Origin of the sequence: Desulfovibrio sp., assembly GCF_034006445.1 — a bacterium.
Classification (GTDB): domain Bacteria; phylum Desulfobacterota; class Desulfovibrionia; order Desulfovibrionales; family Desulfovibrionaceae; genus Desulfovibrio.
In genome coordinates this window covers 1-57671 of record NZ_JAVESS010000016.1, presented here as the reverse complement: position 1 = coordinate 57671, position 57671 = coordinate 1, and the positions used below count along the sequence as shown (strand labels likewise).

General features: G+C 58.2%; 47 protein-coding genes and 1 pseudogene (1 of these 48 running past the window's edge). 14 read left to right on the top strand and 34 right to left on the bottom strand.

The genetic code is table 11. The features are described 5' to 3' along the window. The 4 genes from acs to RBR41_RS11610 form a co-directional block, all read right to left on the bottom strand. Positions 1 to 439: the beginning of an acetate--CoA ligase gene (gene acs / locus RBR41_RS11625; RefSeq protein WP_320352772.1), read on the bottom strand. 1607 nt of this gene lie to the left of the window's left edge; only the first 439 of its 2046 coding nucleotides appear in the window; the start codon lies at positions 437 to 439; its stop codon lies beyond the left edge, outside the window. 680 nt (positions 440 to 1119) lie between these two features. Beyond that, the gene (locus RBR41_RS11620) at positions 1120 to 2031 is read right to left on the bottom strand and encodes a Maf family protein (RefSeq protein WP_320352771.1); all 912 of its coding nucleotides are present in this window, start codon (positions 2029 to 2031) and stop codon (positions 1120 to 1122) included. A gap of 32 nt (positions 2032 to 2063) precedes the next feature. Next, positions 2064 to 2618 carry a phosphodiesterase gene (gene yfcE, locus RBR41_RS11615; protein WP_320352770.1) on the bottom strand — a complete coding sequence of 185 codons (555 nt, stop codon included), beginning with the start codon at positions 2616 to 2618 and terminating at the stop codon, positions 2064 to 2066. Further along, positions 2618 to 2839, bottom strand: coding sequence for a Trm112 family protein (locus RBR41_RS11610; RefSeq protein ID WP_320352769.1), 222 nt, complete (start codon positions 2837 to 2839; stop codon positions 2618 to 2620). The genes yfcE and RBR41_RS11610 overlap by 1 nt, the downstream gene beginning before the upstream one ends. A gap of 127 nt (positions 2840 to 2966) precedes the next feature. Here RBR41_RS11610 and RBR41_RS11605 point away from each other — a divergent pair, with 127 nt between their 5' ends. Next, the gene (locus RBR41_RS11605) at positions 2967 to 3827 is read left to right on the top strand and encodes a PHP domain-containing protein (protein WP_320352768.1); all 861 of its coding nucleotides are present in this window, start codon (positions 2967 to 2969) and stop codon (positions 3825 to 3827) included. Positions 3828 to 4183: 356 nt separating this feature from the next. Next, entirely contained in the window at positions 4184 to 5635 is a 1452-nt protein-coding gene (gene eis / locus RBR41_RS11600) for an enhanced intracellular survival protein Eis (protein ID WP_320352767.1), read from the top strand. 217 nt (positions 5636 to 5852) lie between these two features. Here the strand turns inward: eis and RBR41_RS11595 are convergent, their stop codons facing one another. From RBR41_RS11595 to RBR41_RS11545, 11 genes are all read right to left on the bottom strand, one after another. Then, positions 5853 to 6593, bottom strand: coding sequence for a HEAT repeat domain-containing protein (locus tag RBR41_RS11595; RefSeq protein WP_320352766.1), 741 nt, complete (start codon positions 6591 to 6593; stop codon positions 5853 to 5855). Positions 6594 to 7071: 478 nt separating this feature from the next. Next, complete coding sequence (locus tag RBR41_RS11590) at positions 7072 to 8454, bottom strand: aminopeptidase (protein WP_320352764.1); 1383 nt, start codon at positions 8452 to 8454, stop codon at positions 7072 to 7074. Positions 8455 to 8500: 46 nt separating this feature from the next. Further along, positions 8501 to 9931, bottom strand: coding sequence for an L-seryl-tRNA(Sec) selenium transferase (gene selA, locus RBR41_RS11585; RefSeq protein ID WP_320352763.1), 1431 nt, complete (start codon positions 9929 to 9931; stop codon positions 8501 to 8503). After that, the gene (locus RBR41_RS11580) at positions 9924 to 11339 is read right to left on the bottom strand and encodes a bifunctional folylpolyglutamate synthase/dihydrofolate synthase (RefSeq protein ID WP_320352762.1); all 1416 of its coding nucleotides are present in this window, start codon (positions 11337 to 11339) and stop codon (positions 9924 to 9926) included. Before RBR41_RS11580 ends, selA begins: the two co-directional genes overlap by 8 nt. A gap of 227 nt (positions 11340 to 11566) precedes the next feature. Next, the gene (locus RBR41_RS11575; RefSeq protein WP_320352761.1) at positions 11567 to 11833 is read right to left on the bottom strand and encodes a DksA/TraR family C4-type zinc finger protein; all 267 of its coding nucleotides are present in this window, start codon (positions 11831 to 11833) and stop codon (positions 11567 to 11569) included. Between the two features lie 261 nt (positions 11834 to 12094). Continuing rightward, positions 12095 to 12490 carry a PaaI family thioesterase gene (locus RBR41_RS11570; RefSeq protein ID WP_320352760.1) on the bottom strand — a complete coding sequence of 132 codons (396 nt, stop codon included), beginning with the start codon at positions 12488 to 12490 and terminating at the stop codon, positions 12095 to 12097. A gap of 92 nt (positions 12491 to 12582) precedes the next feature. Continuing rightward, positions 12583 to 13509, bottom strand: coding sequence for a Tim44 domain-containing protein (locus tag RBR41_RS11565; RefSeq protein WP_320352759.1), 927 nt, complete (start codon positions 13507 to 13509; stop codon positions 12583 to 12585). 261 nt (positions 13510 to 13770) lie between these two features. Further along, positions 13771 to 14919 (bottom strand): DUF4198 domain-containing protein, encoded by a 1149-nt coding sequence (locus tag RBR41_RS11560; RefSeq protein WP_320352757.1) that lies wholly within the window; start codon positions 14917 to 14919, stop codon positions 13771 to 13773. Between the two features lie 458 nt (positions 14920 to 15377). Next, a complete protein-coding gene (locus tag RBR41_RS11555) occupies positions 15378 to 16241 on the bottom strand; it encodes a ComF family protein (protein WP_320352756.1) in 864 nt (287 codons plus the stop codon). Positions 16242 to 16316: 75 nt separating this feature from the next. Next, entirely contained in the window at positions 16317 to 17012 is a 696-nt protein-coding gene (locus RBR41_RS11550) for a flavodoxin family protein (RefSeq protein WP_320352755.1), read from the bottom strand. After that, positions 17009 to 17635, bottom strand: a complete 627-nt coding sequence (locus RBR41_RS11545) for an MBL fold metallo-hydrolase (RefSeq protein WP_320352754.1) — start codon at positions 17633 to 17635, stop codon at positions 17009 to 17011. The genes RBR41_RS11550 and RBR41_RS11545 overlap by 4 nt, the downstream gene beginning before the upstream one ends. A gap of 244 nt (positions 17636 to 17879) precedes the next feature. Here RBR41_RS11545 and RBR41_RS11540 point away from each other — a divergent pair, with 244 nt between their 5' ends. After that, complete coding sequence (locus tag RBR41_RS11540) at positions 17880 to 20846, top strand: diguanylate cyclase domain-containing protein (protein WP_320352753.1); 2967 nt, start codon at positions 17880 to 17882, stop codon at positions 20844 to 20846. A 290-nt stretch (positions 20847 to 21136) separates the two neighbouring features. On the opposite strand, the gene RBR41_RS11535 is transcribed toward RBR41_RS11540, so the two are convergent. The 4 genes from RBR41_RS11535 to rfbF form a co-directional block, all read right to left on the bottom strand. After that, positions 21137 to 22114 carry a prenyltransferase gene (locus RBR41_RS11535; RefSeq protein WP_320352752.1) on the bottom strand — a complete coding sequence of 326 codons (978 nt, stop codon included), beginning with the start codon at positions 22112 to 22114 and terminating at the stop codon, positions 21137 to 21139. Between the two features lie 2 nt (positions 22115 to 22116). After that, positions 22117 to 22614 carry a dTDP-4-dehydrorhamnose 3,5-epimerase gene (locus RBR41_RS11530; protein ID WP_320352751.1) on the bottom strand — a complete coding sequence of 166 codons (498 nt, stop codon included), beginning with the start codon at positions 22612 to 22614 and terminating at the stop codon, positions 22117 to 22119. Next, positions 22614 to 23729, bottom strand: coding sequence for a CDP-glucose 4,6-dehydratase (rfbG, locus tag RBR41_RS11525; protein ID WP_320352750.1), 1116 nt, complete (start codon positions 23727 to 23729; stop codon positions 22614 to 22616). The genes RBR41_RS11530 and rfbG overlap by 1 nt, the downstream gene beginning before the upstream one ends. 96 nt (positions 23730 to 23825) lie before the next feature. Beyond that, positions 23826 to 24590, bottom strand: a complete 765-nt coding sequence (gene rfbF / locus RBR41_RS11520) for a glucose-1-phosphate cytidylyltransferase (protein WP_320352749.1) — start codon at positions 24588 to 24590, stop codon at positions 23826 to 23828. 658 nt (positions 24591 to 25248) lie between these two features. On the opposite strand from rfbF, the gene RBR41_RS11515 reads away from it, so the two are divergent. Beyond that, positions 25249 to 25944 (top strand): hypothetical protein, encoded by a 696-nt coding sequence (locus RBR41_RS11515; RefSeq protein WP_320352748.1) that lies wholly within the window; start codon positions 25249 to 25251, stop codon positions 25942 to 25944. Between the two features lie 129 nt (positions 25945 to 26073). Here RBR41_RS11515 and hflX read toward each other — a convergent pair whose 3' ends face one another. Both hflX and RBR41_RS11505 read right to left on the bottom strand, forming a co-directional pair. Beyond that, positions 26074 to 27678, bottom strand: a complete 1605-nt coding sequence (hflX, locus tag RBR41_RS11510) for a GTPase HflX (protein ID WP_413785155.1) — start codon at positions 27676 to 27678, stop codon at positions 26074 to 26076. Between the two features lie 174 nt (positions 27679 to 27852). Next, positions 27853 to 28443, bottom strand: coding sequence for an IMP cyclohydrolase (locus tag RBR41_RS11505; RefSeq protein ID WP_320352747.1), 591 nt, complete (start codon positions 28441 to 28443; stop codon positions 27853 to 27855). 173 nt (positions 28444 to 28616) lie between these two features. Here RBR41_RS11505 and RBR41_RS11500 point away from each other — a divergent pair, with 173 nt between their 5' ends. Then, on the top strand, positions 28617 to 29423 hold the full coding sequence (locus RBR41_RS11500; protein ID WP_320352745.1) for an exodeoxyribonuclease III: 807 nt from the start codon (positions 28617 to 28619) through the stop codon (positions 29421 to 29423). Between the two features lie 328 nt (positions 29424 to 29751). On the opposite strand, the gene RBR41_RS11495 is transcribed toward RBR41_RS11500, so the two are convergent. From RBR41_RS11495 to kdpA, 6 genes are all read right to left on the bottom strand, one after another. Beyond that, positions 29752 to 30048 carry a pseudouridine synthase gene (locus tag RBR41_RS11495; RefSeq protein WP_320352744.1) on the bottom strand — a complete coding sequence of 99 codons (297 nt, stop codon included), beginning with the start codon at positions 30046 to 30048 and terminating at the stop codon, positions 29752 to 29754. Positions 30049 to 30695: 647 nt separating this feature from the next. Then, entirely contained in the window at positions 30696 to 31463 is a 768-nt protein-coding gene (locus RBR41_RS11490) for a response regulator transcription factor (protein ID WP_320352743.1), read from the bottom strand. Positions 31464 to 31466: 3 nt separating this feature from the next. Beyond that, on the bottom strand, positions 31467 to 34373 hold the full coding sequence (locus RBR41_RS11485) for a sensor histidine kinase KdpD (protein WP_320352742.1): 2907 nt from the start codon (positions 34371 to 34373) through the stop codon (positions 31467 to 31469). A 33-nt stretch (positions 34374 to 34406) separates the two neighbouring features. Continuing rightward, positions 34407 to 35072 (bottom strand): potassium-transporting ATPase subunit C, encoded by a 666-nt coding sequence (locus tag RBR41_RS11480; protein WP_320352741.1) that lies wholly within the window; start codon positions 35070 to 35072, stop codon positions 34407 to 34409. A gap of 11 nt (positions 35073 to 35083) precedes the next feature. Then, on the bottom strand, positions 35084 to 37171 hold the full coding sequence (kdpB, locus tag RBR41_RS11475) for a potassium-transporting ATPase subunit KdpB (RefSeq protein WP_320352740.1): 2088 nt from the start codon (positions 37169 to 37171) through the stop codon (positions 35084 to 35086). A 29-nt stretch (positions 37172 to 37200) separates the two neighbouring features. Further along, positions 37201 to 38952, bottom strand: coding sequence for a potassium-transporting ATPase subunit KdpA (gene kdpA / locus RBR41_RS11470; RefSeq protein WP_320352739.1), 1752 nt, complete (start codon positions 38950 to 38952; stop codon positions 37201 to 37203). A 917-nt stretch (positions 38953 to 39869) separates the two neighbouring features. On the opposite strand from kdpA, the gene dsrO reads away from it, so the two are divergent. Genes dsrO through RBR41_RS11455 form a run of 3 tightly spaced genes read left to right on the top strand, consistent with a single transcriptional unit; the run spans position 39870 to position 44760 of the window. Next, a complete protein-coding gene (dsrO, locus tag RBR41_RS11465; RefSeq protein ID WP_413785154.1) occupies positions 39870 to 40631 on the top strand; it encodes a sulfate reduction electron transfer complex DsrMKJOP subunit DsrO in 762 nt (253 codons plus the stop codon). A gap of 1 nt (position 40632) precedes the next feature. Beyond that, complete coding sequence (locus RBR41_RS11460) at positions 40633 to 41625, top strand: polysulfide reductase NrfD (RefSeq protein ID WP_320352736.1); 993 nt, start codon at positions 40633 to 40635, stop codon at positions 41623 to 41625. A 12-nt stretch (positions 41626 to 41637) separates the two neighbouring features. Next, positions 41638 to 44760 carry a molybdopterin dinucleotide binding domain-containing protein gene (locus RBR41_RS11455; protein ID WP_320352735.1) on the top strand — a complete coding sequence of 1041 codons (3123 nt, stop codon included), beginning with the start codon at positions 41638 to 41640 and terminating at the stop codon, positions 44758 to 44760. Positions 44761 to 45347: 587 nt separating this feature from the next. On the opposite strand, the gene RBR41_RS11450 is transcribed toward RBR41_RS11455, so the two are convergent. The 5 genes from RBR41_RS11450 to RBR41_RS11430 all read right to left on the bottom strand — a co-directional run bounded on the left by RBR41_RS11450 (position 45348) and on the right by RBR41_RS11430 (position 47814). Continuing rightward, positions 45348 to 45809, bottom strand: coding sequence for a septal ring lytic transglycosylase RlpA family protein (locus RBR41_RS11450; protein ID WP_320352734.1), 462 nt, complete (start codon positions 45807 to 45809; stop codon positions 45348 to 45350). A gap of 18 nt (positions 45810 to 45827) precedes the next feature. Beyond that, positions 45828 to 46610: a DUF459 domain-containing protein gene (locus RBR41_RS11445; protein ID WP_320352733.1), complete on the bottom strand. Its 783-nt coding sequence runs from the start codon at positions 46608 to 46610 to the stop codon at positions 45828 to 45830. A 60-nt stretch (positions 46611 to 46670) separates the two neighbouring features. Continuing rightward, positions 46671 to 46934 (bottom strand): hypothetical protein, encoded by a 264-nt coding sequence (locus RBR41_RS11440; RefSeq protein WP_320352732.1) that lies wholly within the window; start codon positions 46932 to 46934, stop codon positions 46671 to 46673. Then, positions 46931 to 47206 (bottom strand): hypothetical protein, encoded by a 276-nt coding sequence (locus tag RBR41_RS11435; protein WP_320352731.1) that lies wholly within the window; start codon positions 47204 to 47206, stop codon positions 46931 to 46933. The genes RBR41_RS11440 and RBR41_RS11435 overlap by 4 nt, the downstream gene beginning before the upstream one ends. Before the next feature lie 482 nt (positions 47207 to 47688). Further along, positions 47689 to 47814, bottom strand: a complete 126-nt coding sequence (locus RBR41_RS11430; RefSeq protein ID WP_320352730.1) for a helix-turn-helix domain-containing protein — start codon at positions 47812 to 47814, stop codon at positions 47689 to 47691. A 723-nt stretch (positions 47815 to 48537) separates the two neighbouring features. Here RBR41_RS11430 and RBR41_RS11425 point away from each other — a divergent pair. Next, positions 48538 to 49326: an EF-hand domain-containing protein gene (locus tag RBR41_RS11425; protein WP_320352729.1), complete on the top strand. Its 789-nt coding sequence runs from the start codon at positions 48538 to 48540 to the stop codon at positions 49324 to 49326. Positions 49327 to 49556: 230 nt separating this feature from the next. Here the strand turns inward: RBR41_RS11425 and RBR41_RS11420 are convergent. Together RBR41_RS11420 and RBR41_RS11415 are read right to left on the bottom strand one after the other, a co-directional pair. Then, a pseudogene (locus RBR41_RS11420) lies at positions 49557 to 50690 on the bottom strand (IS3 family transposase). A 110-nt stretch (positions 50691 to 50800) separates the two neighbouring features. Further along, positions 50801 to 52558 (bottom strand): sigma 54-interacting transcriptional regulator, encoded by a 1758-nt coding sequence (locus RBR41_RS11415; RefSeq protein WP_320352728.1) that lies wholly within the window; start codon positions 52556 to 52558, stop codon positions 50801 to 50803. Between the two features lie 191 nt (positions 52559 to 52749). On the opposite strand from RBR41_RS11415, the gene RBR41_RS11410 reads away from it, so the two are divergent. From RBR41_RS11410 to RBR41_RS11390, 5 genes are all read left to right on the top strand, one after another. Continuing rightward, positions 52750 to 53238, top strand: a complete 489-nt coding sequence (locus RBR41_RS11410) for a glycine/sarcosine/betaine reductase complex selenoprotein A (RefSeq protein WP_320352727.1) — start codon at positions 52750 to 52752, stop codon at positions 53236 to 53238. A 42-nt stretch (positions 53239 to 53280) separates the two neighbouring features. Beyond that, a complete protein-coding gene (locus RBR41_RS11405) occupies positions 53281 to 54528 on the top strand; it encodes a glycine/sarcosine/betaine reductase component B subunit (protein ID WP_320352726.1) in 1248 nt (415 codons plus the stop codon). A 125-nt stretch (positions 54529 to 54653) separates the two neighbouring features. Continuing rightward, a complete protein-coding gene (locus RBR41_RS11400; RefSeq protein ID WP_320352725.1) occupies positions 54654 to 55937 on the top strand; it encodes a glycine/betaine/sarcosine/D-proline family reductase selenoprotein B in 1284 nt (427 codons plus the stop codon). 80 nt (positions 55938 to 56017) lie between these two features. Beyond that, positions 56018 to 57253, top strand: coding sequence for an SLC13 family permease (locus tag RBR41_RS11395; RefSeq protein ID WP_320352724.1), 1236 nt, complete (start codon positions 56018 to 56020; stop codon positions 57251 to 57253). Between the two features lie 129 nt (positions 57254 to 57382). Next, positions 57383 to 57671, top strand: a 289-nt coding sequence (locus RBR41_RS11390) for an NAD(P)/FAD-dependent oxidoreductase (RefSeq protein WP_320352723.1), incomplete at its 3' end; no start/stop codon positions are given.

Below are 57671 nucleotides of genomic sequence, written 5' to 3'. Positions count from 1 at the left end.
GGGCCACGTGATCGCCTTTGCGGATGCGCAGCGAACTCAGTGCATGAGCCACCCGGCAGACCTCTGTATAGAGCATCTGGTAGGTATAGCAGCGAACGTCCGTTTCTTTTTCGCCCTGCCAAATGAGGGCTGCCTTGTTGCGCCGGCCTGAAATAAGGTGCCTGTCAATGCAGTTGAATGAGGCATTGAGTTTGCCCCCAGTAAACCACCTGTATTTGTGGTTTACTTCATCTGCCTCTAGCACTTTGTCCCAGCGCTTGAACCAATGGACTAACTGCGAAGCTCGAGCACCCCAAAAGTCACTGGGGTCTTCCACGGCACGGCGGCACAGTGCATCGTATTCTTCTGGGCCACATACCCAGGCAGAAGTTTTGCCGTGCTCTGGTGGAAGATAGCTGCGATTTTCATTCAACAGTGTCGTGATCCGTTCCTGAGACATGATCCAGACCTCCATCCTGTCTAAACTGTAAATTGAAAAGTTGAAAATTGGCCATGTTACTCGAGTAAAGAGATTTTAAATAACAGTCAAGAGGCAGATTCTTGTTTGTGCTTTCAGTCATAGTTGTGAAAAAAGTCGCAAAAGCGTAAAAAATGACTGGATTCCACCACGCAGTGCGGATTGTAACGCCATTACAATTGAAGAAAATTTTCACAATCAAGGTGTAAAAAAATATAGATATTTCTTAAATTTTATGGCCACAGGCAGAACTGAGGGCAAAAAATGGGCTGCTTGCCCATTTTTTGCGTGTCTGGGAAGGTTTTTTGAGAGGCAGGGATTTTGACACGACGTCGGCATGCGGCGGTCTGGGCAACACCGAAGGCCTGGGGCATGGTGAGGTTATTTATGGAAACGCGCAGTTTTTTCGTTTGGCAAGGCGCGATCTTTTTTCAAGCAGGAGTGGACTCTTTTGTCCTCGACAGCTTCAAAAACCGTGAAGCAAGGCCGCCAAAAGGAATACATCAGCGTTTCCCTGGAGCAATTTTACTTTGAAATTGCTCCGGCGACTGCCTGAGCAGGCACCCGCCGCGAAGGCGTAAGCGCAGTTTATCTGCGCGGTTAAGCGCCGTAGTGAGCGTGCCTTAACCTTTGAGAATGTACATTCTCAAAGGTAATCTGTTCTAGGGCAAGCGGGGGGAGGCGCAGGGCCTCATGAAGCCCCGGTGCAGCAGCAGGTGGGCCAGCTGTGTGACGGGCAGCCCCACCACGGTGCTCCACGACCCTTCTATCCTGTCCACCAGAAAGGCTCCCTGACCCTGAATGGCGTAGGCTCCGGCCTTGTCGTGGGGTTCGCCCGTATCCACGTAGGCCCGCAAAACGCTTTCAGGCCAGGGGTGAAAGTACACACGGCTTACATCGCTGAAAATCAGTTCTTCTGCGCCGCAGCCCTGGCTTTCGCAATTTATGTCAGTGTCGCGCGCCTTATGAGGTGCGTGGTCTGGCGTGTCGCCAGATGTGTCGCCAGATGTGTTGCCAGATGTGTTGCAGGGTGCATTGCAGGGTGTCTTGCCAGATGTGTCGCCAGATGTGTCGCCAGATGTCTTGCCAGATGCATTGCAGGGCGCATTGCAGGGTGCGTTGCCAAATATTTCCTCAGGCGCGCCAGCCGAAGGGGGCAAAAGCAGGCACACGGCGCTGATGACCTCATGTCCGCGTCCGGTGAGGCGTTGCAGCATGGCGAGGGCGTGGGCTGCGTCATGCGGCTTGCCCAGTATGTCGCCATCCACAGCCACCACCGTGTCGGCGGAAAGGATGATGGCCTTGTCTTGCGTGGATGCGGAAGCTCGCGCACCTGTTCTGTCCAGACTGGCGGCAACGGCGTGTGCCTTGGCCGCCGCAGCCCGGCGGGTGTAGGCGTCAGGCTGTTCACCGGGCAGGGGCAAAGGCTCTGCCCCGTCAGGGCGGGCCAGTTCAAAGGGCAGGCCCCATTCGGACAAAAACAGGCGGCGGCGCGGCGAACCGGAGGCCAGCACCAGTCTGAACCCTTCAGTCAGGGTGAAGAGCGGCTGCCGCGATGTGGGTAGAGTGGTCATAGGAGAGTATTGCCAGGCAAGGGCCGGGGCGATCAGGCCGGGGTGTGGCGCAGAACTTCTTTGTCCTGCATGTCCAGCACGCGGAAGAGGCCGTTTTCATACAGCCCGTAGCTGCGGGGAAAGCCGCTCTTGGGCAGCGAAAGGGAGCCGGGATTCCAGAAGTGCAGGCCGTCAAGGGTTTCGCCGCGCGGAATGTGGGTATGCCCGCGCAGAAAGACAGTGCCGGGCGTGAAGCCGGGGCATGGCGGATTTTCGGGCAGGTGGTGGCCGTGGCTTACGAAGATGCGCAGTCCATCGGCATCAAGCCATGTGGTATCAACCACAGGAAAGGGCAGCAATCCCAGATCCACCTCGGCGTCGCAGTTGCCGCGCACGGCGGTAACCGGGCAGGGCAGGGCAGTGAGGTCGGGCATTTCACGCATTACCAGCCTCGTGTCATAGCCCTCAGGCAGGGGATTGCGGGGGCCGTGATAGACAAGGTCGCCCAGCAGCACCAGCATGTCGGGTTCCATCTGCCGGGCCTTTTCCACCAGAAAGCGCAGGCTTTCAATGGAGCCGTGCAGATCGGAGGCAATAAGCAGGCGCATCAGGCGCGTTCCTTTGCCAGAGGATGCTGGGCGCTCCAGGTGGGCATATCCACAGCTTCTTCCACCAGCATGACAGGTATGTCTTCCCGAACGGGGTAGATGACCTGACAGGCCGCGCAGGCAAAACCCGCCGCAGTATTATTTTCTTCCATGGCGGCAAGGCTGCCCAGGCATTTGGGGCAGGCCAGTATCCGCAAAAGTTCGTCAGTGTTGATGGGCATATATCCTTCCTCGTATAGCAAGCATGGGCAACGAGTATACAGAGATGCAGGGGGCAGTTCAAGGCTTGCACCCTATTGATATTTTGCGCTACTAATAAAAACTCATTTTTAGTAAGGGTTACACTTCATGAAACTGGTTGATCTGCATACGCATACTACTGCTTCCGATGGCACGGATTCTCCGGCGCTTCTTATGGTCAAGGCCGCCCAGGTGGGGCTTGAGGTCGTGGCCGTGACTGACCATGATACGCTTTCTGGTCTGGATGAAGCCGCTGACGCCGGGCGCAAGCATGGTGTTGAACTCATACGCGGGTGCGAAATTTCCACGGGCACGGAACTGGGAGAATTGCATATCCTGGGGCTGTGGCTGCCGGAAAATCCTGTACGACTGCAGGAAAAGCTGGCTTTTTTGCGGCGCAAACGCGCGGAGCGTAACGAAGGCATAGTGCGCAAGCTTCAGGAGCTTGGGCTGGATATCACCATGGAAGAGGTGCTGGCCACGGCCACGGGCGAAAGCGTGGGCAGACCTCATATCGCTGAAGTCCTGTTGCGCAAGGGATATGCCGAGAATTCCCGTGAAGTTTTCAAGAAGTATCTTGGTTGCCACGGCAAGGCCTATCTGCCCAAGGAAGTGCTGGAACCGGAAGAAAGCGTACGCCTTCTGGCCGATCTTGGCGCGACTGTCAGCCTGGCCCACCCCATGCTCTGGAAGGGCCCGCCAGGCTGGCTGGACACACAGGTGGCGCGCCTGAAAGACTGCGGACTCAATGCCATTGAAGCGTGGCACAGTGAGCATTCCGAAGCGGACGTTCGCGCCTGCCTCGCCCTGGCCAAACGGTTTGACCTGGGCATCAGCGGCGGATCGGATTATCATGGCGGCAACAAGCCGTCCATTTGCCTCGGCACGGGCTACGGCAAACTTCGCGTCGGTATGGATGTGCTGGAAAGTCTGCGCCAAAGGCGGATGGCAGCGGGCCTGCCTGTCTGACAGGGCTTGCGGCACAGCTGTGCCATTTTTTTATTTCCTATTGTGACTGCCTGGCATTTTTCTTCAATTTTTACCCATACTTTGCCATTCGACAAAGCGCCGAAAAAAGCTCCCTTATGGTGTCGCGCTGTAAGGCTGTTTTTCAACCATGCCATATCGTTATCTATTTTTTTCATTTTACCACGGCTTCATGCCTTGCGTAAAACTGCCTGGCGCGGTACAGCGGCCTTGGGGGGATGTTTTTCACCCCGCCCCGCAAACAAGGGCCGCCAGGGTGCAGACACGCAGTCCCCGCCTGGCGTGCTGGTCAGAATCAGGCATTTTTCTTTTACGAGCAGCTACCGGAATAAACAGGCATGCGCATTCTACATAAGCAACAGCATTTGCCGCCTCTTGATGGTCCACGACTGGAGCCCCACCCATTTCGCGCCGCAGGCACGCCGCCAGACAAATGCAACGGCGCGCCGCTTGTGCCCGTCAACCGCCGGGAACGTGGCCTTGAGGCCCGCCGGACGGTCATGGCCGCAGAGGAACGCGGTGAAGGAGAAGCCGTGAACAGCGAACACAAGGACGAGGACCGACAACCGCCCAATGGCGTTCACGATGCCTTTGAATTTCGCCAGCTTGGCAAGGACGATTTTGAGCAGTTTGAAGCCCTGCTGCGGTATGCCTTTCAGGTGAGTTCGTCTGAAATGGCCCGCATCGGCTGGTCCGACAAGGAGATGAAGCAGTCCAAGAAGCCCATTTTTGAGGCATCGCACGTCATGGGCTGGTTTTACAAGGGCAGGCTGGCTTCGCAAGTGGTCATCTACCCTATGGAAGTGAACATCCAGGGCGAAATTTGCAAAATGGGCGGCATCACCGGGGTGGCGACCTATCCGGAATATACCGGCCGGGGGCTTATCCATTCATTGCTGGCAAAAAGCCTTGAGTACATGCGCAGCCAGCAGCAGATCATCTCCTACCTGTGCCCCTATTCCATCCCGCTTTACCGCAAGCACGGCTGGGAAATCATGTCGGACAAGATGACCTTTGCCATCAAGGATACGCAGCTTCCGGCGCGTCACCAGGTGGAGGGGCAGATAGAGCGTGTGGACATTGAAAATGAGGATCTGCACAAGGTTTACAAATATTTTGCGCTGCAGGAACACGGCGCGCTCATACGCGGCGCACTGGAGTGGGAGGAATACTGGCGCTGGGATTCGGACGATGTCATGGCGGCTGTGTATTACAGCGCTGACCGCAAGCCCCTGGGCTATGTGATCTACTACATTGAGAATGAAGTTTTCAGCATCAAGGAGATGGTCTACCTGAATCAGGAGGCCAAGTACGGCATCTGGAACTATATCACCGCGCATTTTTCGATGATCACCAAGGTGGAAGGAGCCAACTACACGGGCGAGGCCATGGCTTTTCAGCTTGAGGACAGCGAAATCGACGAGACCATACAGCCCTACGGCATGGCCCGTATTGTGGATGTGCAGCGCTTTATGGAGTTTTACCCCTTCCAGTTCAGCGATCCCAGGCTCACGCTGGATTTTGAGGTAAAAGATCCCATTGCGCCGTGGAACAACGGCATATTCCACGTGCGGTGGGAGGATGATGAGGCTGTCTGCGAGCAGGTGACCACATGCCATTCGGGACACCGCATCGCGCTGGACATCCAGACGCTGACCACCATGCTTATGGGCTACAAGCGGCCAACCTATCTCTATAACAATGACCGCATTGATATGGACTACCATCTGCTCAAAACGCTTGAAGCGCTGATTCCCCCGGACAGGCCCTATTTTTCGGATTATTTTTGATGCCAGAGCAATTTACGAATGGAATGGGTTAATTACCCTGCAAAGAGGCGCGCCATGGGCGCGCCTCTTTGCGGGCAGAGCTGGAGCAGATAAATGTTGAAATGGTATGGCCCCTCCGCCAAAGAACAAAAAATTCTTTAAGAGTTTTAGGGGGTGGGGGCGTGGGGGAGGAGACCCTTTTGCAAAAGGGTCCCTCCCCCACAAAGCATCTCAAATATTATTTCTTGATGCTGCGCAGAGCACGCTTGCAGATGCGCTCCGTCGCCTTGCAGGGGCTTTCAGCCAGCCAGCGGTGGCAGACATCCTGCACCCACTGCGGCTGGGATTTGGCAGCGTCATTGAGCCAGTTGCCCACGCTGTCCTGCACGTAGGCCGCCGGGTCTGCCCGCAGCGGCTCCAGCACCGGCAGGCCCAGGGCAGGGTTCTGTTTGAGTCTTTCCATATGGCTGCACCAGACCCCGCGCGGGCGTATGCTTTCACTGGCGAAGCGGCGCACCCGTTCGGAAGTATCCGCCGTCCAGCCCACGAGGTGGGGTATGGCCGCATCAAGGTGTTCGGTGAGATGGGGGCGCACGGCCATCCATACCCATTCGCGCACGCCGAAGTGCCCGTCATCGGCAAGGGGCCGCACGGCTTCAAGCCGTTCTTCAATATTGCGGGCCGGGCAAAGGGCGAGGGCAAAGCAGGCCCAGCCACGCACCGTGTCCGAGGGGTGGCTTGCGCAGGGGACCAGACCGTCAGCCCCAAAGGTTTCATACAGCAGTTTTCCGGCCAGACGCATCTTTTTGGAAACGCCCAGTCCCGCCGCCGCGCGCAGGGCGTCAATGCCGCTGGCGGGCACATCGGGAACGGCCGCAGCCATAAGAGCGGCAAAATCCACGGCAAGGGCTTCGGCAAGATTGCTTGAGGCGGCCTGGCCGCTGTTGAGCAGTGCCAGTTTTTGACTGTCGATGTCCATAGGGTATCCGTTTGGGGCTGGCGCGGGCCGCCATGCAGTGCAGGGGCAAGCTTTGTGAGGGAGGGGCAACAAGAAACCGCGCAACTATGCGCCCTGCAATGCAGGAGCAGTTTTTGTGGGGGAGGGACCCTTTTGCAAAAGGGTCGCCTCCCCCACGCCCCCACCCCCTAAAACCTTTACAGTATGCTGTAATACCACAAAGGTTTTTCTGTTCGGAAGCAGGGGGCAGAGATCGTGCCTTTCAGGCATCGCAGTGGCTCAAAGCCTGTCTGCTCTGTTAAAACCGCACTGGCCAGCTATACGTGGCCAGCTATACGTGGCCAAGTAAACCTGCCCACGTAAACCTGATCAGCTAGAGCATTTAACACTTGAAATGCTCGCGTACGGCAGGCAAAAGCCCGCCTGCTCGCATTTCGTGGCAAGGATTTTTCAGAAAAATCCTTGCAGCGCATTTAACTCATTTCATTCGTAAACTGCTCTAGATGCTTGACTCAAGAAAAGCCCGGTAGGCCTGAACAGTGGTGTGCAGATCCGCGCAGCTTGCCAGTTCAAAGGGGCTGTGCATGGAAAGCACGGCCGGGCCAAGGTCAATGACGTGCATGCCATAGGCCGCCAGAAAGAGCGCCACCGTGCCGCCGCCGCCGTGGTCCACGCGCCCCAGTTCCGCCGCCTGCCAGGGAATATTCTTGCTGTTGAACAGGTTGCGCAACGCGCCGAAAAATTCGGCATCGGCCTCGCTGGCGCCGTATTTGCCGCGCGAGCCCGTGAACTTGGAGAAGCAGGGGCCATAGCCCATCTGGGCGGCGTTCTGCTTTTCGTGCACTTCCTGAAAATCCGGGTCCAGAGCGGCCTGAACGTCGGCGGAAAGGGCACGGGTTTCCATAAAGACGCGCGATGCGGACAGGCCCGGAGCCCACGCCTGGGTCAGGTCTTCAATGCAGTACTGCAAAAAGCGCGACGCCGCGCCGGTTGCGCCGTCCGAACCGATTTCTTCCTTGTCCCAGAACATCACCGCCATGCTGCGCCCGGTGGCCTCGGCTTCCAGCAGGGCCTCAAGAGCCGCGAACACGCAGATGCGGTCGTCCTGGCCGTAGCCGCCCACCAGGGCCTTGTCAAAACCCACAAAGCGCGCCGGCCCTGCGGGCACGGCCTGAAGCTCGGCAGTAATAAGGTCTTCTTCAGTAATGCCGTATTTTTTATTGAGGATTTCAAGCAATTGGGCCTTGATGGGCTCCTTGGGCGCTTCGTCTTTTTTGCTCTTGGCGGCCTTGGGGCTGTGCCCCAGAATGATGTTGAGCTTTTCGCCCTCAAAGGCATCGCTGACGGTCTGCGTTACCTGTTTTTGCGCCAGATGCGGCAGAAGATCCGCAATGCAGAAAACAGGCTCGCCGGGCTTTTCGCCAATGGTGACCTCAAGTGTTGAACCGTCGGCGCGTATGACCACACCGTGCAGCGCCAGGGGGCGCGCCAGCCACTGGTATTTGCGTATGCCGCCGTAATAGTGGGTTTTGGCCTGCGCCACGCCGGGCTGCTCGATAAGGGGGCGCTGCTTGAAGTCAAGGCGCGGCGTATCTGCATGGGCTGCCACAAGGGCAAGCCCCTGATCCAGAGGCAGCGTACCGCGACGGGCGGCAAAAATGGCTTTGCCGCGCATGGGGCGCATGACGCGGTCGCCGCTGAAATCTTCTCCATAGCCCTGGGCGGTCAGGCGTTCGCGCACGTATTCCACGGTTTCACGCTCGGTTTTGCAGCGCGTGATAAAGTCCATATAACGAAGAGCCAAAGATTCCATCTGGTTGCGGGTCTTGGCGTCCGCATCTTCCCAGGCGTTTCTGGGCTTGTAGGTCAGCGTCTTTTCCATGGTGTTTTCCTTTATGGCCGCGAGGGGCGGCAATCAATCTTGCTATCTATATAAGACCTGTGGCGGCAAGGGCCAGTGCCTCGCGCAGAACGCGCAGCAGTGCGGGCCTGTCCGCAGTGTCCAGGGTGCGGGGGTCAAGGCAGAAGCTGTCATCCTCAAGCCTTCCTATAAGGGGCGGTTCAGTGCGCAGCAGGGCGGCCTTGAGCGCCGTGGGACTGCATGCGGCAGGCTTGAGGCACACCAGGGTGGTGGGCAAATCGTACTGGGGGAAGGCCCCGCCGCCCACGCGGGAAACATCGGCCCGCAGGCTTATGTGGCAGGATGTTTGCGGATTGGCGTTGAGGCCCCTGCGCAGGGCGGCGGCCAGGGAGCGGGCGTCCTTGTGCAGTTCTTCGGCGGTGCGGCAGATCATGCGCAGGGTAGGCACGCTTTGCCGGGCCTTGTCCGGGTCAAGGTAGAGGCGCAGGGTGGCTTCAAGGGCGGCAAGGCAGAGCTTGTCGCAACGCAGGGCGCGGGTGAGCGGATTGCTCTTGAGCTTGTCCACCATGCTTTTGCGGCCCGTAATGATGCCCGCCTGCGGGCCGCCCAGTACCTTGTCGCCGGAAAATGTGGCAATATCCGCGCCCTGGGCCAGCACTGAAGGAACCGTGGGTTCATTGGGCAGGCCAACGGCCGAAAAATCCGTCAGGCTGCCGCTGCCCAGGTCTTCAATAAGCGGGAGATCATGCTCCTTCGCCAGTTCTGCCAGTTCTGGCAGGGACACGGCAGAGTGGAAGCCCACAATGCGGTAGTTTGACGTATGCACGCGCATGAGGGCGCGGGTGTTTTCATTGATGGCCGCTCTGTAGTCGTGCAGATGGGTGCGGTTGGTGGCCCCCACTTCGCGTAAGGTGGCGCCGCTTTTTTCCATAACTTCGGGAATGCGGAAGCTGCCGCCGATTTCCACCAGTTCGCCACGCGAGACCACCACTTCGCCGCCCTTGCAAAAGGTGTCCAGCACAAGCAGCACGGCGGCGGCATTGTTGTTGACCACAAGGGCCGCTTCGGCCCCTGTGAGACGGCAGAGCAGGTCTTCCACCAGGGAGTGACGGCTGCCGCGCCCGCCGGTGGCCATGTTCAGTTCAAGGTTGCAGTAGCCTGTGGCGGCGGTGATGACCGCCTCCCGCGCTTCTTTTGCCAGCACCGAGCGGCCCATATTGGTATGCACCACCACCCCGGTGGCGTTGAGCGCCGCGCTGAAGTGGCTCCGCAGGCCTGCCCGCACATAGGCCGCAAGGTCTTGCAGGCGGGCTTCGAGCGCCAGTTCATGGGCGGAGCTGTACTGGCCTTCCCGGATGGCCTGCCGCTGCTGATCCCAGAATGCGGTCACAAGATCCCGCACAAAGGTGCGCGGAGCGTCGGCCAGATGAGGGTCGGCCTCGTGAAGGGCCGCTAGGCAAAGGTCCACGGCGGGGATGGCGCGAAAGAGTTTATTCATGGGCTGTTTTCCCTTGAGTTGCGTCCTGGCGGATTGCGTTCTGGCGGATTACGTCCGGGCTGGTTTCGTCCTGGCGGATTACGTCCGGGCTGGTTTCGTCCTGGTGAATCGCGTCCTGGTGCGAAAGGTATGCGGGGTGAAGGCTGAAAAATTCTGCCAGCAGATAGAGCGAACCTGTGATCAGCACCGGGCGGCCCGGGCAGGCCCGCGCCACGGCTGCGGCATGGGCCAGAGCCTGCGCCAGCGGCGAAGCGTCGGGGGGCGTGCTGGCCGCGCTGCCCTGCGCGTCAGGCATGGCCTGGGCCGTGGACGGGGGCGTGGCGTTGAAAAAGCGTGCCACGTCCTGCGCGCTGGCCGCTCTGGGATTGTCCAGCGGGGGCACGAAGATCGGGGCGTCGCCTGCCTGTTTTTTCAGCATGGCGGCCGCTGTCTGCCAGTCCTTGTCCCCCAGGCAGGAAAACACGATGGCGGCGGGCTGTATGTTTGCCTGCTGCAAGGCCGCCATGAGGGCGGCCATGCCGTGGGGGTTGTGCGCGCCGTCCAGTAAAAGAGGCGGCATGGCGCTCGTGGCGGGCACGTACTGCAGGCGGCCGGGAATAAATGCCCGGGCAAGGCCGCATTTTCGCGCCTGCGCGTCTTGCGGGTCTTTGCCGAGCATGGGGGCCAGCAGTTGCCACGCGGCCAGCGCAAGGCCAGCGTTGTTTTTCTGATGCGGCCCGGGAAGCCCCAGTTCCAGGGATGCGTCGGCCGCGCCAGCCCATATCAACGGTGCCTTGTGCTCGCGCGCGGCGGCTTCAATGGCCCGCGCAGCTTGTGGAAACTGAAAGGTGGAGCACACGGGAGCCGCCGAACGGATGGCCCCGGCCTTGTCCTTGGCGATGGCCGCAAGACTGTCGCCAAGCACGTCCTTGTGGTCCATAGCTATGGGGGCAAAGCAGAGCACATCGGCGCTGACGGCGGTGGTGGCGTCGTGGCTGCCGCCAAGCCCTGCCTCAAGAATGGCCACATCAACCCGCTCTTCCGCAAAAGCCAGCAAGGCGAGCACGGTAAGAAACTCGAAGTACGTCAGTGCCGGGGCGGCATCCATGACCTTGTTGGCCTGGCTGGTCCACAATTCCTGCGGCCAGGGCCTGCCGTCGATGCGGATGCGCTCCGTTGGGCTGACAAAGTGCGGGGAGGTGTACAGCCCCGCGCGCAGGCCGTGGGCAGCGCACAGGGAAGCAAGAAAGGAGGCGGTGGACCCCTTGCCGTTGGTGCCGAGCACCTGCACCGTCACAAAGGGAGGCCGGACAAGACCCAGGGCCGACAGGGCGTGCCACATGCGGTCAAGGCCCATGTCCATGTGAAAAAGTCCCAGACTGTCCAGATGCTGTTCAATATGGGTGAAATCACTGAAGTGCTGTCTCATGGGCAGCACGGTACCTTAAAGCCGGGCGGCTGTCAGCGTTCTGTAAGCAGAACATGCCGCAAGGATTTGCGGCGGGGCAGCGCTACAGGAGTGGCGGCCAGAATTGCGGCAGGGCAAATGTGCTCTGAAATTGTCCTGACGGCTGCGCAAATGGGGCAAATGGGGCGAGTAGCGCGAGCGGGGGGCGAGTGGCGCGAACGGGGGGCGAGTGGTGGCAAACGGCATGCCTACCGCAACTGGCTGTCCTTGCTGCCGCGCCGATTATAAAGAGAAACTGCCTGTTGTTCCCTGTCCGCCTCCTGCTGGCAGGCGACGCACAGGCGCACGCCCGGCAGGGCTTCACGTCGGGCCTGCGGGATGGGCTCCCCGCACTCCTCGCAATGGCTCAGGCTTTCACCGCTGGGAAGATTGCGCCGCGCGCGGGCAACTTCGTCATTGATGGAATCCTGGATCTGATCCTGCACTGCGCCGTCTCCGGCCCAACCGCTTGCCATGGCGTCCTCCTGGTGTTTTTTTGGCCGCGTTGTCGGCAGCCAGAGCAGTTTACGAATGAAATGAGTTAAATGCTCTGCAAGGATTTTTTTGAAAATCCTTGCCACGAAATGCGAGTAGGCGGGCTTTTGCCTGCCGTACGCGAGCATTTCAAGTGTTAAATGCTCCAGTATGGCGAATATAAGTCCGGGCGGCATAAAAAGGAAGCAGCCCGGCAAACCTTGAAGGCCGCCGGGCTGAAAAGCCATTGTCGTTGACGCAGCTTATTCTGGCAGCAAGATGTCTGTCTGATACCCGGAAGCCATGCACTGGGCGATAAGATCTCCGGTGCCGTCGAAAACCTTTACGGTATAGCTTTGAATGCGCTGGCCCTTGCGTACCACATAGGATTCGGCAGCCAGGGGGCCACATTTGCCGGGACGCAGAAATTCGATGGTGGTTGAAAGGCTCACCACCCCCATATCCTTGCCCGCATTGGCCGCAGCCCCAAAAGCCACGTCGGCCAGCGAAAAAATGGCTCCACCGTGAGCGCAGCCCATGCCGTTCTTGTGGTTTTCGGTAAGGGGCATGGTCACTCTGGCGTAATCCGGAGTGGCGGTTTCAATGGTCATTTGCAGATGCCGTAGCAGTTTGTCGTGTTTTTCGACATAATTTTTCATATGTTCTCCAAGGTTGCCAAAAACAAGCCGGAAGCCTGGGGCTTCCGGCATAGTGTATGCTGGAGCATTTCCGCCAATGCGGACCGCCTATGTTACTCTACCTGCTGGATGCCGTCCAGTTTCCAGCTGCCGCCCTGCACAGGGCGCATGAAATGCCATACTTCGCGCACGGTGGACGGAGCCTGCTGGTCAGGGCTTTCGCGCATCAGCACATCAAAGAAGACCTGGGCGTACTGCTCGCTGCCTTCATTTTCCACACCAAGCAGCTGGGCATTGACCAGAAGAATTTCGGTGTTGCTCGGCTTGGGGTCGGCTTCCATCTGCTCGCGCACGGCGTGCTGCACGGCAGAACTGGTGAACTGGGCGATGTCGTCCATGTCGCGCTTGTCCCAGGCGTTTTGCAGCCGGGTGTACGCCATCTTGGCTCCGCGCAGAAATTCTTCAGCATCAAATCCGTCGGGCATGGGAATATTGGGGCCAGCGGCTGCCTGCGCGGACGGGCCGGAGCCGTCGCCGCGCAGCACATCCCATCCGTTGCTGCCTGTGGATTCGCGCTGCATGCCCTGCATGCGGTCGTCATACGAGCCGCCTTGCCCGCTCCGAGCGTCTGCGCCCGCAGGAGCCTGCTGACCGCGAAACCGGGCAAAAAGCTTGAGCCCAAAAAAGACCAGAAGGCCAATGATGATGATATCCATAAAGCCGCCGCCGGCAAAACCGTGACCGCCCAGCAGCGAGCCAAGCAGCGTGCCGGCCAGAAGACCGCCGAAAAGGCCGCCCATACCGCCGAACATGCCGGGCCGGGGAGCCTGCGGCGCAGCCTGGGGCTGGTTCATGGACGACCGTGGGGCTTGCGGGGCGTCCTGGCGCATGGTGGGTCGCGGCGCGGGGGTGCTCATAAAGGGCTTGCTGCCAAAGGAACTGCCGCCACCAAGGCGGGCGGCTTCAGTAGCGTCGGGCACGGCAAGCATGATGGAACAGCAAAGAAAGAGAACAATGGTCAGAAAGGCACTTAATTTCATGAACAGCTCCCAGGAGGGGGTTGTTGGGTTGCAGTGTGCGATAGCAGCACGTTCTGTTTAGCCTTTCTTACCATAAACATTGTGACGGAAAAGGCAAGGGCCGGATTTTCGTCCGGCCCTGCAGTGAAGCGTCAAAAAATATTTTTTATGGCGGCTTAGGGTAATTTCAATTTTACAATTGGCCTGACGCTTTATTCTTCTATGTGTTCTGGCGTGGCCGTGCCGCGCCAAAACGCCATGACGTCCTTATCCCCGACAGGATCAGCGCTTGCGGGCATCGGCAGCGCCATCCACATACAGCCAGAAAAGCGCGCCCAGATTCAGGGGTTTGGGCTGGCCGTCCGGCCCCTTGAGGGGATCGCCAGGCGTTGTTGCCATACAGCACCACCAGCCGGGCTGGTTGAGTATGAAGGAGAACTGGCCAGCCTTGTCGGTGCGCGCTTCCATCTCTTCATGCCAGGGCGTGGGGACGGGGCGTTTTTCCGTATTGATGCGCATCATGCGCACGGGAGCGTTGGGCAGGGCCTTGCCGTGCAGCAGGGCGACGCCAGAGAAGATGGCGGGTGCGGTAAGCCCAAAGGGACGGGTAAGTGCCTGGATTTCAAACACCTGGCCCACGGGTTGCTCCCACCCGCGTTCCACGCCGTGTACGGGCAGCATGGTCTTTACGTAGTGCTGCAAAAACTGTCCACGGGCGGCGTCCCACCAGGGGCGGCCTTCAATGATGAACTGGTAAAGGCCAGGAGTGGTCAGCGCTACGTTGGCTCCCCAGGCTTTCTGATCAAGGTAGCCGATTTCTTCCACATCGCCCAGAAGGTCGCGGCGTGCTGGCTGAATGAGACCGTCCTTGACCGGGCTGGCGTTGTCATAGCGCAGTGCGGCGAACAGTTGCGGCATATCCATGACAAGGCTCTGGTACTGGAAGGGGCGCATCATGGTGATGAGCACATCAACCTGTTCGTCGATGACGGGAAGCTCCGGGGGCGGCGGCGATGCGGGGGCCTCCGCAGCTGGCTGCGTTCCCTGCTGTGGCGTGCCCTGCTGTGGCGTTCCCTGCGTTGCGGGCGTTTTTGCGGCCCCCTGCTCGGCGGCGGGTGCGGCTTTGGCCGTGGGTGCAGCGGCGGCTTCCGGTTTGCGGGCGCTGGCAGCGGTCTTGCCGGTGTCCGCGCTTTTTTCCGGTTTGGGCGCAGGCTGTTTGCTTTCCTGCTTTTTGTCATCGCGCTTGCCGGAAGCGTCTGCCTTGTCGGTTTTGGCCGGAGCCTCGATGCTGGGCTGGCTCGGCACCAGCAAGGTCACCTGGGCGTTGGCTGAAACCGCTGTAAAGGCACAGCACACAAAGGCCCACAGAGCAGTGGACAAAATGGCGCCCACCGCGTGCGGCAGGCTGGATGAAAAAGAAAGGCGCGGCATGAAGGCTCCTGCAATGCCGGATGTGAGCCCTGTGGCCCCAAGCATACCGGAGCCAGGGCGGAACGTCCTGTTTGCGAGAACATAGCAGAACGTTTTCGCATTGTCATGTGGCAGACCTGTGACTTTTTGACCAGTTTGCCACTGGAGCAGATTAACTTTGAAATGCAACACATTTCAAAGTGTTCATTCAGCCGAAAAATGTGATTTGCGACAACCATCAGCAGGCTGGTCGCTCTATTAACCAATTGCTGTCTTTGCGGCAGTCGTTGGCGAGTTTACGAGCCTTACGAATGGCGACAGCGATTGTATGGAACAAGCCGTGTCGTTACGCATGCTGTCTTTGTCCGTAGCTTCCTTCGTCGCAACGGCTAAAGCTCGGCTGAATCCACGCCACGTTGTGGCGCGCTGCACTTTCGTGCAGCCTCAGAGCATTTATACTTTTTCAAAGTTAAAATGCTCTAAGGCGCGCTGTTGTCAGTGACGTCCATATCTTCTTTGGGCGTGCGGGCCACCACCAGTACATCCACCCTGCTGGCTCCCGCCTTGAGCAGCGCCAGACCCGCTGCGCGAAGGGTGCTGCCCGTGGTCATGACGTCGTCCACCAGCCACAGGCGCAAGCCTTTTACCTCAGGGGAGGCCGCAAAGCTGTGGCGCACGTTTTCCGGCCGCGAGCGGGCGCTGAGGCCAACCTGGGCAGGGCCAGGGCGGGTGCGGCTGAGCAGGTCGGGAACAAGTGCAAGGCCGGTCTGCGCGTGCAGGGCCTTTGCAAGCTCATGCGCCTGATTGTAGCCCCTGTGCCGCAGATGATCCGGGTACTGCGGCACAGCCAGCAGGGCGTCGGGGCCGGGCAGACAGTGTGCGGCTTCCAGAAGAAAAGCGCCAAGCAGCGGGGCCAGATAGAGGTGCCCGTCAAACTTGAGCCGCAAAAGCGCATGCCGCAGGGATTGGCGGTACAGGCCGTAAAATGCGGCTCGCGTCCAGGGCGGCGGGTCTGCGAGGCAACGCCCGCACAGACTGCCCTGGTATGCTTCCTGTGAAGTTCCGCAGCCGCCAACTGGCCTGGGGGCGGGCAGGCCGCTGGGCATTGGGGCGGGCAGGCCGCACAAAGGGCAGCGCGGCCCCCTGTAGGGCACAAGCAGGTCGCGGCAAGAGGGGCACAGGGAAGCGTCAGGGTCAAAGAAACCCGCAGGCGGCCAGGCGGTGCTGGCGGAAAAAATTTCGCCGTCAGGGCTGAAAGGGCGCAGGCAGTGAAAGCACCGTGCCTGGGCAAGTCCCAGAAAACGGGCGGCTGTGGAGAGTTTGTGGGCGAGCTGCACGTTCATCCGGCTACCTGACAATTGTCGATGGCATCTGGTCAGCAGACGGGCCAAAAGGGTCAGTGCCCCGGATGGGCACGGTCAGCTCGCGGAGGGCGGGCTGTCCTTGGCGCAATCCGGGCCGGAGATGGCGGCCGGGTTATACCCCGGTATCTTGCCCGCCATGAGCCTGCAGCCCCAATCGTGTCCCCAGGCATGCAGCGCGGCGCGGACAGCGGGGCGTTCTTCCAGGTCTTTCACCTTTTCAAGCCCGCGCAACAGCCGTGTTTCGCTGATGGTCGCGTTCAGCGGGGAAAGAAAGTAGCGCAGGGTCAGCAGGGAGCCGGAGAACAGCAGATTGCCGCGCGGCCTTCCGGCCACCAGGCTCACCAGTGTGGGTTTGATTGGCGGACGGGGAAGCAGGGGCTTGGTTGCCGATGCGTGGTTTTGGGCGGCCCAGAAACGCTGGGAGCGGTCAATGAGCGCCTTGAAATGCGCGGGCAGGGAGTAGAAGTAGATGGGCGCGGATATGAAGAGCAGGGGTGCGGCTTCAATAAGCGAAAATATTTCATCAGCCCTGTCCTTCATGCCGCCGTAGTCCCGGCCCGCCAGCGTACACCTGTGCGGCGGCCTGCTACAGCCGCCACAATCGACACAACCCTCAAACGCATAGTCCCGCAAGGCCAAAATCTGCCAGTCGGCTCCGGCCTCGGCTGCCCCCTCGGCCACAAGTCGGGCCACACTGTCCGACACGCCATCAGGGTGCGGACTGCAAAGAAGGGCTAGTGGTCTGCTCATGGCCTGAACTCGCCACAAAAGGGATTATTGGCGATTTCGTCGCCAATATTGGTTGTGGGGCCGTGTCCCGGATATACAATGGTTTCAGCGGGCAGTTTGAAGAGTACATCCTTGAGCGAGCGCAAGAGGGTGTCGTGGTCGCCGCCGGGAAAATCCGTGCGCCCGATGGAGCGGTAGAACAGGGCATCGCCGGAAAAAACAGCGTGCTCGTCGGGGAAGTAAAGGGAGACGCCGCCAGGGGTATGCCCTGGTGTTTTAAGCACTTGGCAGACCATGTCACCAAAGATTGTATTGCCCATGGGCATGGGTACGGCCGTAAATTCCGGAACCGGCGGAAAGCCCCAGACGCCGCCCTTGCCGGAGTCCGTGCCCGCAAGGCTGTCATCGTCCTGCGGAATGTATACCAGCGCGCCGGTGGCTTCTTCCAGAGCGGCCACACCGTACATATGGTCGAAATGGCGGTGGGTTATGCAGATGGCGTCAAGCTTCAGGTGGTGCGTGTCCAGGTATTCCAGCATGGGGGCGGGGTCGCCGCCTACGTCAATGGCCACGGCCTTGGAAGTCTTGTGGATAAGATAGCTGTTGGTCTGTAATGGGCCTATGGGAAAAGCAGCAACTGCCATGTGGGTTTTCCTTGCTTGTATATGGGGATTGCGGTTCAGAGATGGCGATACGCTGCGGAGCAGCAGCGTGCCATCAACGTGCGTTGGCCAGATACTAACCTCTTAATTTTCGCTGGGCAAGCCTGTGCGTGGTGTTTGACGCGCCAGAGGCGACTTTTCAAGATATTTTCTAGACAAGCTCCTGTGAGCGCACTACACTGCCGCCATAAAACTGATGTTGCCGACCGCAGAAGGATTTCAGGAAATGACCCGGAACACAAAGCGAAAAATCGCCGGAGCAAGCCACAAGGGCAAGGGCCATGACATGCCGGATTCCCGGCCCGATGCCGCCGTTCAGGCGGATGCGCCCATCTTGGCTCCCCAATCCCCGGACGGGACAGGCTGGATGGACTGGACGGGCGGGACAGAGAATTTTTGGGGCGCGTCAGCCCATGGCGACAGCGCCCTTACGCGGGAATGGTCTGAACTGCGGGCCATACAACAGCTTGCCCGTGAAGACCTCATGGAAATGGAAGGTCAGCTGTGCCGCCAGTTGTCGGCGTTCCTGAGTTTCAGCGGTCACGCGCTCTATTTTCCCAGAGAGAGCACCCCGGAAGAACCACGGTTGTTGACGCGCGAGCGCAGGCTGCTTTTGCCTCTGCACTGGGGCGGGCATCAGCTTGGCATGGTCATGCTGCACGGCGTGCGCGTCCGTGAGGTGCGGCCTCTTTTACAGGTGCTGCCTGCCCTTGCCTCCCTGTGTCTGGAAAATCTGGCTCGCGCCAAGGCTGTGCGTACCGACGCCGTTACTGGCCTTGTCACCGAGGAAAGCCTTTTTGCCCGTATGGAGGGCGAGGCTGAGAGGGTGCGCGCCCATCTTGAAGAACCTTCCGCGCCGGAAGGCCTTGCAGCGCCCATGTACCGCATGTGTATGGGCATTGTGCTGCTGCGCCTCAGCAACGGGCCTGATATGATCCGGCGGTATGGCTATGCCTTTGGCGAGAATGTCATGTGCCAGCTTGCCGCCGCCTGCCGTGGTGTTCTGCCTTCAGACGTGCTTGCCGCGCGGGTGGGAACGCACGAAATGGCGCTTTTGCTTTCCGCCAGCGGGCGTGGCGCATGCCATAAGCTGGCCTGCGCCGTGCTGGCCCGCATGCAGGCGCTGCGTCCCGTGCCGCCCCTGACAAAACAGGGTGTGGCTCCACGCCTGTGCGCCGGGCACGCCCTGTATCCGCAAGACATGCAGGGAGCAGAAATGAGGCTTGGCATGTATGAGCAGGCCCGGCTGCTCATGGCCAGAGCCCGGCTGGCTGCGGATGTTGCGGGTCAGACCGCTGCGGGGGCGGCAGGCAACCGTTTCTGCGAGGGGCGCGTCATGCCTTTTGCCCGCATTCTGCAAGAGGGCGGGCTTGTGCTGGAAGCATTGCCGGTGGGCCGTCTGCGCATCAGCCTTGGGCGACAGGCCAAGGCCCGTGAAGGCATGCGCTTTGCGGTGTGGAGCGCCGAACCCGGTCAGAAGGCGCGCCACAAGGGCGAAATCGTGCTGCTGCGTGTGGGCGACAGGGATTCCATTGCCGAAATTCTGCATCTGGTAGACACCACCTTTCTGCCCGCGCCCGGCGACAGTCTGGCGCTTCTTGGGCAAAGCCCTGTGCTCAGCCCGGATCTCGACGGACACGATCCCGTGCTGCATTTTTCCGACGTACAGGGCATGCCTTCCGTGCCTGCCGGGCAACAGCATGCCGCAGTCGCTCCGCCTGCCGAAACAGCCGGGCACGCGCGGCAACAGGGGGAAACGGGTTCCGCCGCTCCTGAGGGCAGTCCCGGGCATGCGGCCAGTTCAGCACAGACGGGCAGTTCAGCGCTGGCGGCCAGTCCCGCCCCGGCGGCCAGTCCAGTGCTGGCCACTGGCAAGGCCGCATTCCCTGCTGCATTCCCTGCGGCAACTTCAGAAAGCGCCACAACAGGGCATGCCCAGGCTGAGGCCGAGTCCGCCAGCCGTATGGCAGCTGCCGTGACTGGCGTGAATGTCGCAGACTCCGCAGATACCGTCGCTGCCGCCGCTGCCGCAGATGCCGGACAGGCGGCGCTGTGCGGTCACGGTGATTTTCTCAATCGCTTTGCGCAGGAAAGCGAGCGCCGCGGCCGTTTTGTGCTCGCCATCCTCCGCATGGAGGGCGCATCAAGCTCCACGGCGGCAACAGCCCTGCATTTGTGGGAAAAGTTGCTGCGTGGGGCCGCCCCGCACGATGCAGGAGCCGCCCCCTTTGCCGGGCTTTATGGCAGCAACAGCCTGATTTTTTTCCACCCCGGTTCAGAGCCGCAGAACGTCGTGCCCCTGTATGAATCCCTGTGCTCGGCCCTGAAAGACGCGGGCGTCGATGCCGCTGCGGGTCTGGCCGCCTTTCCCTTCTTGCAGTACCGCAAGGCCGAGATGCCCGACTGCGCTCTCAGGGCGCTGGAATATGCCCTTCTTCTGCCGCACCCAAGAGTGGGGCAGTGCAACTCGCTGGCCCTGAACATCAGCGCTGACCGGCGTTACAGCCTTGGCGACGTGTTCGGCGCGCTTGAGGAATACAAGCTGGCCCTGCTGGCGGACGAAACCAACGTCATGGCCTGGAACTCCCTTGGCGTGTGCATGGCGGCCCTGGGGCGCAGGCATGAGGCGCGCAGGCATTTTCTTGAGGCCCTGCGTCACAAGCCGGACGAAAGCACAGCCACGCAGATCAACTACAATCTCGGCAACGTCTGCCAAAGCCTGGGTGAGCGCCGCGCCGCCGCACGCTATTACCGCCAGTGCGTCAAGACTGCGCCCGACCATCTGTTCGCCCATATACGCCTCGGGCAGTTGTGCGAGCAAAGCGGCAGAAGGGCCGAAGCCCGCCGCTATTACGAACTGGCCGCCACCATTGAAGACGCCGCCCCCGGACGTCCAGGCGTGGCCAGGCGGCATCTGGCCCGTGTGGCTGCCCGGCAGCGCAAGGGCGGCGAAGCCCGCGAACTGCTGCACGAGGCCTTGCTGCGCAATCCGCAGGACGCGGCCTCCATGCTGCTGCTGGCCAATATCTATCTTGACGGCAACGAAGACCCGGCCATGGCGGAACTGCTGGCCCGCAAGAGCGCGGGCCTGCACGACAGGCCCGAGGCATGGCAGACCCTGGCCCGTGCCCTGCGAGCCCTTGACCGTGAAGACGAGGCCCGGCTGGCTGAAGCCAGGGCCGTGCTGGGCTGAGAAGCAAGACGAGTTGTTTTTTACGAAAAAAGGGGCGGCCTGTGCCGCCCCTTTTTTCGTGCTTCAGGGGGCTGTCAGTTTGAAAATTTTTGTGGGGGAGGGTGGTCGGGTAAAGGCGTTTTGTGGGGGAGGGACCCTTTTGCAAAAGGGTCTCCTCCCCCACGCCCCCACCCCCTAAAATCTTTATAGGGGGTGGGCGTTCACCCTAAAGGCGTAAGCGGGATTTTTTTGTCGGTTATGCGTCGAGGCGAGGATACGTTGAGAAGAACCATCCTCAACGGAAAATTGCCCTAAAGGGCCACTCCGGCAATGAGCGCCGCGCCGCTCAAAAGATAGCATTTGCGCACCAGATGCCCATACGCGTCCAGAGGCAGCCAGTCGCCGGACCCTGCCGCCTCGATATGGCGGCAGGCCCGCAGATAAAAGGGCAGGCCCAGCAGGGCCAGCGCCACAGGCCAGCCCGCCAGCCCGGTCGCCCACAAATTGAGCAGCAGCAGCCATACGGCGGGCCACCACAGGCGAAAGACCAGCGCGGCCCTGTCCTTGCCCAGCCTGTTGGCCAGAGTGTGTTTGCCGGCGGCAAGGTCTGTTTCGATTTCAGGCAGGCTCTGGTAGTACAGCACGCCCGCCACCATAAGCCCTATGGGAAGCGCCAGCGCCATGCTGCGGGGGTCAAAGACTTGCAGCAGCAGGGACGTGCTGGCGCAAACCATGATAAAGCCCATGTTCAGGCAGACGAACAGCTCACCCAGCGCCCTGTGCCCGTAGCGCAGGGGCGGGGCCACGTAGAAAATGGCCGAAGCCACGGCAAAAAGGCTCGCGGCCCACAAAGCGCAGCGCAATCCTGCGGGCGTCATGGCTATGAGCAGCCCGCCCACAGCCAGCGTGGCGGGGGTAAGCAGCATAAGCGCTACCGAAAGCTGGCGGGGGCTGATGGAGCCGTTCTGGATAACGCGCGATCCGCCGATATTGTCGCCGCCGTCCACACCAAGGATATGGTCGAAAAGGTCATTGGCGAAGTTGGCTATGGTCAGCCCCATAAAGCAGCCGAGCAGAAGAAGGCCGTAAACAGTCCACTGCCGTGGGCTGATCTGCCCCTCAAGGCGAAAGGCAAAGGCCAGAGCCAAAGTTACCGGTATGGCCGCCGTGATGAAGAAGGGTGGGCGGCAGGCTTGCCACCATGCGCGCAACGTCGCTGCGCCCGACAGGCGAGGGGCATTGTCGGGCCGCCCTTGCCAGGCGGCCCGCAACAGACTGCTGTATGCCATGGTTATGCCTTTCCCGCGTTCCAGGAGTAGGGAATGGAAGGATCATCCACGGGCAGGCGCTGGCCTTCGGTCGGATCGTGGGGAATGTCCGCACAGTTGCATATGAGGGCAGGCGCGTCGCCCATGGCCGCAAAGCCGTACCACACGCCCGTGGGGATGCGCAGCAGGGCGTAGTTGTCCGGCCTGCCCAGGGCCAGTTCGCACAAAACGCCTTTAGTGGCGGAGCCTTGCCTGTCATCATACAGCACGATGCGCAAAAGGCCGGAAGGAACGGCAAAATGCTGTACCTGGCGGGTATGGCGCTTCCACGCCTTGACGTGACCGGGCAGAACTTCGGAAAAATATATTTCGCCGAAGCACTGGTGAAAATCGGGCAGCAGGGCGGATTCGGGGCGCAACATATGCATCACCGGGCCGCCGGGAGTGGGGATCACCGCCAGCGGTTGCAGCAATGCGCCTTCAATGCCCACATCCTGCGCCGTGCTTTCTGTGGCTTCCATTACTTTACCCACACCTGTCCGCGCTGTTCGGCGGCGTTCACATAGGCCGAAATCTGGCCCAGCGTGAAGTCCAGCATGTTCTGCGGTTTTTTCCCGCCTTCGCCCTGATAGAAGCAGTGGTACCATTCCGCAGTGTAGCGGATGGTTTCTTCAAAATTCAGCGTGGCCTTCCAGCCCAGATGGGCCAGGGCCTTGTCGCAGCAAAGCTTGAGCAGGGTGCATTCCTTCATGCCGGCCTGCCCGGCCTTGTCCATTTCGCTGTTAAAGCCGGGCCAGTGCATGGCCAGGGCTTCAACCACCTCGGCCACGGTATTGTTCACATCAGCGGCGGGGCCGAAGTTGTACGCCTGACCGCGCAGGTCAAAGGGGTTGTTCTGGCCAAGAAGCAGCCGCGCGCCCAGCCACAGGTAGCCCGAAAGCGGCTCCAGAACCAGCTGCCAGGGGCGGGTGGCCCAGGGGCTGCGGATCTGCACAGGCTGGCCTGCTGCCCAGGCACGGGCGCAGTCGGGCACAATGCGGTCTGTGGCCCAGTCGCCGCCGCCGATGACGTTGCCCGCGCGCACCGTGGCGCAGGCCGGGCCGTCCTTGAAAAAGCTCTCAAAATAGGAATGCGCGATGATTTCGGCGCAGCTCTTGGAAGCGGAGTAGGGATCGTGCCCGCCAAGGTGGTCGGTTTCGCGGTAGCCCCACACCCACTCGTCATTGCGGTAGCACTTGTCCGAGGTGATCATGACCACAGCGCCGACGTCGGGGCAGGCGCGCACTGCCTCCAGCATGTTGAGCGTGCCCATCATGTTGGACTCAAACGTAAGCGCCGGATCGTCATAGGATTTACGCACCAGGGCCTGGGCGGCCAGATGGAAGACCGCGTCCGGGCGGAACTGGCGCACGGCCCGCACAAGGGCGTCGCGGTCGCGAATGTCGCCGCGCAGGTCGGTCTCAAGGTGCGCGCCAAGGTTCATGGCGCTGTAATGCGAAGGGGTGGTGGGCACGTCGTCGGAAAAACCGCCCACCACAGCGCCCATCTGGCTCAGCCATGCCGCCAGCCAGGAGCCTTTAAAGCCCGTGTGCCCGGTTACGAAAACCCGGCGTCCCTTGTATGCGTTGGCAAACATGGTTTGCTCCTTCAGAAATGGTTGCAGCGCGACAGGACGGAAGCTGGAACAAAGATGCTCCGTTCCGTCCCGACGCGCCTGACGTGAAACGCGGGTTTACACCCAGAAAGCGCGGCCGGAGTCCCAAAGCTCGTTGAGCTTGATGGAGTCGCGCAGCGTGTCCATGCACTGCCACTGGCCGGGATGCGGGTACATTGAAAGCTGCCCTTCAGCCGCAAGCCTTTGCAGGGGTTCTTTTTCAAGGTCGCAGCTTTCGTCCTCGGTGAGGTAGTCCAGAAACTCGCGTTTGAAGACAAAAAAGCCGCAGTTGATGTATTCGTCCAGCACGGGTTTTTCTTCCCATGAAAGGATTTTGCCCTTGTCGTCGGTACGCACTGTGCCGAAACGCGAGGGCATGCGCACGCCCGTGAAGGTGCCGATGCTGCCTGACTGCTTGTGGAACTCGATAAGCTTTTGCAGGTCGATGTCGGCCACGCCGTCGCCATAAGTGACCATGAAGCTGTCAGTGTCAATATACTTGGCCACACGTTTGAGACGACCGCCCTTGAGGGTGTCCTCGCCGGTGTCGCACAGGGTGACGCGCCAGTCTTCAATGTGACTGGGGTAGGTGGTGATGTCGCCGTTTTTCAGATCAACGGTAAAATCCGTGTTGCGGATATTGTAGTCATGAAAATACTGCTTTATGACCTGCCCCTTGTAGCCCAGCGGCAGTACAAAATCCTTGAAGCCGAAGCGGGCATAAATGGACATGATGTGCCACAGCACGGGCCGTCCGCCGATCTCGACCATAGGCTTGGGTTTGACCGAGGTTTCTTCGCGCAAGCGCGTGCCCTTGCCGCCACACATAATAATGACTTTCATGTAAGTGCCTCCTGACGCTGCGCCTCAGGCACAATGCCGTGCGCTGCTCGTGGCCCATGTGTAGCAGAAGGCCGGGAGGAAAAAAAGCCCTGCGGCGGAGCGGCGGCCCCTTTGCTTTTGGGCGCGTTCATCGTGGCGCGGTGGGCCGCAGCGTGTGCAGGGGCGCGCCGTGACAGCGCAAAAGTGGTGTCACGGCGCGGTCACGCGTCAAAGCGGCAGCATTGAGACGTTGCGGAGATAAATTGGTAAAGTTGATTTGCTCTGGCGCGCGCGAAAGGGTATAAAAAGTCTGTGGCGTTCCAGATGCGCTGTTGATGCAGTCTGGCGCGTGGCCAGGGCACTATCAAAATGACATGCCTGTAGCCTTCACGCGGGCAACAGTCACAAAGGCGCAAGTGCTGTTTCTAGAGCAATTTCACTTTGAAATTGCTCTGGCGGATGCGGAAGCAGACGCCCGCCGCAGAGGTGTAAGCGCAGTTTATCTGCGCGGTTAAGCACCGAAGCGAGCGTATCTTAAACTTTGAGAATGTACATTCTCAAAGTTAATCTGCTCTAGGTGCTGTTTTATGGAGCTGTCGCGCAGCAAGGTAAACGATGTAAACCTATGGGAATGTTTGTTCCCAAAGTTGAAATGCTGAATATTTGCCAAGGGGTGTGTATGAAAATAGGTAGCCGTTCCTCACGTTATTTTTTTGTATTGCTTATTCTGGCGGCGCTGGTGGCCGCCTGCGTTTCCTCCGGGCCGCAAAAAGCGCTTAACGGCATGGCCGAGGCTTTGAAAAAGAACGACAGTGCCGCTTTTCTGGCTGGTATGGACATGAAGAGCTTTGCCAATAATGAAATGAAGAATCTCGCCAAAGAAGAGGCGCCGCTGGGACTTTTGGACAGCTTGGGCCGTTCGCTCGGCATTGGCGGCATGGATGAGATTTTGGGCAGCATCGTGGATATGGAATCGCGCCTGCACAACCAGTTCAACCGTGGCGTCAGCACGGGCGAGCTTATGGCCCAATGCCGTGAGGTTGAGACGCCCAACTGCCCCTGGGTGCCTGAAAGCCTGAATAACGCCAAGATTACGGAAATCGGCTCCGACGCCGCCGTGGCCCAGGTGACCACCCCTGCCCGCATGACAAGTTGGCTTGCCCTGCGCAAGGTTGGCGACAAATGGCTGGTGGTGGGACGGGCCGTTATGGAAAGCACGGCCCGCCAGTATGCCGTCGCAAAAAGCGCGCCTGCTGCCCCTGCCGCGCCTGCTCCCGCCACGCCTGGTGAACCCAAGCCCCAGCCCGCGCCGGAAAAACCCGCTCCCGGGCAGGACACTATGGCTGGCGATACGCAGGGCGTCACGAAAATTTAAGGCATTTTACCTTTGCAAAAGGGCACATGCCCCAACGTTCCGCAAGAGTGCGGCGCGTTTGTGTATTGAAAAAAAGCCCGCATGCTTCGGCATGCGGGCTTTTCAAGCGTTATATGCTCCAGACAGTGTCTAGTTGAGGCTGTACGGGATATCTTCAACAATGTTCGTGGCCTCGTGCAGCAGGCGCATTTCAAGCTCTTCCAGCAGCACCTTGCAGCCCTCGCCTGTTTTGGCGGTAATGGGCAGGGCAAGGGGAAAGGCGTCGGCCAGTTCCGCCCTGGCAGGGGCTTCCAGCTGATCCCATTTATTGAGGATGAGCAGGCGCGGCACGCGGTCAAGCTCCATTTCGGCCAGTATGGTTTCCACGGCGTTGATCTGCTGCAAAAGGTCGGGATGCGAGGCATCGGCCACATGCAGAAGCAGCTGGGCAGCCTCCAGTTCCTCAAGGGTGGCGCGAAAAGCGTCCATGAGTTCCTTGGGCAGATTGCGGATAAACCCTACGGTGTCGGCCAGAATAAGCTCTTTTTCAGCGGGAAAGCGCAGCCGCCGCGTGGTGGGATCAAGAGTGGCGAAAAGTTTGTTCTCCGCAAGCACCTCGGAGCGGGTGAGCGTATTGAGCAAGGTGGACTTGCCCGCATTGGTGTAGCCCACAAGGGCGGCCAGGGGGATGCCCTGACGTGAGCGGCGCGCCCTGGTAAAGGAGCGCTGGCGGCGTAACTGGTCAAGCTCCTTGCGGATGCGGGCCATGCGGTCGCGTATTTTGCGGCGGTCGGTCTCAAGTTTGGTTTCGCCGGGGCCGCGCCCGCCGATGCCGCCCATGAGGCGGTCCATGGCGCGGTTTTTGCCCACCAGGCGCGGCTGGGTGTAGCGCAACTGGGCCAGTTCCACCTGCAACTTGCCCGCGCGGCTAACGGCGTGCTGGGCAAAAATATCAAGAATAAGCTGTGTACGGTCTATGACCTTGCGCTCGGTGATGTCAGCCAGATTGTGCAGTTGCGAGGGCGAAAGCTCGCCGTCAAAGATCAGCATGCCCGCTCTGCCTTGCAGGGCCAGCACTTCAAGCTCCGCCACCTTGCCCCGGCCCATGATAAGGCGCGGGTTCACCTGGGTCACGCGTTGCACCATACGCCCGGCCACGGTCAGACCGGCGGTGCGCGCCAGCTCGCCCAGTTCGTCCAGGTTGCGCTCCTGAATGATGCGGGGCACAGCAGCCACGGAAACCAGCAGAACTCGCGGGCTGCCGTCCGCCTCCTTGGCGTCTTCGGCCCTGCGGGACAGCTCTTCTTCCAGCGCTTCGGCCGTGTCCGTCATATGGGCCGCCGTGCGGTCCCAGGGGCGGGGCTGGTCAAGGTGGTAGGCCTGGCCGTTGACGCTGGAGGGCAGCAAATGCGCGGCCTGCCACTGCACGGGGTCGCCCACGGGATTGACCGTAAGCGCGATGACGGCGTCCAGCCGGAGGAAGAGCATATCCATGAGGTCTTCCTGGCTGATGCCGCCGGGGGTCAGGTGCGTGTGCAAGAGACGCAGGCCACGCAGGCGTTCGTTGCCGCTGCGGCCTCTGGGCAGTTCAGGAATCAATATGCTGCCCGGCTCGCCCACAATGACCATCTGCACGCGGCCCTTGCGGTCTATGAGCAGGCCAACCTGCCGTCCTACGGCGCGTGAAAGCAGGGCCAGTTCACGCGCCTGCTCCACCGTATAGACGTCTTCCGCCGGAAAACGGCGGTTGAACAAACGGTTGAGGGCGGTAAGCTGGCTCGGTTTCAGCCCCTGTACATTGCCTTCTGGTTTTGGAATGGTCGGCTCCTGACGGGCGTGTGTTTTTGTATTTTCTGCGGCCGGAGCGACTGGTTCGGCGGCCGTGGCTTGGAAAAAACGGGGCGGCGGGGCCGCCCCGTGGCAGGACGGTTAAGGACGAAGATAGGACGTGATAAGGGCGTCGTAGCGCGAAGTGGCCTCAAAGGCCCTCGAAGCCATAATCTGGCGAAATTCCAGGCCAACACCGTTGTCGTGGGCGCGCATTTCGTCCATGGCCATGGGGTACCACTGGGGTGAGGACAGCACAAGGACGCTGTGAAAGTTCTTGGCAGCCGCCCGCAACATACATGGGCCGCCGATGTCGATTTCTTCCACGGCTTCCTCAAGCGAAAGGTGCCGCTCCACTGCGCCCGCAAAGTCGTAGAGGTTGACGCAGACGAGGTCAAAAGGGCGTATGCCTTTTTCGGTCAGGGTCTGCATGTGGGATTCTTCGTCCTTGTTGGCCAGAATGCCTGCGTGAATCTTGGGGTGCAGGGTTTTTACCCGGCCGCCGAGAATTTCGGGGAAACCGGTTACCGTGCTTACCGCGGTGACGGGCAACCCCGCCGCCTCCAGCACTTTCTGGGTGCCGCCGGTGGAGATAAGCTCCACGCCGCGGGCTGTCAGAAAAGTGGCGAATTCCACAAGGCCGCTTTTGTCCGTGACGCTTAATATGGCGCGTCTGATGGGCAAAATTTCCATGGAGCGACTCCTAAATTTCATGGGCTCATGCGCCGGAAAGCCCGGCGCTGCGTGATGCAACCCTGGCTTATTACTACAGCAAAGCTTCTTTTTGCGCAATCGGCAACAGCGCTTATGTTCCAGTCGAGCTTGCGGGGCCGGGCCAGCAAGGCTATGCTCTGGCCGGAGGTTTCATGCAGTTCAAACTTGTATCCTGGAACGTCAACGGCCTGCGCGCGGTATCCGCCAAGGCTGAATGGGACTGGTTCACGCAGACCGATGCGGATGTGGTGGCCCTGCAAGAAACCAAGGCCCACCCCGAACAACTGGACGAAACCGTGCGGGAGCCTGCGGGCTGGGAATCGCGCTGGGCGTCCAGCAGTGTAAAAAAGGGTTATTCCGGCGTGGCCGTGTACAGCCGCAAACCTTTTTTGTCGTGCAGCGCTGAACTGCCGCAGCCCGAATATCAGGGCGAGGGGCGTCTGCTGCATCTGGAATACCCGGCATTTCATTTTTTCAACGGCTATTTTCCCAACGGCGGCGCAGAAGAGCTGGACGAAAACGGCAAACCCACAGGCGCATTCAAGCGGGTGCCCTACAAAATGGGCTATTTCGAGGCTTTTCTGGCCTATGCTGAAGAATGCCGCAAAACAAAACCCATTGTGGTCTGCGGCGATTTCAACATCGCGCACAGGCCCATTGATCTGGCCCGCCCCAGGCAGAATGAAAAAAATACGGGCTTTCTGCCCGAAGAGCGGGCTTTTATGGATCGCTTTCTTGCCATGGGCTATGTGGATACGTTCCGTCACGTGCACGGCGATGCGCCCGACAACTATTCGTGGTGGTCGTACAAGAGCCGGGCGCGCGAAAAGAACGTGGGCTGGCGCATTGACTACTTTTTTGTGTCGCAGGAGCTTGCGCCCGCCATCCGTGACGCCTGGATCGAGCAGGACGTTTACGGCTCGGATCATTGCCCTGTGGGCCTGAGCCTTGAGGTGTAGGGCTGCCCGCAAGGGCGTATAATACCGCCCAGAACGCAAGAACCGCCTTTGGCTCCACTTTCGCACAGGAGAACAAAGGCGGTTCTTGCGTTCTGGGCAAAGAGAAACGCACCGTCAAAATAATGGACTTCTAGAGCAGATTAACTTTGAAATGCTTCACATTTCAAAGTTTTCATTCAGCCGAAAAATGCGATTTCCGGCTGAATCCACGCCACGTTGTGGCGCGCTGTACTTTCGTACAGCGTTAGAGCATTTGCACTTTTTCAAAGTTAAAATGCTCTAAACAAGACTGCCTTTGCAATGTGAAGCAGCTCAATGGGAATCTGTTCTAGTCAAGCAGCCCCAAAAGCCGTGCCACGCGCTGCTCATTGAGGCCGGAGTGCGCCTGCATCAGTTCCTGGCTGTGTTGGGCGGCTTCTTCTTCCACCTGGGCAAGTGCCTGGGTCATTTCTTCATTGTTGAGCATGTGCGGCGTATCCGTGACCAGAGGCTTCAACTCTGTCGCGGCGGAAGCTTCGGTTGCTGCTTCCGCTTTTTGGGCGGGCAGCATGGCGTTCACTCTTTCCTGAAACGTGGGGAACAACATCCCCATGTCATTATTGCGAAAACGGAATTCCAGTTCCACAGGCTTTCTCCTTATGCTGGCGTTTCCTGCTCTGCCGGGGCATTGCGGAAACGATGGGCGGCAAAATTGACCCCTTGGGGTCTTGCACTGTTTTTTAAGCAAAATTTGTGCCTTGAGGAATGACGCCAGCATGCCCATCGCTGGACTGCGGCAGGTTACGGCGCTCAGGCGCGGGGCGGAGCAGCCTTTTGCGGCAATACGCGTGGGGAGGAGCGGCCGCTTACGGCATCACGCGGGGGAGGGGCCGGGCAGCGCGGGGGGCGCCACGAATGCGCGGCTCTGCTGCGAGGAAAACGTGCCGGATGCGGCAACGCCAATTTTTTACGCAAAAAAGCCGCCCTGCCTGGATGCAGCGCGGCAAAGCGCTGTGCCTCTTCAAGATCGCGATTTGGAGAGTGATCTGCCTGTTGGAATGTACATCCTCGACCACCCAAAAGCGTGGGCCTGTCAATCTGATCGTGATGCGTCATATCTGCGTGGGCGCAGAGCCTGTGCCGCCGCATGCATGCCCAAAGGCTTTAACCAAAAATGGTGGCCAAGAATTTTGGCATGAACAGGCAACGCAGATGATCGGATTGCACATTGCCTGCGGTATGCCGTCAAATTGGGGTGTGGAGTTTCTGGCAACAGTCTTGCTGGATGGACAGCTACACTTCCGGTGGGGTTTCAAGGCGGCCCATGCGGTAGCCAACCCCAACATGGGTATGAATGCAGCTGCACTGTGGAGAAACCGCTTCAAGCTTTTTGCGCAAGGTAGCCATGAATACGCGCAGGGATGGTAAATTCTGGGGCAGGGTAGAGCCCCAGACGGCCTGGAGGATTGTTCTGTGCGTGAGTACCTTGCCCGCGTTATGGGCGAGCAGGCACAAGAGTTTGTACTCCATGGGGGCAAGGCGCACTTCCTGTCCGTCAACGGACACACAGCCCGCCGCGAAGTCAATGCGCAGGGGGCCGTTTTCAAAGATGCTTTGATCGCGGTTCATGTTGCCGCGTTCATAGCGTATGCGGCGCAGGGCGGCCCGAAGCCGCGCCAGCAGTTCATCAACACTGAAAGGTTTTGTCAGGTAATCGTCCGCACCGGCATCCAGCGCGGCCACTTTATCATCGTCTTCACTGCGGGCGCTGAGAACAATGATGGGCGTCATGGTCCACTGCCGCACTGCGCGGATAATATCCACGCCATCCATATCGGGCAGCCCCAGGTCAAGCAGGATCACATCAGGATTCGAGGCAGAAGCTGCCGCAATAGCCTCACGTCCTGTTGCGGCGGCAAGAAAGGACATGCCGTGGCTTTCAAGGGTGGCCGTCACAAGAGTGCGAATGGCCTTGTCGTCTTCCACCACAAGGATACGTTCTGGAGTTTCAATGGCCTGTTGCTCGTGTGGAGCAGCCTGAAAAGGCGAATTGTGCGGCATGGGTCACTCTTGTTTGTGTTCTGTTGCAAGCGGTGGGGCGGAATCTGTCGTTTGCTCGCCGTAGCCCGTCTCTCTTGGCAGCGTCAGCGAAAACACGGCGCCATGGGGGGTATTGTCGAACACTTGTATGTCGCCGCCGTGAGCCCGGACAATGCTGCGGCACAAAGCCAGCCCAAGCCCCATGCCCCGTCTGCCGTCGCCTTTTTTTACTGCTGCGGCATGGAACATGTCAAAGATATGATTTTTTTCTTCATTGGAAATGCCCGGCCCGTCATCAGCCACTGCCACGCGTGCCCATGGCCCGTCGGCCAGTGCGCGTATATGTATGGCAGTGCCCTCAGGGGTATATTTAACCGCGTTGTCCAGCAGGTTGACGAGCACCTGCACCATAAGTCGCGCATCCATGCGGGCCATGAGCAGGGTGTCGGGAATTTCCGCCAGCAGAACGTGCCGAGCGGCGCGGCGGTTTGTTATATTCATGGCCTCGGATATAACATCCTCAAGCAGTTCGGGCTCAAGGCGCAAGGTAAAGCCCTGTTGTTCAAGACGTGTCAGAGCCAGCAGGTTTTCCACCATGCCCACGAGATAGCGGGCGTCCTCCTCAATGGCCGTTGCCAGTTGCGCGCGTTGTTCCGGGTTTTCCGCAAGGCTGTCGCGTCCCGCCAGAATAGCCGCGTTGCCGCAAATGCTGGTCAAAGGCGTGCGCAGATCGTGCGGAATGGAACGCAGCACATCAGCCCGCAGCTTTTCCTGCTGGGCCTGGGCGGCTATTTGGGCATTGGCGCGGCCAAGGCGCTCTTTTTCCAGGGCCATGGCGCATTCGCCCGCCAATGCCAGGACAAGATTCTTGCTGGCCGCGTCCGCCAGTGATCCCGGATGGTTCGCGTGGAAATCCAGTGCGGCAACGGCAAGAACTTCCGTCTGACTGCGGATGGGAACAAAACTCCGTTGCGCCCCAGGCAGGGAATCCGTTCCTGCTCCCGCAGGACGACCATTTTTGGCAACCCATTCCGCCACGGCCCGCTCATCCTTGCCGTACGTCGGGCTTTTATCGGCGCTTACGGCTCTGTCATCACGGCGCTTTTTACCATCCACGAGCGCTTTTTTTTCAAGGTACGAGCCTGCATTCATGCCATGAGAAAAATTGATTCCTGGTTCCAGGCGACCATTGCGGACGGGGTATATGGTTGCCTCGCAAGCAAGCAGGGTGCTGAACTGACGGGCGGCTTCCGCAAGGATGTCTTCTTCATTGGCCGCTTTTTGTAGTCTGCGGCTATTGCCCAGGAGCAGTTCTGTATGCAGTGCCCTGGCCGCGCTGCGCCGGGCCTGACTTCTGGCCCGGGTGGTAATGGCGCTGGTCACCACAGAAACCATGAGCGTGGCTATGAAGAGGCTCAGATAGTCCACGTCGTACACGGTAAAACTGAACCGTGGCGCTACAAACAGAAAATCAAACAGGGCCACGCCAGCAATGGATGCGGCCACCCCGTACCATGGGCCAGAAGTAAGAATGGAAACGCCCAGCACGCCCAGCATATACAATCCTGCAATACTGGAATTGGGCATGTCCAATGAAATCGTTAAAAACCCGGCGCTGGTGCATACAGAGAGCAGGAGCGCGGTAATCGCCCATTGCCGCCACGAAAGCGGAATGGTGCTCCGCAGGGTGCGCAGGGCCGCACTCATCGGGCTGTTGTTCTGCAGTCCGTCCCCGGCGGTTTTTGCGTCGGGAATAATGTAGGTTTCCATTTCCGGGGCGAGTTCGGCCAGGCGCTCCACCAGGGTTTTCCCCCTGCGCGGGGGCCAGCCTCCGGTGGGTGAACGGCCCACCACAATTTTGCTCACGCCGCTCAGCCGGGCGTATTCGGCAATTTGCGTTGGAATGTCCTCACCCTGCAAGGTGACGATGGCCGCGCCCAGGTCTTCGGCCAGGCGGGTATTTTCGCGCAACGTCTTTCGGCTTTTGGCGCTGTTACGGTTTGCGGATTCGTTTTGCACGAACAGGGCGGTAAAATCGGCGTGAAAAGCCTCCACCATGCGCGCGGCGGTACGGATGACGCGGGCGTTGCTTGGCGCGCCCGAGAGACAGATGAGAATATGTTCCTTGATCTGCCGTTTTGCTTCGCCCCCGTTGCTGTCGGCGGGCAGTGCGCGCCGGTTGATGCGGTCGGCCATGCGCCGCAGCGCCAGTTCACGCAGGGCTATGAGGTTCGCGGGCAGGAAAAAGTGCCCCAGCGCGCGCTGCACCTGAGATTCAGCATAGATCTTGCCTCTGCGCAGCCGGGCCATGAGCTCGTCTGGCTCCAGATCCACCAGTTCCACATGGTCAGCGCCGTCAAACACGCTGTCGGGCACGCGCTCGCGCACCATAACGCCGGTCATGGCGGCCACCACATCATTGAGGCTTTCCAGATGTTGTACGTTGACGGTTGTCCAGACGGATATGCCCGCTTGCAGCAGTTCTTCCACATCCTGATACCGTTTGCGGTTGCGGCAACCTTCGGTATTGGAGTGCGCAAGTTCGTCCACGAGGGCTATTTCCGGCCTGAGGGACAGCACTGCGTCCACATCCAGCTCGTTGAGCGACATATTCCGGTAAGGCAGAACCAGCGGCGGAACACTTTTCAGCCCATCCAGCAGGGCCGCAGTTTCAGGCCGGGGATGCGGTTCAACGTATCCCACAGCCACGTTCTGCCCTTGTTCTGCGGCGGTGTGGGCCGCCCGGAGCATGGCGTATGTTTTGCCCACCCCTGCCGCGTAGCCGAAAAATATCTTGAGCGTCCCGCGTGGCGGAAAAGCGCCTCCAGGCCGCGCAGCAGCATTCGCTGTAAGCGGGGTGTTGCCGGGTTCAGTTTGTCGCAACTGCGCCAGCAATGCGTCCGGAGATGGACGGGAATAACTGTCTGCCATGATTTTTCCGTAACTGGCTGAAGGGTAAAAGGGTTAGCGCGCAAGCGCCGTCGCCCTGGCCCCGGTTTGCTGCAAAGTATCGCCATCGGCGGGAGCGGCGCGCCCACTGGGCAGCAGCCCGTCAAGCGCCAGATTGACCTTGAGCACATTCACCCTGGGTTCGCCCAGCAACCCCAGGGTTCGCCCTTCAGTATACATGGCAATGGTACGGCGTACCTCAACAAGCGTAAAGCCCGTGGCGCGGGCCAGCCTTTCCACCTGGTATTCTGCCGCTGCGGGCGAAATATGCGGGTCAAGGCCGCTGGCAGATTCCGTCACGAGTTCAACCGGCACAGGCGTGCCCGCTTTTTCCGGGTGGGCGTTTCTGACGTGGTCAAGCCGGGTTTGCAGATTTACCGCGTATTCTGCTGTGGCAGGGCTTTTGTTGCTGGGCCCGGCATAGAGCAGCGGCTTATTGTTGGCGGAATATGTGGAAACGTCCACACTGACGGGGCGGCCCCACAAATGATTGGGGGCGTTGAAGGGCTGGCCCAGCAGGGTGCTGTATGCCTTGCCGTTGATTGTTATGATGCTGCCCCCGACCTGAAAGGGAAAAAGAGCCTTGCCTGCAGCCGTGACAATCACGGTGTAGGCACATGTAAGAATGGTCAGAAGCACCAGAAAAACCACAGCGCGGCGTAGTACTGTCAAGGTGTGCATGTGTATTCTCCTCAAGCCAGCCCAAGGCCGACCAGACATAAATCAATAAGCTTGATGGCCACAAAGGGTGCGGCCAGTCCCCCCAACCCGTAGATGAAAAGGTTACGGCGCAGCAGGTGCTCGGAACACTCCTCACGGTACTTCACGCCCCGCAGGGCCAGGGGAATAAGCGCCACAATGATAAGCGCATTGTAAATGGTGGCGGCAAGAATGGCGCTGTGCGGACTGTGCAGACCCATGATGTTCAGCGCTCCCAGGCCGGGGTATAATCCCATAAACAGGGCAGGGATGATGGCAAAGTATTTTGCCGCGTCGTTGGCCAGTGAAAAGGTTGTGAGGCTGCCGCGCGTCATGAGCAACTGCTTGCCGATGCGCACGATGTCCAACAGCTTTGTGGGCGACGAATCAAGGTCCACCATATTGCCCGCTTCCTTGGCCGCCTGTGTTCCCGTATTCATGGCAACAGCCACGTCCGCCTGCGCCAGAGCCGGGGCATCGTTGGTTCCGTCGCCGGTCATGGCCACCAGATGCCCTTTTGCCTGAAACCTGCGGATAAGCGCCAGTTTGGCTTCCGGGGTGGCTTCGGCCAAAAAGTCGTCCACGCCGGCCTCTGCGGCAATGGCAGCCGCAGTAAGCGGGTTGTCGCCGGTAATCATGACCGTTTTTATGCCCATGCGGCGCAGTTCGCCAAATTTTTCCCGGACGCCGTCCTTGATCACGTCCTTGAGATGGACAACGCCAAGCACAGCGGCGTCACGGGCCACCACCAGCGGCGTTCCACCCTGGCGGGCAATGGCGCTGACTTCTTCCGCGCAGCGCTCGCTGATGTGGCCGCCCATGCCCTCAACAAAGCGTTCAACGGCATCGGCCGCTCCTTTGCGGATGGAAGAATTCTGCACGTCAACGCCGCTCATGCGGGTTTGGGCTGTAAAAGGCACAAAAAGCATGTGGTCGTCATTGTGCTCTGTGGTGCGCCGGGGCGACATGGTTTCGGCAAGCTGCACAATGCTGCGGCCCTCGGGAGTCTCGTCCGCCAGCGAGGCAAGCTGCGCCGCGTGGGCCAGTTCCTGTTCGCTGTGCCCATCCACGGGCATGAAAGCCACTGCCTGCCGGTTGCCAAGAGTGATGGTGCCTGTTTTGTCCAGCAGAAGCACATCCACATCGCCCGCCGCTTCAATGGCGCGTCCGCTCATGGCGAGAACATTTGCCCGGTTCAGACGGCTCATGCCCGCGATCCCTATGGACGAAAGCAGCGCGCCAATAGTGGTCGGGGCCAGGCACACATACAGGGCCAACAGCGAAGTGAGGTCAGCAGGGTTGGCGGCGTGCCCCTGTTCTGCGGCAAAGCGCGCGAAGCACCACAGAGAACCCGTAACCAGCAGAAAAATAATGGTAAGCGCCACCAGCAGGATGTTCAGGGCTATTTCGTTGGGGGTTTTTTGCCGGGCGGCCCCTTCAACCATGGCAATCATCCTGTCCAGAAAGCTGCGGCCCACCTCGCTGGTAACGCGAATCACAAGCCAGTCGGAAAGAATCGTGGTGCCGCCGGTAACGGCGCTGCGGTCTCCGCCGCTTTCACGGATGACAGGGGCGGATTCGCCCGTGATGGCGCTTTCATCAACAGATGCCGCGCCTTCCGTAACGTCGCCGTCGGCGGGGATCTGCTCTCCGGCGTATACCAGCACATAGTCGCCGGGCTTCAGGTCGGTGGACGGCGTCATGACGTGCGAATCGCGCGTGGCGGGATTCGGCAGCCGACGGGCGGTGACGTTTTTACGCGCTTTGCGCAAGCTGTCGGCCTGCGCCTTGCCCCGACCTTCGGCTATGGCCTCGGCAAAGTTGGCGAACAGTACCGTGAACCACAAGATGACGGCCACTGCGCCAGCAAATCCGGCTTGCACGGTGTGGGCAGAAATTGCACCCGGACCGCCCAGAACGGCAAAAACGGCCAGAATCGTGGTCATGATGGCGGAAAGGTACACGGTAAACATGACAAAGTTGCGGGCTTGGGAGCGGGGGGCCAGCTTGGCGAACGAGCTTGCCAACGCCTCTTGCAGCATGCGGCTGCCATTCATGGTTTGTTCTGATTTTGTGGACATACCAGTATCCTTGATGCGCGATATTCAGGCTACCGCGCCATTTGTAAATGTTCGGCCACAGGCCCGAGAGCCAGCGCGGGGAAAAAGCTCAGTGCGCCCACAAGCAGCACCACAAAAACCAGCAGGAAAACAAATATGCCGTTGCTGGTCGAAAGCGTGCCAGCGCTGGCGGCCACCTTTTTTTTGCGGGCCAGGCTTTCCGCGACCGCGAGAATAGCGGCAATGGGCACAAACCGGCTGGCCAGCATGAGCGCGCTGAGTAGAACATTGAGGAACGGCGTGTTGGCGTTTAATCCGGCAAACGCCGAGCCATTGTTGGCCCCGGCAGATGTGGCTGCATATAGGATTTCGCTGAATCCGTGCGGCAGAGGGTTGTTGAGGCTTTCCACAACCTGCGGCGCAAGGCACATGATGCCGCTGCCGATCAGGATGATCACGGGGGTCGCCAGGCAAACCACTGCAGCCATCTTCATTTCAAAAGGTTCAACTTTCTTGCCCAGGTATTCCGGGGTGCGGCCCACCATAAGTCCGGCCAGGAACACGGTCAGCAATACAAAGGCCAACATGCCGTAAAGTCCGCTGCCCACGCCGCCGTACACCACTTCTCCCAGTTGCATGAGCACCATGGGCACAAGACCGCCTATGGGCGTGAAGCTGTCGTGCATGGCATTGACCGCGCCGTTGGACGCGGCTGTGGTGGCGGCCGCCCATACGGCGCTGTTAACTATGCCGAAACGCGTTTCCTTGCCTTCCATATTGCCGCCGGGCTGGGCAATGGAGCCGTCTTGCGGGGACAGATTTATCCGTTCGTTTTGTGCAAGCTGCGGCGTCGCTTTCTGCTCGGCCCATGCCGTGAAGCTCACAGCCATTGCCAGCAGCAGGAACATGGCGGCAAACACGGCGAAGCCCTGGCGCATGTCGCCTGCTTTCTGGCCAAAGGTGAAGCACAGCCCGGCGGGAATGAGCAAAAGACTCAACATCTCCAGCATATTCGACAGGGGAGTGGGGTTTTCGTGCGGGTGGGCAGAGTTGACGCCGTTATAACCGCCGCCGTTGGTTCCCAGTTGTTTGGGAGCTACCTGCGAAGCCTGCGGCCCCATGGGAACCATTTGCTCGGTAACGGCTGTTCCGTCTTCTGTGGAAAGCGGTTCCAGCAGGGCAACAGTTTTGTAGTCTGAGAAATTTTGCGGCACGCCCTGCCACACAAGCAGAAGCGACAGCACAAGAGAAAACGGCATGAGGATATACAGAGTGCCCCTGGTGACGTCAGCCCAAAAATTACCCAATGCCGCAGTTCCCGAAGATCGCAGGCCCCGTATAAATGCAAACAGAACGGCAATGCCCACAGCGGCGGAAGCGAAGTTCTGCACTGTAAGCCCGGCCATCTGCGCCAGATAGCTCATGGAGCTCTCGCCGGAGTAGGCCTGCCAGTTGGTGTTGGTGACAAAGCTCACGGCGGTATTCAGGGCAAGGTCCCAGCTTGTGTCGGGTATGCCTTGCGGATTCAGGGGGAGCGTATGCTGCACCATAAGCAGAAGAACAAGAATCACGATGCTGACGGCGCTAAAGGCCAGCACGCAGCCCAGGTACCGCTTCCAGCCCATCTGTTCCGTGGGATTCACCCCCAGAATTCGGTACAAGGCGCGTTCACAAGGCGCAAGCAAGGAAAGGATGCCCAGCGACTCCCCGTCCATGACCTTGCCCATGTATATCCCCAAAGGCCACGCAAGCACGGCCAATACCAGAAGGTACAGTGCGCATTGAAGAATGACATTTTCCATAAAATCCTCCTGCGGGTGGTGAACCTTTCCCGCAGAAGCACGGTATGAAAAACAGCATGAAATTGGTGTTAAATTTGGGCAGATGGTATTAAATCTGTCTTAAATCGCGGGGGCTCCAAACCGCCAATGGCGTACCCGCAATTTCGGTGGATACATACCAACATAAGCGGAGGCTCTGGAACGGTACCTTGAACCAGCGCTGATTATGCTGTTCAAAAAAGCTGCCCACCAGTCCTAAATACGGTAAAGCCCGGATTGCTACGCAACAATAAGTCTAATGAAGTAAGTGGGATGCCGTGATAAAAATGTCAACCTGAGGGGTTGCGGCCGGGGAAAAATGGTGTGGTGGTACAACGTGAATCTGCGGCCAGGGTGGGGGCCAGGGTGGGGGCTGGATGTGGCGGCCAGAGTGGAGACTGGCTGTGGCGTGAACCTCGTCCCGCCACAAAATAATCCGTCAAAGAGAAAAAGGCATGCCTCCGCTCGCGAGCAAGGTCACAGGAAAAATGCTGTTGTCGGCATCATTGCGTTATCGTCAGCAGCCCTTCGCACTGTTTATATCCATCCGGGACTGCAGATAAAATATTTTCGTGTCCGTCCTGGGCGCATAGGCTGGTCTGTATTTTATGACCAAATGAGTGCGAGTGGCACAGTGGTAACGCCCGTAGTCTCATGATTGTGCACAAAATACCAATGTTGACACGGCAACCCCCTCTCCATACAAGACTAGTCTATACTATTATGCGTCAGAATGGGTTCGCATGCATGATAGCGACTAGATCAGAGTAGCTTTGAAATGTTTCACATTTCAATTTGTCATTCTGCCGAAAATGCGATTTGCGACAGGATCCACGCCACGTTGTGGCGCGCTGCACTTGTGTGCAGCGTTAGAGCATTTGACCTTTGAAATAAGGTAAATGCTCCAACCTGGAATAGCATATCTAGCTGTAAAAATTGGAGACTTGATGCAACGTCGAACATTTCTTTCTCTCTGCTGCGTCAGCGCAGCTTCGCTGCTTCCGGGCCGCGCGTTGGCTGAGGCAGGTGAGAGTAAATCCCGATACGCCATGCTGATTGATTTGAGGCGCTGTGTGGGCTGTCAGTCGTGCACGGTCTCGTGCGGGGCGGAAAACGCCGTGCCGCTGGGGAACTTTCGCACCACTGTGAGCGAATACGCCATGGGCGGCGTCCCCTCTGAGCACAAAGTGCCCTCGGTGGCAGTCATTCCCCGCCTGTGCAACCATTGCGAAAATCCCCCGTGCGTGCCCGTGTGCCCTGTGGGAGCCACGTTCAAGCGGGCAGACGGCCTCGTCCTGATCGACGCCACAACCTGTATCGGCTGTGGGTTCTGCGTGCAGGCCTGCCCGTACGACGCCCGCTTTCTGAACCGGGAAACCCACACCGCAGACAAGTGCACCTTTTGCGCGCACCGGACTGCCGCCGGGCTTCTGCCCGCCTGTGTGGAAAACTGTGTTGGCGGCGCTCGAATTTTTGGCGATCTGCGCGATCCCAAAAGCGCTGTCAGCAAAATGCTGGCCGCATACAAGGGCAAGATTGCCGTTTTGTATCCCGAAAAATCTACCGATCCTCATGTGTTTTATCTCGGGTTGGACAGGTTCTTTACCCGCTCGGATTCCATTCCGCAGCCAATGCCTATCACACCACTGGAGAGGACGTAGCATGCACGACATTCTTGACCTTGTGCCCTTTGTCAACAGGCCGGAGTGGGGCGCGTGGGAACCTCTGGCCCTGATCATGATCCTTGCGGGCGGCGTGAGCGCTTTTGGCGCGGGGCTGGCCGCCCTGCGTGGGGCAAAGCCCTTTATGGTGCATGTGCTGGCGCTGACAAGCTGCATTGCTCTGGCCTGCGGGATTATGGGCGTATTTGTGCCGCTTGAGCAGCCCTTCCGCGTGTGGGAGTTTGCCGCACATCCTTCATTCAGTTCCTGGACAGCCTGGGGAGCCTATATTCTGCCCCTGTGTCTTTTGAGCGTGCTGGCGGTGCTCTGGCAGAGCGGCAAGGAGCAGACCGCCAATCGGGCCGTGGCCCTGGCTGCGGCAGCTCTGGGCATTTTGGCCCTGGCCTATGCCACGGGCGAAGTTCGGGCCTGCGTGGGCCGGGTTCTCTGGGTCGGGTACTGGTCGTCGATGGAGTTGATTGCCGCCGGGATTGCGGCTGCCAGCGGTCTGGTTCTGCTGACCTGGCTGCGCCTGCGTCTTGATGATTTCGCTCAGGGGGTCAGTCACGTGGCCCCGCTACTGACGCTTGGCGGCCTGTGCCTGGTATTGCAGATGCTGTGCGCTTTGCTGACCCTGCTGGTGCGCGCTCCGCAAGGGTATGCCGCCTTTGTGGGCATGTGGTGGCACGCGCCGGAGATTCTGTCGGCCCTGCTGGCCCTCTGCACTCTGCTGCTCGGCAGCGGCACTCTGGGCCGCCTTGCGGTCAGGGGATCGTTTGCGCTGCTTTCCGCCATGCTGCTGCTGTGGAAGATCATCCACATGGGCGAAATATTCGGGCGCAACGCCTCTCTGTATCCCGCGCGCGAAGCCTTTGCCGACCTCCTCACGCTGGACGCGCTGGCCGCTTTTGGCGGCACCGTTGGTCTGATGGTTGTTCTGGCGACGGTTCTGCCTTTCCTGCTGCCTTCCTCCTCCAAGGCCAAACAAATTTAGACGGATATACTGATGGATACCAAAAAACGTAAAATTTTGGGCGCAGGCGCGGTGATTCTTGGCGCGGGCGCGGTGGCCGCCGCCACAGCGGGCGCCGGCAAAAAAATTATTAATGGCATTGTGAACGGCACCGCAGGTGAGCCGGTGCGCGACCCCATCAACAAAAACGCCCTGCAGCCGGAATTTACGGTGGCCGAAGACGGTGCGGTGGCACTGGGCAAGGGCAGGCGCGTTGCCTTCAACCATTGCTGGGGCTGCTGCACCATGTGCGGCGTGCGCCTGCACATTGACGAAGCGCAGGATAAGGTCGTTCGCGTGGCGGGCAACCCGTACAATCCCCTTTCCGCCTCACACGCCGTGCCCATGAGCATGCCTGTGCGCGAGGCGCTTGTCGGGCTTTCCGCCAGAAGCGCGGGGGAGGAAGAACCCACAGGGCATGAGCGCCGCTCCACCGTTTGCGGGCGCGGCGCTGCCATGATTGACGCTTCGGCAAGCCCTTTTCGCATTACCCACTGCCTCAAGCGGGTGGGCAAGCGCGGTGAGGGCCGCTGGAAAACCATTGCCTTTGAGCAGCTTGTTGAAGAAGTGGTTGAGGGCGGCGACCTTTTTGGCGAAGGCCATGTGGACGGGCTGCGGGCCATCCGCGAAGCCCCCGGCCCGGCCAGTCCCCAGAACCCGGAATTCGGGCCGCACTCCAACCGGCTGCTGCTGACCTATGCTCTGGATGATGGCCGCGAACGCTTTTTCTTTCAGCGTTTTGGCGTGCAGTCGTATGGTACGCGCAATTTCGGCAAGCACGGCGCGTACTGCGGGCTGTCGTTCCGCATGGGCTCCGGCCTTGTGCTGAATGATATGGCTACCAACGCGCACGCAAAACCGGATTTTGAAAATTGTGAGTTTGCCCTGTTCTGGGGCACCGCGCCCGCGCAGGCGGGCAATCCCTTCAAGCATTCGGCCCGCATGGTGGCTGAGGCCCGCACCAACGGCAAACTGCGCTATGCCGTGGTGGACCCGGTACTGCGGCTTTCCACCACCGATGCCGTGCGCGACAGGGCCCGCTGGATTCCTGTGCGGCCCGATATGGACGTGGCTCTGGCTCTGGGCATGATCCGCTGGATACTGGAAAACGAGCGTTACGACGCGCATTTTCTTTGCCGCCCCACGCTCAAGGCCGCCACGGATGCCGGGGAAGCCGCTTTTTCCAACGCCACGCACCTTGTGTGCCTTTCCGGCCCTGAACAGGGCAAGATACTGCGCATGCCGCCGCAGGCCGAGAGCAAGGGGCCGGACGGAAAGCCCCTGCCCGGTGAAGCGCTTGTGCTTTCGCCCTCTGGCGAGTTGCTGCCTGCGGACAAATGCGCGGAAGCGGCGCTGTTTTTCAACGGCGAAGTGACGCTGCCGGACGGCGCGCGGGTTCAGGCCGCCACGACCCTGCAGTTGCTCAAGGAAGAAGCCCTGGCGCACTCGCTGGAGGAATATGCGGCCCTGTGTGGCGTTGCCAGCGAGACCATGATTGATCTGGCGCGGGAGTTCACGGCCCACGGCAAAAAAGCGGCGGCGGACGCTCACGGCGGCATGATGACCGCCACGGGCATGAACGCCACCTTTGCCGTGCTGACCCTCAATACGCTCATTGGCAATCTCAACGCCAAGGGGGGCCTGTGCGTCGCGCCCGGCAATTTCCACAACCCGGCTTTTCCCGGCCCGCGCTATAATCTGGCGGATTTTCCCGGCAAAAAGGAACCCAAGGGCTTTCCGGCCAACCGCTGCAAGGCGGCGTACGAAAAATCCACTGCCTACAAGCAGAAGGTTGAGGCCGGGGAATCTCCGTATCCCGCCGCAATGCCGTGGTTTCCGCTCACTGCGCCCAATCTGCCCGCCGAGCACCTGCTGGGCCACGCCAACGGCTATCCCTTTACTTTCAAGTGCTGGATCAACTGGACAGGCAATGTGATTTACGGCCATGGCGGGCTCAAGCGGGCGCTGGACTCCAAGCTGAAAGATCCCAAGGATCTGCCGCTCATTGTGGGCATTGACGCCTTTCATAACGAAACCAACGCCTATGCGGACTATCTTGTGCCGGATCCCTGTCTGTACGAGGTGTGGGGCGGTTTTGCCGAAGCATGGAGCGGCGTGCTGACCCGCATGTCCACGGCGCGCTGGCCTGCCATTGAGCCGCGCCAGCAAAAATCGGCCTCCGGGCAGCCCGTGTGCATGGAGCTTTTTTTGATTGAGGCCGCCAAGCGCATGAATTTGCCCGGCTTTGGCGACAAGGCCATTCCTGATGCCTCCGGCGAACTGCACCCGCTGCACACGCCGCAGGATTACTATCTGCGCCTTGCCGCGAACATGGCTTTTTTCAAAGGCAAAGTCCTGCCTTCACCCACGGAGCAGGACGTGAAGCTTTCGGGCATCGGCCGCATAATGGCCGACATTATCAAGGTGCTTGAGCCCGAAGAGCAGGGGCCTGTGGCCTATCTTTACAGCCGTGGCGGGCGCTACGAGCCTGCTGCCGACAGTTATGAAGGCGATACGACCAGGAGCCGCTGGACGAGGGCCATGTGCATTTATAATGAAGAAGCGGCCACGGCCGTGCATTCGCAGACCGGCAGGCACTACAGCGGTATCCCGCGACTGCGCGATGCGGAGTTCACGGACGGAACGCCCTTGCGCTCACGCTGGACGGACAAGGAATATCCCTTGCTCATGGTGTCTTTCAAGTCCAACCTCATAAACTCCTACGCCATCATTTCGCCGCGTCTGCGCTCCATCAAACCGGTCAATATGGTGATGGTCAACAAGGATGACGCCCAAGCGCTGGGCATTGCCCATGGCGACATGGTGCGCCTGGTCACGCCCGGCGGTGCGGAAACAGCGCAGGCCACCGTGTCGGACGGCATCATGCGCGGCGTTGTGGGGGTTGAGCACGGCTTTGGGCACAAGGCTCTGGGTGCAGGAGACATCGTGGTGGACGGCGAGCGCATTGTGGCGCTCAAAGGGGCCGCCGCAGGTATCAACCTCAATGATCTTGTGCCGGACGACCCCAGCCGCAAGGGCTTTTCTGCCTTGACGGAAAGCGACACGGGCAGTGCCGTGCGTCAGGGCATTCCCTTGCGTATTGAAAAACTGGCCTGACTGCCCCGCGCATAAAAACGCAAAGCCCCAACGGCTGCCGACCGGCGACCGTTGGGGTTTTTTAGTGTCAGGGCAAACTCTTTGGCGCAGAATCGCTTTAAGATGGTGTGATGCCGACAGGCTTTGCTTCTGTTCATACTCACGCTTTGCCTGTGCAACTCTGCCGGAGCAAATGGCGCGGGGCTTCTGTAATGCCCCATGGATCAATCAAACCTCTGAAGAGTATCTCAACGCCCTGGCATCATCACAAAGAGTCGTGAACTTTCTGAATCTGTGCTGGCGGGGCTAGAGTAAAAGCTAGCCAGAGATAATTACTGGCGATCTTGATGCACGGCGTAGGGCCATGTTTATTGGCCCTGTGTGTTTTTGAGAGGGGCTGTGCAGCATAAGCAGCCCATCGATATGATCGGCTGACGAGGCAAGCGTTTCGCCGTGCCCCGCCTGAGGTACAGAAAGCAGAACAAGCAGCAGCCAGACGTGTCATTTCATGTGGTTCACGAAAGGTTATATGTCTGGCGCAATGGTTGCGCCGTGCCTTACGCAGGCGTGCTGCCAAGTGTGGCCCTGGCAGCGCGGCCCCACCTTTGCTATTTGCGCGCCGAATTGTAGGCGTATGAAGCAGGCAGGGCAACAATTTCCAGCGTAACGGTTGCTCTGCCCTGACGCAACATGCCTATGTCGATGGCGGCTTGACGCGAGATATCAATGATGTAGCTTGGTGAACTTGGCCCTCTGTCTGTGATCTGCACGATCGCTGACTTCTTTGTCTTTTTATGTGTTATCTTTACCATTGTTCCGAAGGGCAGGGTTCGATGCGCGGCTGTAAGCTGCGTGCTATCAAAGATTTGGCCACTTGCGGTGCGTTTGCCGTGTGCTCGCAAACCGTACCACGCGCTGGTTCCGGTATATGTTTGGCCCACGACAAACTGGGTTTCGGATTTTTTTGTTTCGTTCTTGTTCTGGCGCGAAGAATCATCAGCGTGCGCAGGATATGCTAGCAGGCAGAAACAAAGGCATATGAGGATAAAAAGTTTTGCAACATACGTCATGAAGCCTCCTCTAAAGCACTAGCGAGAAAGCCCCTGTTCAATCTGGGGCAGAATGGCGCGAGCCAGCAGGGTGTTGCCAGCTTGAGTCACGTGAGTTCCATCCTTGGTTCTCAGGGCTATTTTTTTTCTGTTACTGTCAACAATGAACCGTTGATAGTTGCCGGTGGGATCTGCCAGCGTTTGCCACACATCTGTGAACACAACATTTCTGTTCGCACAGGTCTGCTTGATGACTTCCCTGACGGCAAAAATCCTTGGCCGCAGGTACTTGGATCCTATGATGGGGGGCGAAACAAAGATGGGTGTTCCGCCGTTCTGAACAATAATGTCTATGAGTTCTTCAACCTTGTGGGCATAGGCCTGCTCCCACGCGGGAGAAATGAAGTGGTACTTTTTGCCCACATCAGAGACTGACTGGTCGTCGTTGGTGCCAATGCAGATCACAACCAGTTTGGGGTGCAGGGTGGTCATGTAGGTGCGCATGGTCGTGGGCCAGTCGTAAAAATCTGGACGGCACAAACCGGTGGACGCAACCCCGGCCTGCACAATTTTAAGGTTGTCCGTATGGGGCAGCATGCCCGCCACTACGGGGCCAAGGCCTTCCATGATGGAATCGCCCGCAAAAAGCAGGCATGGCTGGGTGGCGGCGGATGCTTCAGGCTTGCGTTCAGGCGTTGAGCGTTGACCGTTACAGGCAAACAGTGTGAGGCTGAAACAAAGCAGTAGAACAAGACCCGCCGCAGTGGGCAGTTCTTTTTTGGCCTGATGCCTGCGGCGAACCGGCAGGAAGGGCAAGCCCATAAACTTTTTCCTTTTCAAGAACGCATTTTTTGATGCTGGGAACAACCTGCTGAATAATCATCAGACTTCCCGCATGGTCAACATGGTATCTATCCACCTTGTGGCTACGCACCATTTCCCCGGTGGGGTTTTCATAAATACCTGGTACTGTCCGTTTCCGTTTGCCAGTGTGGGCACCGTATCAACATACTCAATATTTCTGTTGGCGCAGGCCTTGTGCTGCAATTCAGAAACAAGCGGAATCCACTTGGCATATGCTTCAGACATGACTGGCAGGCCTATCCGTATGGGAACAGCATTGCCCTTGCAAACAATATCAATCATGCTTTCTGCAATTTCAACGTATTTTTTCTTCCACTCGGCAGATGTGAACGGATATCTTCTTTGTTCGTCAAAAATTTTTGCAGGTTATTGGCACCTTTAAAAAACAACACAACATCGGGCTTGTGCTTTTGCATGAATTCTTCAAGCTTCTTGGGGCAGTTCAAGTTTGTGCTTACGCAAAGACCCGTAGAATGCTTTGGCACAGAAAGAAACTGGATGTTTGGCACGCTGCTGTAATAGTTACGCATTATTGCCAGAGTGATGTCTTTCATAAAGGAATCACCCACAAGCAAAGCCTTGTAGCGGTGCGGCAGGGAGTTGGCAAAAATGCTTTTGCCCGCAGCTTTTGCCCGTTTTAATTTCCTTTGTTTTCTGCTTTGCCCTTGAGAGAAGAAACACTGGTGGTTGCTTCTGCCGAACTTTGAAGAGCTTTGCAGGCTCCTACCAACGCCAAAATGTTTGTAGTGAGGCTGCGAACATTGACTGCCGCTTCGCCTGCTTTCCGTCCAAGGACAGATAGCGATTTCTGGATATTTCCCAACCTTGTACGTTTTTAATGCTGCGTACGTTCGAGTCTTCTGAAGGAGGGGTCACAACGTTTACTATGCTGCGGAATTAACACATGAACACGCCATTGATCATAGCCCCTGCGCCCGTAGGTTATTCTTCTGGCGGCATGGCCGCCAACCGGTGCAGATGATCAAAAAATTCGCGAAGATCAACTCCTGTTGCCGCACAAGGGCAAGGGCAGACATCACGCCAGGCTCTTCTTGCCTTTTTCTGCCGCATTGATATTGCGCAGGTCATAGCCCGCGCTTTTTGCCATGGCGGTCTGCGACATGCCGACTGCCAGCCGTGCCTGAGCCAGCAATGGACCCAAAAAGCTCTTATGTCATCGACAGATCCCAGCGGCTGGTACATCACGCTCACCCTTTTATGGGCAGATGACGCCCCATCACGCACAGCACTGGCGGCTTCTTCAAAAAGAGCTTCAAAAAACTCTCCCGGGTCCGCATCAACCACTGCGCCATGCGCAGCGCAAGCCGCACGCCGGTTGACGCAAGCCGTCCTCAATACGCTGGATATTGCGCGTGTGGTATTGCAGCTGCATGGCTACCGCTCACTGCGATACTTTTTTCTGTTCACGCTTTCGCCGGAACATCGGCCCGAATGGACATAATAATTCCTGCATCTGCAAAACGTGAATGAAACACGGCACATTCGCTAGTCGTATATTGACCGCCAACTAATTTTGCATGGTCTGCATGCAAAGAACAGCATCGCTGAAACTTGCACGAAAAAGGCCGCTTAGACACAGCAGACAGTTCAAAGGCGGATTGCGCACGCTTTACGCAAGGCCCTTTGGCAGCCGTGCAGCCTGCTGCCAAGCCTGCGCGGACACGTTGAAGCATCCAATGGGAAAATTTTTCCTCAAATAGGGAATGGTATATTTTTTGCGTCTTACGCACCGTAGGAAATGTTTTCCTCGCAGGAGCGGGGCTGCCTGTCATACCTGATTCACCATCTGAAATGGGTTTTTGATTGCGGGTCCCATGGAACTAGCTCCTACGCGGAATATGCTCACACCAAAAGGGGAAATAAAATGAGTATTAGTTCCATTAGCTCGCAAAGCTCATCATCGTATTGGGAGGAGATGTTCGGCGGATCACGCGCAGAAAATTCTCAAAAAACCGATGGTGATGATCTTGCCTCAAAGTTGTTTCAAGATTTGGATTCTGATGAAAGTGGCGGCATAGGCATTAAGGAGTCCGGTCTGAGCCAGAGCCAGTTTGATGCTTTGGATACAGATCAGGATGGCACGGTTAGCTTGACGGAACTGCAAGCAGGGCTGGAGTTGCAGCGCCAGGCTTTCTTTACCAGCATGAAGATGGAGAGCGGTAGCACTTCCGCTGCTTCCACTTCAACTACTTCTACTTCCACTGGCGGGTCCGAGCAATCACAGGCGCAAAGCCTGCTTTCTGCCATCATGAACGGCGAGCCCTTGCCTCCGCCCCCAGATGGTGCGGGCAAAAAGGGCGACCTTGCATCTAAGCTCTTTACAGATCTGGACACCGATCAAAGCGGCGGGATAAGTGTCGGCGAATCCGGTCTGAGTCAATCCGTTTTTGACTCGATGGATACCGATCAGGACGGCATTGTCTCAATGGAAGAATTGAGTGCAAGCCTTGAAAAGCAAAAAGCCAAGTTTGCTTCAGGGCAAAACACCGAAAATCAGTCTGTAGAACTCGACAGCGAAAACAGTGCCTCCAGCATATTGAATGCAACTGGCAATATAAGCTCCCAGCGCATTCTTAACAGCATCGCCAACGCGGTATACCGCAGCATGGCGGATCAGGGAACACAGAGCCAAGGGCTGGTCATGACGGCCTGAAGATCACAATATGCAAAATGTAGAAATCAAACTCATTTGCAGAAGATAAAGCCGCTCCCCTCAGGAACGGCTTTATTTTTTTGGAAATAAATCTGCATGGCCCATTGATATCGAGTCGCAGGGAAGCGTATTTATACAGCTTTGCAGTGTGCGCAGCTATGTAGAGCATTTTAACGTTGAAAAAGTGTAAATGCTCTAACGCTGCACGAAAGTGCAGCGCGCAATTGACCTTACCCCACTGCGTATACCACTCGTAAGTTATTGGTTCCCAATGGGTTGCAGGTTATATTCTTTGCGCGAAATTCTTCCGGTGTTAGCCAGCCCAATGCGCTGTGCGGTCGCCGATGGTTGTAATCCTGCCGCCAGGCTTCGACTGTTCTGCGGGCATCGTGCAGGGACAGAAACACGTTCTGATTTAAGCACTCATCCCGAAATTTTCCGTTAAAGCTTTCACTGTGCCCATTGTCCGTGGGCTTCCCCGAACGAGTGAACTCTATCTGTACTCCATGCTCAAAAGCCCAAGCGTCCAAGGCCTTACCGCTAAATTCTGGACCGTTATCAACTTTGATACGTTGCGGTAACCTTCCTTGGAGGCGTAGTTTTTCAAGGACGCGCACAACTCGAGCTCCAGGCAACGACATATCCACTTCGAGCACCGGGCTTGAACGATCCCACAGATCAGCAATTGTCAAAATCCGGATGCGTCGCCCTCCCATAAGGGAGTCGCTTACAAAATCCATCGCCCATTGTTCATCTGGGCCATCAGGGCCAGCCTGGACAATACGGGCATGGCTTGGACGCTTCACGCGTTTGCGAGTACGCAACGAAAGGTTTTCTTCCTGGTAAATCCTTTCTGTCCGCTTGTGGTTCTGCACCAACCCGTCCCGGCGCAACAACTCATGTAGGCGCGGAGAACCGAAACGCCGCCGAATCTTCCGCCAGTTCCAGCATCCGCGTCCGTAAAAGAAGATCACGGTCTTCAGATAGTGATCGCCTGGATGAACAGCGGTTAAACTGAATCACTCGGCAAGCCCGCCGCTCTGAGTAGCCATGCGCAGTCTGAATGTGCTGCACGGCTGCCCTATTAGCTGCGGGCTTCAAAAGTTTTTTGAGATCACGTCCTTCAGGACGACAATATCAAGCGCTTGTTCGCCTACAAGTTTTTTCAGCCGGGCGTTCTCTTCCTCCAACTGGCGTAACCGCTTGGCGTCAGAGATGTTCATCCCACCGAATTTACTGCGCCATTTGTAAAAGGCCGCATCCGAAATACCATTCTGACGGCACAGATCGACAACGCGAACTCCAGCCTCGGCTTGCCGCAAAATCGCAATAATTTGTTCTTCGGTGAATCTGCTACGTTTCATTCTTGTGCTCCTATGTCAGGAACACCAACTTTTCAATGACATACTTCTCGGGGGGAGGGTCACAGTCAGTGGACATGCCAGGAGCGTTTTTCACTACTGCCTTCCAGATTTTACCCTGAAATGATTCTGTACAGTTTTGACCGCGATATTCCCAATGCGCCACAAGCCGCAATTTTGTTTCCATTATATCGCTCAAGCGTGCTCATGACGACTTTACGGCTGTATTCTGAAATAATATTGTTGAATTTTTCAGAATGAATACGAATATCAGATGATGATTCTAAAAAATATTGGGGAAGATGTTTGCATTCAATGGTGCCGCCATCTATGATGTTAAAAGCGTATTCAATGATGTTTCCAAGTTCTCGTACATTGCCCGGCCAATCATAATTCATAAAGTGATAGTACACATCCTTGGAAACACCACTGACATTTTTCTTAAATGTTTGGGAACATTCACGTAAAAAATGAATAATGAGTGACTTGATATCACTTTTCCGATCTCTGAGCGGTGGAATGGTGATGGAGACCACATTGAGCCTGAACAGCAGGTCACTGCGAAATTGCCCCTCTTTCACCAGGTACAGAAGATTGCGGTTCGTGGCGCAGACCACGCGCACATCCAGCCTTTTTAATGCCTGCCCGCCTATGCGCTGAACTTCGCGTTCCTGGATGATCCGCAGCAACTTGGCCTGGAGGGGCAGCGACATCTCGCCGAGTTCATCAAGAAAAATAGTGCCGGTATGGGCCTGTTCGAACAGCCCGGGATTTCCGCTTTTTTTGGCCCCGGTGAACGCGCCGGAGTCATAGCCGAACACCTCGGCCTCCAGCAAGGATTCGGGCAAACTGGCGCAATTGAGTTTGATGAAGGGCCCATTGGCACGGTCGCTGAGTTCGTGAAGAGAGCGGGCCAGCAGCTCTTTTCCTGTGCCGCTTTCGCTCTGCAGCAGTACCGTGGATGATGACGAGGCCACCTTTTTGATGATCTCCTTGATTTGCAGCACCGCCTTGCTTTGCCCAACGAAGTCTCGTAACGCGGCCCTTCCCAGTTGTTTCCGGTTTGAAGGCTGGGGCCGCACAGTCTCGGGCTTGCTCGTCCTTGGCAACCATGTTGCGGATCCGACGCTGGCGTCCTTTTTCATGCCGTGGTCTGCAACGTCGGCGTGTTGGGCGGATTCGGTCTCGCGTGAGAAGCGCAGCATAAAACCGTGAAGTTTATTGTCAGACAAAAACAGAGCGCGTTTTTCAATTACAAGGCGCATGCCGTCAGCCGGTTTTGCCGTTCCTTCCTCATGCTCATCGGAGACCCATACGGGTGCTTCCGTGGTGGGCAAGTGCCCGAACAGGTTTTCCAGTTTTGCCAGGTTGTCCAGATCGGCACCGGCATTTCTGGCCGCGAGCAGTTCGCACATGGCTTTGTTCATGAACACTATGCGCTCAAAGACATCCGTGAGGACGATGCCGTCGGCCAGAAACTGCATGGCTATCTTGAACCGCAGCACCTGGGTCAATTGTAGGCTCAGATCCTGCGCCATCCGCTTGAGATCTGTGATTTCCGACAGAATGAGAATCAGATCGTCCCCGTTGAAAAAACCCCGCACCACATAGGCATGGTCTCCGACATTCAACTTCCTGAGTTGAATGGGAGTGGCGTCTTTTTTGAGAAAAATATCACCAAGAGAAAGTTCTAAGAAAAAAAAATCCGCCAGCTTGCGCACAGCTCCGCCCGCGTGGGCCAGCACCGCTCGCCCGGCGGTATTGCCGGGGATGGCGGCCCCCTGAGGGTCGAGCAGGAAGAGCGCATCATCGAGGTTGTCCAACAGCTGTGGACTGGAGAACAGGGCGTGGGGAGTAAGTGTGTTATTCATGAGAAAAAATGTCCCATTTTTGAAAAATTATAACATTCTTATATTTCTGACTATTTAAAAATTCTTAAAAAATATTGTCTCAAATTTAATACAAATTGTAAAGAATGAATCATAATTATCTGAAAAACATGAGAAATTGTTGTGGCATTCCTATTGCTATAAATATCACAAGTGCAACCGGAGGATGACATATGGAAACTACAGCCCGGAAAATCATCGTGATCGGAGCCATGGACGGCGTACCGTCCGAGGCCATTTCCGCTGCCCTGACCGAGAGCGGGCATACCGTGGTTTTTGCCATCAATCAGTTCTTTGTCTGAATGATGGCAGGAGCCATGGATCTGGAAGATCAATGGAAATTGGTGACGGTGGTTAAGCAATACGGCAGTGAAAATCTTCATGTGCTCCTCGGTTGCCCCGACGCCGAAAGCAGCCAGATACAAGGGGATACCGTCTCTACCGGGGATCCGTCGTTGTCCGGTCCGCTGACCGACAGCCAGTTTTGCCTGAAGGTGCACCACGTATCCGAGCCGGAAGTACGAGGGTTTTTCTCAAAAGAGGCATTTGCCCGACATATTGAGCCCTTTCTCTCCCTCGTGGATGCAGAGGCAATCCGACAGCGCATGCATGAATTGAGAGGGCAGATGGTGCAGTCCAGGCCCAGGCCTATGCACGGCTGAGTATCGGCGGCGTTAACATAGACCTTTATTGAGGAGTTGGTCATGAAACTTGAATTGTGCGACTTTCCGGTTCGAGAGGTTCGGTTCGGAGCGCGGACGGAATTGTCGGGTGCCGTTCTTACGATCGACAGAGAGGAAATGGCCCGACGGGTCAATGATGATCAGTTTTTTTCAGAAGTGCAGATAAACATTGTCCGGCCTGGTGAGTCCGCACGGATCATCAATGTTATGGACGTAATGCAGCCCCGCATCAAGGAGGACGCGGGCGTAAGCCCTTATCCGGGCGTTTTTTCACCCATGAGCCTGGCAGGCAGTGGACGCACCCACGTGCTTGAGGGCGTCAGCGTCCTGCAGACCGGCAATCGTCAGGGCATTCAGGAAGGCATCATTGATATGTCTGGCCCCGGCGCGCAGTATTCCCTTTTTAGCGCGCTCCATAATGTCGTCCTCAATTGCGTCACGGAACGTGAAGTTTCAAATGTGGAGTTTGACAAGGCCACGCGCAAGGCCCTTGTGACGGCGGCCCTGTACCTTGGTGAAACCACGCGGGGTATGCAGCCGGAAAAGGTCCGCCATTTTTGCATGGACGCCCCCATTGAAACGCCGCTGAAAAAAATCGTTTATGTCTATTATCTGCAATCGCAGGGCCCTTTACGCAGCACCTTTGTGTATGGTGAAAACGTTACCGCTCTGCTTCCCACCTTGCTGCATCCCAATGAAGTACTGGACGGCGCGATCGTCAGCGCCAACTACATTATCGCCTGCCAAAAAAATCCCACCTATTTGCACCTGAACAATCCTGTGGTGCTGGAGCTGTGCGCCAACCATGGGAAAACCCTTGAGTTTGCCGGTGTGATCATAGCCAACGAACACAGCACGCTTTTTGAAAAAAGGCGCACGGCGGAATTTGCCGCCAAGCTGGCCCGGCAGTTGGGTGCCCAAGGCGTAGTCATGACGCAGGAAGGCGGCGGCCACGCTGATTCCGATCTCATGTTCTGCACCCAGGCGTGCGCGGCCCAGGGCATTGCATCGGTAATGCTCATCAATGAACTTGCCGGGCCCGAAGGCGATCAGCCCTCACTGGTGGATACGACGCCCTTGGCCAAACATGTGATCAGCACAGGCAACAATGATCAGATTATCGCTTTGCCGTCTGTGTCCACCCTTTTGGGGGGGGCTTCCCTGCTCAATGTTCCCGATGCGTCCCAGTCGTTCAAAACGGCGTTGGGCAGAATGTATACGGCCACCAACCAACTCGGGGCTTACAGGTTGCAGGCCACCGCGTTCTGAGCCGTGGCGGGGTGAAAAGCATCCTGCCAGAAAGTAACGCGGCTTTGTTGAAAACACCCTGAGGTTGTGCACACGCCATTCACAGACCGAAATGGGAAATAAAACTCCAACCACTATGGAGTGCGATGATGAAGATCGTCCACTATCTCAATCAGTTTTTTGGGCAGATCGGGGGAGAAGACAAGGCGGATATTCCTCCGCTGATCAGGCATGAGCCTGTCGGCCCGGCCCAGGCTTTTGCGGCGCAGTTGAAGGATATTGCCACCGTATCGGCCACTGTGGTCTGCGGCGACAACTACATGGCCGAAAATCAGGACAAGGCCATTGAAACCCTCTTGACCTTTATCCGTGCCGAAAAGCCGGATCTGTTCATGGCAGGCCCGGCATTCAATGCCGGCAGATATGGCCCCGCCTGTGGAGCCATCTGCGCTGCAGTGGCGGAAGAGCTGCACATCCCTGTTATTACGGGAATGTATGCAGAAAATCCCGGTGCGGAAATGTACCGCCATAAGGTACTCATTGCGCAGACGGGCAATTCCGTGGCGGGCATGCGCCCGGCCATTGCCGCCATGTGCGCTCTGGCGCGCAAACTGGCTGCCGGCGAACCGCTGGGGCCAGCCGCTGTGGACGGCTACCTGCCCTCAGGCCTTCGCAAGAATATCTGGAGTTCCGAGACCGGAGCCCGGCGCGCAGTGGAGATGCTGCTTGCCGTTATTGATGGCAAGGACGTGCCCACGGAACTGCCCATGCCCGTCTTTGACGAGGTGGCTCCAGCAGCCCCCGTGGCGGATGTGTCCAAAGCGCGCATCGCGCTGGTGACGGAAGGCGGACTGGTGCATAAAGGGAACCCTGAAGGTTTGGAATCCTCCCGCGCCAGCAAGTTTTTCCGTCTTGAGCTGGAAGGCTTGCAGACGCTGTCTCCTGATGCCTTTCAGACCGTGCACGGTGGCTACAATAACGCTTTTGTCAACGAAGACCCCAACAGGTTGGTGCCTCTTGATGTCTGTCGCGATCTGGCGAGCGAGGGGCATATTGGCGAACTGGCCGAGTATTGCTTTACAACCACCGGCAACGGCACATCATACCAGAACAGCAAGAACTTCGGTGCGGCTATTGCTTCGGCCCTGCTGGCCGACAATGTGCAAGGCGTCATCCTTACATCCACCTGAGGAACCGGAACTCGTTGCGGTGCAACGATCACCAAAGAAATCGAACGGTGTGGCATCCCCACAGCGCAAATCTGTACCATAACCTCCATAGCCTCGGCCATCGGCGTGTCGCGCATCGTCCCAGGGATCGGCATTCCGCACCCTGTGGGCAATCCTGCACTGACGCCCGCTCCTGAAAAAAATCTGCGCAGACAGATTGTGCTCAAGGCGCTGGAGGCTATTGCCAGAGAACCAGCCTAGCCCCGTGAGCAAAGCAGCGGCTTCCCGAGCCAATATCATGAATATGATCACAAACTACAATCCCATCAGGAGCAGTGTTTATGACAACTCTTCAGATTTGCGCGCTTGTCTGGCTCGCCTTTGTGTTTGGACTGAGTCTGTGGCAGCACATCAACCTTGGCCTGATCATGATCCCGGCCAGCTTCATCCTTATTCTGTTCACCGGCCTTCCGCTCAACGCGCTGTATTCCGCCTTTCCCGCCAAACTGGTGCTGCTGGTTCTGGGGGTCATGTATTTGTGGAACCATGTGCAGGAAAGCGGCTTTGCGGGAATTATCGTTAAAAAGGCCGTAGCGCTGGCCAAAGGCAGGGTCTACCTCCTCCCCTGGATCATCCACGTGCTGGCGGCCTTCATCTGCGCCGTGGGCGCCCTGCCTGCCGCCGCCTTTGCCATCACTGTTCCCGTGGCGCTGGAAATCGCCAAACGCGAACGCATCAGCCCGACGCTTATGGGCGTTATTCTTATTCAAGGTTCATGCGTAGGCGGCTTCACGCCCTTTAATCCCTGGGGCAACCTCGTGGCCGAACAGGCCGCCAAGGCTGGCATACCCATTGACGCTTTGTATCTTTTCCTTTCTCAGGGTGTCATTGCCGTGGCCGTGGCCGTGGCGGCCTTTTTCATCTTTGGCGGTCTGGAACTGCTGCGTCGTCCCATAAGCGCAACGCTGAGCGAAAATGAAGGCGCTCCTGAAAAAACTGTTCTCACGCCGTACCAAATCTGCTCGTTCCTGGGCATGCTGGCCTTCATCGTTCTGGTGCTTTTCAAATATGATGTCGGCCTGACCGCTTTTACCATCGGCATGATCCTGCAAATCGCCTTCCGCATCAAATCCAAAGCGGCCCTGAGCAAGCTGCCCTGGGGCATTTCCATCATGATCGCCGGCGTGCTGATCTATGTGGGCTTACTGGAAAAATTGGGCGTACTGCACACGATAGGCGACTACCTTGTGAGCATACAGCACCCCTCGTTGGTGCGGTTTAGCGTGACCATAGTGGGTACGATTCTGGCCAACTTTGAATCATCATCCATCGCCGTTCTTGGGCTAGTCATTCCCGTGGCCGTCAAATCCATGGTCGGGGTCACGACTATCCTGTCCAACAGCATTTATCTGGGTGTGCTTTCGGGCTGCCTGGTGGTCATGTGCGCAAGTCCCTTTCATATCGGCGGCGCGCTCATCCTGTCAGAAGCGGAAGACTACGACCGTACGTTCAAGCAGCTTTTATTCTGGGTTTTGGGGCTTACCCTCGTGATGCCGTTTATTACCTTCCTGCTGTAATTACGCTGGCATCTGTAGAAAAAAATATCGGCCACAGGCTTCCCTGAAAACTCGCGAAGCTCAAGCAGGGATTGGGAACTTACTTGTCTGGCACGCCCTTGAGTATGCCGGAGAATACAGGAAGAGAGCATGGAAAAACGTGAACTGATCATCATCGGCGCGGGCCCTGCCGGGCTTTCCGCCGCCATCTACGGCAAGCGGGCCGGTCTTGATACCCTGGTGCTGGAAAAGGGCCGCCCCGGCGGGCAGATACTGACCACCAGCCGGGTGGAGAACTACCCCGGCATCCTAGACGGCACCGGCACGGGCCTGGCCGACGCGTTTCGCGCCCATGCCGAGTTTTTCAAGGCGGAATTCAGGTCAGCTTCAGTGCAGAAGCTTGAGGTGCGTGACGGAAAAAAAATCATCACCCTCAAGG

Excerpts from the sequence above, each read along its gene's own strand:
- dsrO (WP_413785154.1), top strand. The coding sequence starts at position 39,870 with ATGCTCCAACCTGGAATAGCATATCTAGCTGTAAAAATTGGAGACTTG.
- kdpA (WP_320352739.1), bottom strand. The coding sequence starts at position 38,952 with ATGGAAAATGTCATTCTTCAATGCGCACTGTACCTTCTGGTATTGGCC.
- RBR41_RS11415 (WP_320352728.1), bottom strand. The coding sequence starts at position 52,558 with ATGAATAACACACTTACTCCCCACGCCCTGTTCTCCAGTCCACAGCTG.
- RBR41_RS11505 (WP_320352747.1), bottom strand. The coding sequence starts at position 28,443 with ATGGAAATTTTGCCCATCAGACGCGCCATATTAAGCGTCACGGACAAA.
- RBR41_RS11425 (WP_320352729.1), top strand. The coding sequence starts at position 48,538 with ATGAGTATTAGTTCCATTAGCTCGCAAAGCTCATCATCGTATTGGGAG.
- RBR41_RS11535 (WP_320352752.1), bottom strand. The coding sequence starts at position 22,114 with ATGGCATACAGCAGTCTGTTGCGGGCCGCCTGGCAAGGGCGGCCCGAC.
- RBR41_RS11440 (WP_320352732.1), bottom strand. The coding sequence starts at position 46,934 with ATGATTGATATTGTTTGCAAGGGCAATGCTGTTCCCATACGGATAGGC.
- RBR41_RS11560 (WP_320352757.1), bottom strand. The coding sequence starts at position 14,919 with ATGCCGCGCCTTTCTTTTTCATCCAGCCTGCCGCACGCGGTGGGCGCC.
- kdpB (WP_320352740.1), bottom strand. The coding sequence starts at position 37,171 with ATGTCCACAAAATCAGAACAAACCATGAATGGCAGCCGCATGCTGCAA.
- RBR41_RS11405 (WP_320352726.1), top strand. The coding sequence starts at position 53,281 with ATGAAACTTGAATTGTGCGACTTTCCGGTTCGAGAGGTTCGGTTCGGA.
- RBR41_RS11605 (WP_320352768.1), top strand. The coding sequence starts at position 2,967 with ATGAAACTGGTTGATCTGCATACGCATACTACTGCTTCCGATGGCACG.
- RBR41_RS11490 (WP_320352743.1), bottom strand. The coding sequence starts at position 31,463 with ATGCCGCACAATTCGCCTTTTCAGGCTGCTCCACACGAGCAACAGGCC.
- RBR41_RS11555 (WP_320352756.1), bottom strand. The coding sequence starts at position 16,241 with ATGAACGTGCAGCTCGCCCACAAACTCTCCACAGCCGCCCGTTTTCTG.
- RBR41_RS11540 (WP_320352753.1), top strand. The coding sequence starts at position 17,880 with ATGACCCGGAACACAAAGCGAAAAATCGCCGGAGCAAGCCACAAGGGC.
- rfbG (WP_320352750.1), bottom strand. The coding sequence starts at position 23,729 with ATGTTTGCCAACGCATACAAGGGACGCCGGGTTTTCGTAACCGGGCAC.
- yfcE (WP_320352770.1), bottom strand. The coding sequence starts at position 2,618 with ATGCGCCTGCTTATTGCCTCCGATCTGCACGGCTCCATTGAAAGCCTG.
- RBR41_RS11595 (WP_320352766.1), bottom strand. The coding sequence starts at position 6,593 with ATGGACATCGACAGTCAAAAACTGGCACTGCTCAACAGCGGCCAGGCC.
- RBR41_RS11485 (WP_320352742.1), bottom strand. The coding sequence starts at position 34,373 with ATGGCAGACAGTTATTCCCGTCCATCTCCGGACGCATTGCTGGCGCAG.
- RBR41_RS11575 (WP_320352761.1), bottom strand. The coding sequence starts at position 11,833 with ATGGCAAGCGGTTGGGCCGGAGACGGCGCAGTGCAGGATCAGATCCAG.
- RBR41_RS11530 (WP_320352751.1), bottom strand. The coding sequence starts at position 22,614 with ATGGAAGCCACAGAAAGCACGGCGCAGGATGTGGGCATTGAAGGCGCA.
- RBR41_RS11395 (WP_320352724.1), top strand. The coding sequence starts at position 56,018 with ATGACAACTCTTCAGATTTGCGCGCTTGTCTGGCTCGCCTTTGTGTTT.
- RBR41_RS11445 (WP_320352733.1), bottom strand. The coding sequence starts at position 46,610 with ATGGGCTTGCCCTTCCTGCCGGTTCGCCGCAGGCATCAGGCCAAAAAA.
- RBR41_RS11580 (WP_320352762.1), bottom strand. The coding sequence starts at position 11,339 with ATGAGACAGCACTTCAGTGATTTCACCCATATTGAACAGCATCTGGAC.
- RBR41_RS11550 (WP_320352755.1), bottom strand. The coding sequence starts at position 17,012 with ATGAGCAGACCACTAGCCCTTCTTTGCAGTCCGCACCCTGATGGCGTG.
- RBR41_RS11570 (WP_320352760.1), bottom strand. The coding sequence starts at position 12,490 with ATGAAAAATTATGTCGAAAAACACGACAAACTGCTACGGCATCTGCAA.
- RBR41_RS11590 (WP_320352764.1), bottom strand. The coding sequence starts at position 8,454 with ATGGAAAAGACGCTGACCTACAAGCCCAGAAACGCCTGGGAAGATGCG.
- eis (WP_320352767.1), top strand. The coding sequence starts at position 4,184 with ATGCGCATTCTACATAAGCAACAGCATTTGCCGCCTCTTGATGGTCCA.
- RBR41_RS11450 (WP_320352734.1), bottom strand. The coding sequence starts at position 45,809 with ATGACGTATGTTGCAAAACTTTTTATCCTCATATGCCTTTGTTTCTGC.
- RBR41_RS11500 (WP_320352745.1), top strand. The coding sequence starts at position 28,617 with ATGCAGTTCAAACTTGTATCCTGGAACGTCAACGGCCTGCGCGCGGTA.
- RBR41_RS11435 (WP_320352731.1), bottom strand. The coding sequence starts at position 47,206 with ATGAAAGACATCACTCTGGCAATAATGCGTAACTATTACAGCAGCGTG.
- selA (WP_320352763.1), bottom strand. The coding sequence starts at position 9,931 with ATGAATAAACTCTTTCGCGCCATCCCCGCCGTGGACCTTTGCCTAGCG.
- RBR41_RS11565 (WP_320352759.1), bottom strand. The coding sequence starts at position 13,509 with ATGAAATTAAGTGCCTTTCTGACCATTGTTCTCTTTCTTTGCTGTTCC.
- rfbF (WP_320352749.1), bottom strand. The coding sequence starts at position 24,590 with ATGAAAGTCATTATTATGTGTGGCGGCAAGGGCACGCGCTTGCGCGAA.
- RBR41_RS11610 (WP_320352769.1), bottom strand. The coding sequence starts at position 2,839 with ATGCCCATCAACACTGACGAACTTTTGCGGATACTGGCCTGCCCCAAA.
- RBR41_RS11515 (WP_320352748.1), top strand. The coding sequence starts at position 25,249 with ATGAAAATAGGTAGCCGTTCCTCACGTTATTTTTTTGTATTGCTTATT.
- RBR41_RS11620 (WP_320352771.1), bottom strand. The coding sequence starts at position 2,031 with ATGACCACTCTACCCACATCGCGGCAGCCGCTCTTCACCCTGACTGAA.
- RBR41_RS11455 (WP_320352735.1), top strand. The coding sequence starts at position 41,638 with ATGGATACCAAAAAACGTAAAATTTTGGGCGCAGGCGCGGTGATTCTT.
- RBR41_RS11460 (WP_320352736.1), top strand. The coding sequence starts at position 40,633 with ATGCACGACATTCTTGACCTTGTGCCCTTTGTCAACAGGCCGGAGTGG.
- RBR41_RS11545 (WP_320352754.1), bottom strand. The coding sequence starts at position 17,635 with ATGGCAGTTGCTGCTTTTCCCATAGGCCCATTACAGACCAACAGCTAT.
- RBR41_RS11480 (WP_320352741.1), bottom strand. The coding sequence starts at position 35,072 with ATGCACACCTTGACAGTACTACGCCGCGCTGTGGTTTTTCTGGTGCTT.